Annotated in this window: 53 protein-coding genes; 38 read left to right on the top strand and 15 right to left on the bottom strand. The window is 62.1% G+C overall.

Features of this window, described 5'->3' with window-relative positions:
* The first annotated feature begins 95 nt into the window (after positions 1-95).
* From flhA to EZI54_RS00200, 14 genes are all read left to right on the top strand, one after another.
* Entirely contained in the window at positions 96-2,273 is a 2,178-nt protein-coding gene (gene flhA / locus EZI54_RS00265; protein ID WP_131477876.1) for a flagellar biosynthesis protein FlhA, read from the top strand.
* Positions 2,274-2,331: 58 nt separating this feature from the next.
* Positions 2,332-3,603, top strand: coding sequence for a flagellar biosynthesis GTPase FlhF (flhF, locus tag EZI54_RS00260; RefSeq protein WP_131477874.1), 1,272 nt, complete (start codon positions 2,332-2,334; stop codon positions 3,601-3,603).
* 109 nt (positions 3,604-3,712) lie between these two features.
* Entirely contained in the window at positions 3,713-4,525 is an 813-nt protein-coding gene (locus tag EZI54_RS00255; protein ID WP_131477872.1) for a MinD/ParA family protein, read from the top strand.
* A gap of 67 nt (positions 4,526-4,592) precedes the next feature.
* Positions 4,593-5,336, top strand: a complete 744-nt coding sequence (locus EZI54_RS00250) for an RNA polymerase sigma factor FliA (protein ID WP_131477870.1) — start codon at positions 4,593-4,595, stop codon at positions 5,334-5,336.
* 294 nt (positions 5,337-5,630) lie between these two features.
* The gene (cheY, locus tag EZI54_RS00245) at positions 5,631-6,017 is read left to right on the top strand and encodes a chemotaxis response regulator CheY (protein WP_123633236.1); all 387 of its coding nucleotides are present in this window, start codon (positions 5,631-5,633) and stop codon (positions 6,015-6,017) included.
* Between the two features lie 17 nt (positions 6,018-6,034).
* The gene (locus tag EZI54_RS00240; RefSeq protein ID WP_131477868.1) at positions 6,035-6,820 is read left to right on the top strand and encodes a protein phosphatase CheZ; all 786 of its coding nucleotides are present in this window, start codon (positions 6,035-6,037) and stop codon (positions 6,818-6,820) included.
* 13 nt (positions 6,821-6,833) lie between these two features.
* Entirely contained in the window at positions 6,834-9,023 is a 2,190-nt protein-coding gene (locus tag EZI54_RS00235; RefSeq protein ID WP_131477866.1) for a chemotaxis protein CheA, read from the top strand.
* 16 nt (positions 9,024-9,039) lie between these two features.
* The gene (locus tag EZI54_RS00230; protein WP_131477864.1) at positions 9,040-10,167 is read left to right on the top strand and encodes a protein-glutamate methylesterase/protein-glutamine glutaminase; all 1,128 of its coding nucleotides are present in this window, start codon (positions 9,040-9,042) and stop codon (positions 10,165-10,167) included.
* On the top strand, positions 10,167-10,907 hold the full coding sequence (locus tag EZI54_RS00225) for a flagellar motor protein (RefSeq protein ID WP_131477861.1): 741 nt from the start codon (positions 10,167-10,169) through the stop codon (positions 10,905-10,907). Before EZI54_RS00230 ends, EZI54_RS00225 begins: the two co-directional genes overlap by 1 nt.
* Positions 10,908-10,918: 11 nt before the next feature.
* Positions 10,919-11,701, top strand: coding sequence for a flagellar motor protein MotD (motD, locus tag EZI54_RS00220; RefSeq protein WP_131477859.1), 783 nt, complete (start codon positions 10,919-10,921; stop codon positions 11,699-11,701).
* 255 nt (positions 11,702-11,956) lie between these two features.
* Positions 11,957-12,739, top strand: coding sequence for a ParA family protein (locus EZI54_RS00215; RefSeq protein WP_131477857.1), 783 nt, complete (start codon positions 11,957-11,959; stop codon positions 12,737-12,739).
* A gap of 31 nt (positions 12,740-12,770) precedes the next feature.
* Positions 12,771-13,652: a chemotaxis protein CheW gene (locus tag EZI54_RS00210; protein WP_131477855.1), complete on the top strand. Its 882-nt coding sequence runs from the start codon at positions 12,771-12,773 to the stop codon at positions 13,650-13,652.
* Positions 13,653-13,800: 148 nt separating this feature from the next.
* Positions 13,801-14,289, top strand: coding sequence for a chemotaxis protein CheW (locus EZI54_RS00205; protein ID WP_131477853.1), 489 nt, complete (start codon positions 13,801-13,803; stop codon positions 14,287-14,289).
* Positions 14,290-14,346: 57 nt separating this feature from the next.
* Positions 14,347-14,736: a DUF2802 domain-containing protein gene (locus EZI54_RS00200; RefSeq protein WP_131477851.1), complete on the top strand. Its 390-nt coding sequence runs from the start codon at positions 14,347-14,349 to the stop codon at positions 14,734-14,736.
* On the opposite strand, the gene EZI54_RS00195 is transcribed toward EZI54_RS00200, so the two are convergent.
* Together EZI54_RS00195 and fliK are read right to left on the bottom strand one after the other, a co-directional pair.
* Positions 14,724-15,056, bottom strand: a complete 333-nt coding sequence (locus EZI54_RS00195) for an EscU/YscU/HrcU family type III secretion system export apparatus switch protein (protein ID WP_131477849.1) — start codon at positions 15,054-15,056, stop codon at positions 14,724-14,726. The genes EZI54_RS00200 and EZI54_RS00195 overlap by 13 nt on opposite strands.
* A complete protein-coding gene (fliK, locus tag EZI54_RS00190) occupies positions 15,053-16,390 on the bottom strand; it encodes a flagellar hook-length control protein FliK (protein ID WP_131477847.1) in 1,338 nt (445 codons plus the stop codon). Before fliK ends, EZI54_RS00195 begins: the two co-directional genes overlap by 4 nt.
* Before the next feature lie 257 nt (positions 16,391-16,647).
* On the opposite strand from fliK, the gene ccmA reads away from it, so the two are divergent.
* The 9 genes from ccmA (at position 16,648) to ccmI (ending at position 23,780) form a co-directional block, all read left to right on the top strand.
* A complete protein-coding gene (gene ccmA / locus EZI54_RS00185) occupies positions 16,648-17,292 on the top strand; it encodes a cytochrome c biogenesis heme-transporting ATPase CcmA (RefSeq protein WP_131477845.1) in 645 nt (214 codons plus the stop codon).
* A 74-nt stretch (positions 17,293-17,366) separates the two neighbouring features.
* On the top strand, positions 17,367-18,017 hold the full coding sequence (gene ccmB, locus EZI54_RS00180; RefSeq protein ID WP_242674309.1) for a heme exporter protein CcmB: 651 nt from the start codon (positions 17,367-17,369) through the stop codon (positions 18,015-18,017).
* Between the two features lie 15 nt (positions 18,018-18,032).
* Complete coding sequence (locus EZI54_RS00175; protein WP_131477841.1) at positions 18,033-18,764, top strand: heme ABC transporter permease; 732 nt, start codon at positions 18,033-18,035, stop codon at positions 18,762-18,764.
* Between the two features lie 7 nt (positions 18,765-18,771).
* Positions 18,772-18,987: a heme exporter protein CcmD gene (ccmD, locus tag EZI54_RS00170; RefSeq protein WP_131477839.1), complete on the top strand. Its 216-nt coding sequence runs from the start codon at positions 18,772-18,774 to the stop codon at positions 18,985-18,987.
* Complete coding sequence (gene ccmE, locus EZI54_RS00165) at positions 18,987-19,457, top strand: cytochrome c maturation protein CcmE (RefSeq protein WP_131477838.1); 471 nt, start codon at positions 18,987-18,989, stop codon at positions 19,455-19,457. Before ccmD ends, ccmE begins: the two co-directional genes overlap by 1 nt.
* Positions 19,458-19,469: 12 nt before the next feature.
* Positions 19,470-21,470 (top strand): heme lyase CcmF/NrfE family subunit, encoded by a 2,001-nt coding sequence (locus tag EZI54_RS00160; protein ID WP_131477837.1) that lies wholly within the window; start codon positions 19,470-19,472, stop codon positions 21,468-21,470.
* The gene (locus tag EZI54_RS00155; RefSeq protein WP_131477836.1) at positions 21,467-22,009 is read left to right on the top strand and encodes a DsbE family thiol:disulfide interchange protein; all 543 of its coding nucleotides are present in this window, start codon (positions 21,467-21,469) and stop codon (positions 22,007-22,009) included. The genes EZI54_RS00160 and EZI54_RS00155 overlap by 4 nt, the downstream gene beginning before the upstream one ends.
* Positions 22,009-22,500: a cytochrome c-type biogenesis protein gene (locus tag EZI54_RS00150; protein WP_131477834.1), complete on the top strand. Its 492-nt coding sequence runs from the start codon at positions 22,009-22,011 to the stop codon at positions 22,498-22,500. The genes EZI54_RS00155 and EZI54_RS00150 overlap by 1 nt, the downstream gene beginning before the upstream one ends.
* A 17-nt stretch (positions 22,501-22,517) precedes the next feature.
* On the top strand, positions 22,518-23,780 hold the full coding sequence (gene ccmI / locus EZI54_RS00145) for a c-type cytochrome biogenesis protein CcmI (protein WP_131477832.1): 1,263 nt from the start codon (positions 22,518-22,520) through the stop codon (positions 23,778-23,780).
* A 76-nt stretch (positions 23,781-23,856) separates the two neighbouring features.
* Here the strand turns inward: ccmI and rnt are convergent, their stop codons facing one another.
* Both rnt and pyrC read right to left on the bottom strand, forming a co-directional pair.
* On the bottom strand, positions 23,857-24,522 hold the full coding sequence (gene rnt, locus EZI54_RS00140; protein ID WP_423226973.1) for a ribonuclease T: 666 nt from the start codon (positions 24,520-24,522) through the stop codon (positions 23,857-23,859).
* A gap of 47 nt (positions 24,523-24,569) precedes the next feature.
* Positions 24,570-25,604, bottom strand: a complete 1,035-nt coding sequence (gene pyrC, locus EZI54_RS00135; protein WP_131477830.1) for a dihydroorotase — start codon at positions 25,602-25,604, stop codon at positions 24,570-24,572.
* A 167-nt stretch (positions 25,605-25,771) separates the two neighbouring features.
* Between pyrC and EZI54_RS00130 the strand changes: the two genes are divergently transcribed.
* Together EZI54_RS00130 and EZI54_RS00125 are read left to right on the top strand one after the other, a co-directional pair.
* On the top strand, positions 25,772-26,674 hold the full coding sequence (locus tag EZI54_RS00130) for a flagellar protein MotY (RefSeq protein ID WP_242674298.1): 903 nt from the start codon (positions 25,772-25,774) through the stop codon (positions 26,672-26,674).
* A gap of 224 nt (positions 26,675-26,898) precedes the next feature.
* Positions 26,899-28,113, top strand: coding sequence for an argininosuccinate synthase (locus tag EZI54_RS00125; RefSeq protein WP_131477826.1), 1,215 nt, complete (start codon positions 26,899-26,901; stop codon positions 28,111-28,113).
* Positions 28,114-28,260: 147 nt separating this feature from the next.
* Here EZI54_RS00125 and EZI54_RS00120 read toward each other — a convergent pair whose 3' ends face one another.
* Positions 28,261-30,918: an Ig-like domain-containing protein gene (locus tag EZI54_RS00120; protein ID WP_131477824.1), complete on the bottom strand. Its 2,658-nt coding sequence runs from the start codon at positions 30,916-30,918 to the stop codon at positions 28,261-28,263.
* Between the two features lie 347 nt (positions 30,919-31,265).
* On the bottom strand, positions 31,266-32,039 hold the full coding sequence (locus EZI54_RS00115) for an enoyl-CoA hydratase (protein ID WP_131477822.1): 774 nt from the start codon (positions 32,037-32,039) through the stop codon (positions 31,266-31,268).
* 320 nt (positions 32,040-32,359) lie between these two features.
* Between EZI54_RS00115 and EZI54_RS00110 the strand changes: the two genes are divergently transcribed.
* A complete protein-coding gene (locus EZI54_RS00110; protein WP_131477821.1) occupies positions 32,360-33,874 on the top strand; it encodes a fumarate hydratase in 1,515 nt (504 codons plus the stop codon).
* Positions 33,875-34,044: 170 nt separating this feature from the next.
* On the opposite strand, the gene EZI54_RS00105 is transcribed toward EZI54_RS00110, so the two are convergent.
* Positions 34,045-34,422, bottom strand: coding sequence for a SpoIIAA family protein (locus EZI54_RS00105; RefSeq protein ID WP_131477819.1), 378 nt, complete (start codon positions 34,420-34,422; stop codon positions 34,045-34,047).
* Between the two features lie 28 nt (positions 34,423-34,450).
* On the bottom strand, positions 34,451-35,902 hold the full coding sequence (locus tag EZI54_RS00100) for a protein adenylyltransferase SelO (RefSeq protein ID WP_131478271.1): 1,452 nt from the start codon (positions 35,900-35,902) through the stop codon (positions 34,451-34,453).
* 135 nt (positions 35,903-36,037) lie between these two features.
* Here EZI54_RS00100 and EZI54_RS00095 point away from each other — a divergent pair, with 135 nt between their 5' ends.
* On the top strand, positions 36,038-37,159 hold the full coding sequence (locus EZI54_RS00095; protein WP_131477817.1) for a tRNA-queuosine alpha-mannosyltransferase domain-containing protein: 1,122 nt from the start codon (positions 36,038-36,040) through the stop codon (positions 37,157-37,159).
* Here the strand turns inward: EZI54_RS00095 and EZI54_RS00090 are convergent.
* Complete coding sequence (locus EZI54_RS00090) at positions 37,145-38,173, bottom strand: NAD-dependent epimerase/dehydratase family protein (protein WP_131477815.1); 1,029 nt, start codon at positions 38,171-38,173, stop codon at positions 37,145-37,147. The genes EZI54_RS00095 and EZI54_RS00090 overlap by 15 nt on opposite strands.
* A 559-nt stretch (positions 38,174-38,732) precedes the next feature.
* On the opposite strand from EZI54_RS00090, the gene EZI54_RS00085 reads away from it, so the two are divergent.
* Together EZI54_RS00085 and EZI54_RS00080 are read left to right on the top strand one after the other, a co-directional pair.
* On the top strand, positions 38,733-39,611 hold the full coding sequence (locus EZI54_RS00085) for an energy transducer TonB (protein ID WP_131477813.1): 879 nt from the start codon (positions 38,733-38,735) through the stop codon (positions 39,609-39,611).
* Positions 39,612-39,669: 58 nt separating this feature from the next.
* Positions 39,670-40,692 (top strand): class I SAM-dependent methyltransferase, encoded by a 1,023-nt coding sequence (locus EZI54_RS00080; RefSeq protein WP_131477811.1) that lies wholly within the window; start codon positions 39,670-39,672, stop codon positions 40,690-40,692.
* A 5-nt stretch (positions 40,693-40,697) separates the two neighbouring features.
* Here EZI54_RS00080 and EZI54_RS00075 read toward each other — a convergent pair whose 3' ends face one another.
* Positions 40,698-40,964 carry an acetyltransferase gene (locus EZI54_RS00075; protein WP_131477809.1) on the bottom strand — a complete coding sequence of 89 codons (267 nt, stop codon included), beginning with the start codon at positions 40,962-40,964 and terminating at the stop codon, positions 40,698-40,700.
* Between the two features lie 222 nt (positions 40,965-41,186).
* On the opposite strand from EZI54_RS00075, the gene EZI54_RS00070 reads away from it, so the two are divergent.
* On the top strand, positions 41,187-42,038 hold the full coding sequence (locus EZI54_RS00070) for a UDP-2,3-diacylglucosamine diphosphatase (RefSeq protein ID WP_131477807.1): 852 nt from the start codon (positions 41,187-41,189) through the stop codon (positions 42,036-42,038).
* A 14-nt stretch (positions 42,039-42,052) separates the two neighbouring features.
* On the opposite strand, the gene EZI54_RS00065 is transcribed toward EZI54_RS00070, so the two are convergent.
* Positions 42,053-42,568, bottom strand: a complete 516-nt coding sequence (locus EZI54_RS00065) for an acyl-CoA thioesterase (protein WP_131477805.1) — start codon at positions 42,566-42,568, stop codon at positions 42,053-42,055.
* Between the two features lie 151 nt (positions 42,569-42,719).
* Positions 42,720-43,157 carry a hypothetical protein gene (locus tag EZI54_RS00060; protein WP_131477803.1) on the bottom strand — a complete coding sequence of 146 codons (438 nt, stop codon included), beginning with the start codon at positions 43,155-43,157 and terminating at the stop codon, positions 42,720-42,722.
* Positions 43,158-43,286: 129 nt separating this feature from the next.
* Here EZI54_RS00060 and EZI54_RS00055 point away from each other — a divergent pair, with 129 nt between their 5' ends.
* Positions 43,287-44,432 carry a class I SAM-dependent methyltransferase gene (locus EZI54_RS00055; protein ID WP_242674297.1) on the top strand — a complete coding sequence of 382 codons (1,146 nt, stop codon included), beginning with the start codon at positions 43,287-43,289 and terminating at the stop codon, positions 44,430-44,432.
* Here the strand turns inward: EZI54_RS00055 and EZI54_RS00050 are convergent.
* A complete protein-coding gene (locus EZI54_RS00050; protein WP_131477801.1) occupies positions 44,422-45,039 on the bottom strand; it encodes a riboflavin synthase subunit alpha in 618 nt (205 codons plus the stop codon). The genes EZI54_RS00055 and EZI54_RS00050 overlap by 11 nt on opposite strands.
* 187 nt (positions 45,040-45,226) lie before the next feature.
* On the opposite strand from EZI54_RS00050, the gene EZI54_RS00045 reads away from it, so the two are divergent.
* The 6 genes from EZI54_RS00045 (at position 45,227) to EZI54_RS00020 (ending at position 51,341) form a co-directional block, all read left to right on the top strand.
* Positions 45,227-46,144 carry a hypothetical protein gene (locus tag EZI54_RS00045; RefSeq protein ID WP_131477799.1) on the top strand — a complete coding sequence of 306 codons (918 nt, stop codon included), beginning with the start codon at positions 45,227-45,229 and terminating at the stop codon, positions 46,142-46,144.
* Positions 46,145-46,507: 363 nt separating this feature from the next.
* On the top strand, positions 46,508-47,719 hold the full coding sequence (locus EZI54_RS00040) for an ammonium transporter (protein ID WP_131477797.1): 1,212 nt from the start codon (positions 46,508-46,510) through the stop codon (positions 47,717-47,719).
* Between the two features lie 221 nt (positions 47,720-47,940).
* Positions 47,941-48,600, top strand: coding sequence for a TetR/AcrR family transcriptional regulator (locus EZI54_RS00035; RefSeq protein WP_131477795.1), 660 nt, complete (start codon positions 47,941-47,943; stop codon positions 48,598-48,600).
* Between the two features lie 174 nt (positions 48,601-48,774).
* The gene (locus tag EZI54_RS00030) at positions 48,775-49,263 is read left to right on the top strand and encodes a L,D-transpeptidase (protein ID WP_242674296.1); all 489 of its coding nucleotides are present in this window, start codon (positions 48,775-48,777) and stop codon (positions 49,261-49,263) included.
* 66 nt (positions 49,264-49,329) lie between these two features.
* On the top strand, positions 49,330-50,577 hold the full coding sequence (locus tag EZI54_RS00025; RefSeq protein ID WP_242674295.1) for a mechanosensitive ion channel family protein: 1,248 nt from the start codon (positions 49,330-49,332) through the stop codon (positions 50,575-50,577).
* Positions 50,574-51,341, top strand: a complete 768-nt coding sequence (locus EZI54_RS00020; RefSeq protein WP_131477793.1) for an S-methyl-5'-thioinosine phosphorylase — start codon at positions 50,574-50,576, stop codon at positions 51,339-51,341. The genes EZI54_RS00025 and EZI54_RS00020 overlap by 4 nt, the downstream gene beginning before the upstream one ends.
* Positions 51,342-51,346: 5 nt before the next feature.
* Here EZI54_RS00020 and EZI54_RS00015 read toward each other — a convergent pair whose 3' ends face one another.
* Both EZI54_RS00015 and mfd read right to left on the bottom strand, forming a co-directional pair.
* A complete protein-coding gene (locus EZI54_RS00015; RefSeq protein WP_131477791.1) occupies positions 51,347-52,078 on the bottom strand; it encodes a CsiV family protein in 732 nt (243 codons plus the stop codon).
* Positions 52,079-52,131: 53 nt separating this feature from the next.
* The gene (gene mfd / locus EZI54_RS00010; RefSeq protein WP_131477789.1) at positions 52,132-55,641 is read right to left on the bottom strand and encodes a transcription-repair coupling factor; all 3,510 of its coding nucleotides are present in this window, start codon (positions 55,639-55,641) and stop codon (positions 52,132-52,134) included.
* 254 nt (positions 55,642-55,895) lie between these two features.
* Here mfd and EZI54_RS00005 point away from each other — a divergent pair, with 254 nt between their 5' ends.
* Positions 55,896-57,353, top strand: a complete 1,458-nt coding sequence (locus EZI54_RS00005; protein WP_207389113.1) for a glyceraldehyde-3-phosphate dehydrogenase — start codon at positions 55,896-55,898, stop codon at positions 57,351-57,353.
* The last annotated feature ends 318 nt before the right edge of the window (positions 57,354-57,671 follow it).

Below are 57,671 nucleotides of genomic sequence, written 5' to 3'. Positions count from 1 at the left end.
CGCTTATTGCGAAATACCCTCCAGATACAGTCGTGCCGTCAAAAAAACGACATCTCGGCACGTGAGATACCCTGTTTACTGGAGAACATCGGGTCGTGGACAGAGCGCTGGTCCTCAATAACGTCAAATCGCTGACAAACGGCAACCTGGGCATCCCGGTCCTGCTGATGGCACTGCTGGGCATGATGATCCTGCCCATGCCGGTGTTCCTGCTGGACGTGCTGTTCACGTTCAACATCACCCTGTCCATCGTCATCCTGCTGGTGTGTGTGTACGCATTGCGGCCAATGGAGTTTGCCGCGTTTCCGACGGTGCTGCTGGTGGCCACGTTGCTGCGTCTGGCGCTGAACGTGGCTTCGACCCGGATTGTCCTGCTCAACGGTCACGAAGGGGGCGACGCCGCCGGTAAGGTGATCGAGTCGTTTGGTGCCGTGTTGATCGGCGGCAACTACGCCGTCGGCCTGGTGGTCTTCGCCATACTCGTCATCATCAACTTCATGGTCGTCACCAAGGGTGCTGGTCGGGTGTCGGAAGTCAGCGCCCGCTTCACCCTGGACGCCATGCCCGGCAAGCAGATGGCGATCGATGCCGACCTGAACGCCGGCCTGATCGATCAGGACGAAGCCAAGGCCCGTCGCGCCGAAATCGCCCAGGAGGCGGATTTCTATGGCTCCATGGACGGTGCCAGCAAATTCGTGAAGGGCGACGCGATCGCCGGCCTGTTGATCCTGTTCATCAACATCGCCGGCGGCGTGGCCATCGGCATGATGCAGCACGCCCTGTCGTTCGGCGATGCCATGCGCAGTTACGCGCTGTTGACCATCGGTGACGGCCTGGTTGCCCAGATTCCGTCGCTGCTGCTTTCCACCTCCGCCGCTATTATGGTGACGCGGGTCACCTCCAGTCAGGACATGGGCCAGCAGATCCTGTCCCAGATGTTCACCGCACCGCGGATTCTGTTTATTGCCAGCGCCATCCTGATCATCCTGGGCATTATCCCGGGGATGCCGCACGTGGCCTTTATAGGGCTCGGTCTCATTGCCGGCGCGGGCGCCTACTACATCTGGAAACGCCAGCAGCAGGTGGAAGAGGACGAGACCGTCTTTCCGGCGCGTGGGGGCGGTATGCCGCGCTCGGCGCCTTCCGGCGGTCCGCAGGGCGGCGGCGATGGCGCGCAGAAACAGGCCTTGCCCGGTCCGCAAACCGAATCCCGGGAACTGGGCTGGGACGATGTGTCCACGGTCGATATCGTCGGCCTGGAAGTGGGTTACCGCCTGATCCCCATGGTGGACAAATCCCAGGGCGGCCAGCTGCTGACCCGGATCAAGGGCGTGCGCAAGAAGCTGTCCCAGGATCTGGGCTTCCTGATGCCGTCGGTCCATATCCGCGACAACCTGGACCTGATGCCCAACGTTTATCGCATCACCCTGATGGGCGTGACCATTGCCGAAGCCGAGATCCACCCGGACCGGGAACTGGCGATCGATCCAGGCCAGGTGTTCGGCAAGATTGAAGGTATCGAGGGCAAGGATCCGGCGTTCGGCCTGGATGCCAGCTGGATCGAACCGGACAAGAAAGATCAGGCCCAGACCCTGGGCTACACCGTGGTGGATGCCAGCACCGTGGTGGCGACCCATCTTAACCAGATCCTGCAGAAGCACGCCCACGAGCTGATCGGTCACGAGGAAGTCCAGAAGTGGCTGGAGCAGTTGGAGAAGATGTCGCCCAAGCTGGCGGAAGAGCTGGTACCCAACACGATTTCCATCAGTCTGCTGCTGAAAGTCCTGCAGAGCCTTCTGAAAGAAGAGGTGCCGATCCGGGATATGCGGTCGATTGCGGAAGCGGTCGTCAATGTACAGCCGAAGACCCAGGACGCCCGGATCCTGACAACAGCCGCCCGCCAGTCCCTGCGTCGGATGATTGTCCAGAGCATCTGCGGCAACGAATCCGAGATCCCGGTCATCACCCTGGATCCAGAGTTGGAACAGATGTTGCTGAAGTCCATGCAACAGAGTCAACAATCCGGCGGCCAGGACGATATCGGTCTGGTGCTGGAGCCCAACATGGTGGAGCGGCTCCAGCGCTCCCTGCAGGACGCGGCCCAACGTCAGGAAATGATGGGCAAGCCCGCCATCCTGCTGGTTTCGGCGCCACTGCGGCATGTCATGGCGCGCTTTGTGAGTTACGGGGTCGAACGCCTGCACGTCCTGTCTTACCAGGAAGTGCCGGACAACAAGCAGATTACGATTGTCGCGTCGGTGGGCCAGCAGTGAGGCTCGCCCAGCAACAGCAAGGCGTCGCGGGCCGCGGCGCCACCGGAGGTAGGTCATCATGAAGGTTAAACGGTTTTTTGCTCCAACCATGGCGGAAGCCCTGAAGATGGTTCGCCTGGAGATGGGAGAGGATGCCGTCATCCTGTCGAACCGGCGCGTGGACGGGGGCGTCGAAATTGTGACGGCTCTCGACTATGACGAAAATCTGGCGCGTCAGCGTCTGGGCACCGCCGCGGTCGAAGCCACCAATGGCGCCCGGCTGGCCGAAATGCAGGCGGAACAACATCGCCGCCTGGAGGAAGAACTCGGCCGCTCGCGAGACCGTATCCGGGAAATTCGTGAAAAGCGCCAACCCCGTGAGCAGGACATTCTTGATTTCACCACGCCGGAACCGGCGGCTGCCGAACCCGCTCAGGACGCCACCCATGCGGCCCTCGAAGCCATGCGGGCGGAAATCCATTCACTGCGGGATATGGTCAACGAGCGTCGTTCTCCGGCCGCTGCAAATGGACCGGCAAACGACCCGGTGGACGCGAGTCAGCAGCGCTTGATGGAGCGACTGGAAGAGTACGGACTGTCCCACACGCTGGCCTCCACGCTGTCTCGTAACGCGGCTGGTGTTCGACTGGAAGAGGGCTGGAAGCGGGCGTTGCGCACGCTGGCGGCCGGCCTGCGCACCCAGCATCAGGAGCTGGTCGAGCAGGGTGGTCTGGTCGCGTTGGTGGGCCCCACTGGCTCTGGCAAGACCACCACCATCGGCAAGATGGCGGCGCGTTATGTCCTGGAGCACGGCGCCGATTCCCTGGCGCTGGTCACCACCGACCGCTATCGGATCGCGGCACATGAGCATCTGTTTGTATTCGGTCGCATCCTGAACGTGCCGGTGCGGGTGGTGGATGAGAGCCATTCCCTGGACCAGATCCTCGATGACCTGTCCGATAAACGCCTGGTTCTGATTGACACGGCGGGCCTGACCCATTCCGATCGCGGCCACCAGGAACAGCTTGAGGAGCTGGCTGCAAGCCGGCATCCGGTCAAGCCTTACCTGGTGCTGGCAGCCACCAGCCAGCCTCGCATTATGAAATCCACGTGGCATTGCTATAAGATGGCGAATCCGGCCGGGTGTATCATGACCAAACTGGATGAAGCCCTGACACTCGGCGAGGTGCTAGGCTTTGCCATGGAAACGGGTCTTCGGGTGGCGTATTACACCGATGGGCAGCGTATCCCCGAGGACATTCATCCGGCACAGGCGGCTCCCCTGGTCAGACTGGGTGTGGAGCGTCTGAAGCAGGTTCGGGAAACCGCCGTGGTTGCAGCCGGCGCCTGAGGCCTGGGAGTCCGCCGGAACAGCCGCAGGGCGTTCATGGGCTCCACTATCGAGCCGGTCATCAACCGGCCATCCTTATCAAGAGTTGTCGTGAGAGACTGTATCCGGCATGAGTAGAGTTAACCCGGTCCAGGTGATCGCCGTCTCAGGTGGCAAGGGCGGCGTTGGCAAGAGCAACGTTTCGGTCAACCTGGCTATTGCATTGGCACAGATGGGGCGTCGGGTGGTGGTTCTGGATGCCGATCTGGGGCTGGCCAACATCGACGTCCTGCTGGGTATCACTGCGAACCACAATCTCAATGATGTGCTGAACGGCAAGTGCGACCTGCGCGATGTCCTGGTCGACGGCCCGGGCGGCATCAAGATCGTTCCCGCCTCGTCCGGCACCCAGCGGATGACCCAGCTGACGCCCATGGAACACGCTGGCCTGATCAACGCCTTCAGCGAACTGGGCGATCAGATCGACGTGTTGATCGTTGACACCGCTGCCGGCATTTCCGAATCGGTGGTCAGCTTCCTGCGGGCGTCTCAGGAATTGCTGCTGGTGGTCTGCGACGAGCCCACTTCCATTACCGATGCCTACGCGCTGATCAAGCTCATGAACCGGGACTACGGGGTGAACCGGTTTCGCATCCTTGCCAACCAGGTTCGCAACGAGCAGGAAGGCAAGCATCTGTTTGGGAAACTGACCCGGGTTACCGAGCGATTTCTGGATGTTGCGCTACAATATGTGGGCATCGTCCCTTACGACGAAGCCGTCAAGAAAGCGGTACAACGGCAGCGTGCGGTGCTTGACGCTTACCCACGCGCCAAGGCCTCGCTGGCGATCAAGGCGCTGGCCCAGCAGGTGGACAACTGGCCGCTCCCGTCTTCTCCACGGGGGCATCTCGAATTTTTCGTTGAGCGCCTGGTGGATGCCTGATGGAGTACCCTGACCGACAGGTGGCGTGGTATGGCGGTCGATTGAAACACACGGGTAATCCGGATTGATGACGTTGGCAAAAGGCCTGGGAATCTACCAACAGACCAGTTCACGCAAGTCGGCCCATCAGTTGGTCGAGGATCATGCGCCACTGGTGAAAAAGATCGCGTTGCACATCCTGGCGCGGCTGCCTGCCTCTGTCCAGCTTGAAGACCTGATGCAGGCCGGCATGATCGGCCTTCTCGAGGCAGCTCAGAAGTACGACGCCGGCAAAGGCGCTTCCTTTGAAACCTATGCGGGTATCCGCATTCGCGGTGCCATTGTGGATGAGATTCGCAAGGGCGACTGGGTGCCGCGTTCCGTCCACCGCAATTCCCGTCGCATTGCCCGGGCTATCAAGGCTGTTGAAGACCGGGCCGGGCGTGAAGCTCACGACCATGAAGTGGCCGACGAGCTGGATATGACGCTGCCGGAGTATCATGCCTGCCTGGCAGACTCCAGCAGCGGCCGTCTTTTTAGTCTGGATGAGCTAAATGAATCGGGAGAGCTGCCGATAGACAATGAAGAGGCCGTGCCCGATCGTCCGTTCGAAGAGCTGTCGGCAGCCGGATTCCAGCGCAGTCTGGCCGAGGCGATCGCGGCGCTGCCGGAGCGGGAAAAGCTGGTGTTGAGTCTGTATTACCAGGAAGAGCTGAACCTGAAAGAAATCGGCGCCGTCATCGGTGTCAGTGAAAGTCGGGTCAGCCAGATTCACAGTCAGGCGGCATTGCGCCTGAAATCACGTCTGACGGATTGGCAGGAAGCCCGTTAGCCACGCCGTTCAAAGCCGGTTCGCAAAACACCGGTGGAGCAGGGCAGAATGGGCGGACGCGCCACATCAGGCGCGACAAGCAAAGAGTTGACATCGAATTCCGGGAGCTTGTGGTCAGCGTTGATGCCCAGGCTACGATCCCGGAACTGTAGTTTTTGGTAACGGACGCTTTACAGCGGGCGTTGACGCGACAGAATAGGCGGTGCTTTCAGTGGCGCCGGCATCGTATGGATTGCCGGACACTGAACTGGACGCTGGATTGGTATTCCGGGCTGTAATGATTGGAGGTCCCTTTTGGACAAAAACATGAAAATTCTGATCGTGGACGATTTTTCCACGATGCGACGGATCATCAAGAATCTGCTTCGCGACCTCGGTTTCACCAATACTGACGAGGCGGATGACGGCAACACCGCGCTGCCCATGCTCAAGAGCGGCAAGTATGACTTCCTGGTCACCGACTGGAACATGCCGGGCATGTCCGGATTTGAGCTGCTGCAGGCCGTTCGCGCGGACGAGAACCTCAAGAACCTGCCGATCCTGATGGTGACGGCGGAAGCCAAGCGCGACCAGATCGTTGCAGCGGCCCAGGCCGGGGTGAACGGTTACGTCGTCAAGCCGTTCACGGCGGCTGTCCTGAAGGAAAAAATCGAGAAGATTTTCGAACGCATTCAGTCCTGAGCATCAGAGCGCCAACCATGGGCACAAACAAAGATAAGGCAGGCTCCCTGGATCCCGATGTTGTGGCGAAGCTGCAGCACCAGGTGGAAGAGTTGAAACAGCAGGTGGACGCCGGCGACTACGCTGCGGCGATGCGCCTGATCAACGAGCTGAATGACGTCCGGGACCAGAGTCTCTATCGCGAGGTTGGCCGGCTGACACGCAGCCTTCATGAAGCCATTCGCAACTTCAACATCGACCCGCAGAACCCGGAACAGCAGGAAGCCCTCTCCAAGATCACGGACGCCTCCGATCGGCTGGCCTACGTGGTCGACATGACCAGTCAGGCGGCCAACCGCACCATGGACATTGTGGAAGAGGCGATGCCCAAGGCCAACAGCCTCCGGGAGCAGGCCATTGCATTGCGCGCCGACTGGCACAAGCTGCGTCGCCGTGAAATCGGCGCGGGCGAGTTCCGCGAGCTTTACAATCGAATTGATAACTTCTTCGAGCAGACGGCCAATGACGCGGAAGTCCTGTACGGCAACCTGTCGGAAATTCTGCTGGCCCAGGACTTCCAGGACCTGACCGGCCAGGTGATCCAGAAGGTCACGGCATTGGTCAAGGAAGTGGAAGAACACCTGCTGAGTCTGGTGGTCATGGCGAGCCACGTCGATGAAATCACCGGCACCGTCCACGACATGGGCGATACAACGACAACAATTGAAAAAGGCGAAGGCCCTCAAATGAACGCCAAAGAGCGTGAGGATGTCGTATCCGGCCAGGATGATGTCGATGACCTCCTGTCCAGCCTTGGTTTTTGAGTGAGGACACTGCATGGCGCTTGATGCTGACGAAGAAATTCTCCAGGACTTCCTGGTGGAGGCTGGCGAGATACTCGAGAAGCTGTCCGAGCAGCTGGTGGATCTGGAACAGAATCCGGACGACGGCGATCTGCTGAACGCCATCTTCCGCGGGTTCCACACCGTCAAGGGCGGCGCCGGCTTCCTGCAGCTTGAGGCCCTGGTCAACTGCTGCCATTCGGCGGAGAACGTCTTCGATACCCTGCGTAACCACAAGCGCCGGGTCGATTCCGACCTGATGGATGTGGTCCTGGAGGCGCTGGACAACGTCAACGCCATGTTCGATCAGGTCCGCAACCGCGAAGAACCCACCCCCGCCGAACCGGCCCTGATCGAGGCGCTTGACGCCCTGGCACTGCCGGAAGGCGCAGCGCCTGCGGCGCCCGAAGCGGAGGTCGCCCCCCCGCCCGAGCCCGCCACTTCCGGCACCGGGGGCGATGCCGACCACGGCGATATCACCGATGAGGAATTCGAGCAGCTCCTGGACGCCCTGGAGGATGAAAAGTCATCGCCCGGTGACAGCGGCAGCGACGATGAAATTACCGACGACGAATTCGAGAACCTCCTGGACGAGCTTCACGGTAAAGGCCAGCACGGCGGCAAGCCGGCGGATGACGACAAGCCAGCAGGGGCTTCCGGCAACGGCGGTGACGATGACATTACCGACGACGAGTTTGAAAGCCTGCTCGATGACCTGCATGGCAAAGGCCAGTTCAAGGGCGTCGTCGAACCGGAGCCGAAAGGCGGTGACAAAGCGGGTGCCGAGGACAAGAGCTCCAGTGGTGCCGGCGGCGATGAGCTGATTACCGACGACGAGTTCGAGAACCTGTTGGACGAGTTGCACGGCTCGGGTCAAGGCCCCGGGGCACCGGGCACCAGCCAGCCGGTGGCGAAGAAGCCGGAACCGGCACCCAGTAAGCCCGAGAAGCCGGCGGCAGCCAGCAAGGACGAGAAAAAGGGGCCCGCCACCCCGGCAGTACCCCAGCGGGATAACCAGCCGGCTGCTGAAACCACCGTGCGGGTGGACACCAAACGCCTTGACGACATCATGAATATGGTGGGCGAACTGGTACTGGTGCGTAACCGTCTGCAGCGCCTGGGCAACGACAGCGAAGACGAGCAGATGCACAAGGCGGTGGCCAACCTGGATGTGGTCACCACGGACCTGCAGTCTGCCGTCATGCAGACCCGGATGCAGCCGATCAAGAAGGTCTTTGGCCGCTTCCCGCGTGTCGTGCGTGACCTGGCCCGTAGCCTGAAGAAAGAGATCAACCTGGTCATGCACGGTGAGGACACCGACCTGGACAAGAACCTGGTCGAAGCGTTGTCTGATCCGCTGGTTCACCTGGTGCGCAACTCGGTCGACCACGGCATCGAAGCGCCGGATGTCCGAGAAAAGGCCGGTAAACCGCGCACCGGTACCGTGACGCTGTCGGCGGAACAGGAGGGGGATCATATCCTGCTGTCCATCGAAGACGATGGCGGTGGCATGGATCCCGACAAGCTGCGACAGAAGGCCGTCGAAAAAGGGCTGTTTGAGCAGGATGTGGCGGACCGGCTGACCCACAACGAATGCTACAACCTGATTTTTGCACCGGGTTTCTCAACCAAGGAACAGATTTCCGACGTCTCCGGACGTGGTGTCGGCATGGATGTGGTCAAGACCAAGATCGGCCAGTTGAACGGCACCATCCACGTGGAATCGGAAATGGGCAAGGGGTCACGGATCCTGATCAAGGTGCCGCTGACCCTGGCCATCATGCCAACGCTGATGATCATGCTGGGCGACCAGTCGTTCGCCTTGCCGCTGGTCAATGTGGTGGAGATCTTCCACCTGGACCTGACCAAGAAGAACGTCGTCGATGGCCGCGAATGCATCGTGGTCCGCGACAAGGTCTTCCCGATCTACAACATCAAGAACTGGCTGGTCCACGGAGCGGCCAGCGAACCTGAGCCTGAAAACGGACACGTGGTGATCGTGGCCATGGGCACCAAGCGGGTCGGTTTCGTGGTGGACCAACTGATCGGTCAGGAGGAAGTCGTGATCAAGCCGCTGGGGCGTATGCTCCATGGAACACCGGGCATGGCGGGCGCAACCATCACTGGCGATGGTCGGATAGCGCTGATTATCGATGTGCCCAGCCTGCTGCAGCATTATGGATGAATGGGGAGACTCCTGAGTGACCGTTTCCGTTCTGGTCGTTGATGATTCCGGATTTTTCCGCAAGCGGCTGACCGAAATACTGAACACGTCGGATAGCATCCGGGTTGTCGGTGCGGCCACCAACGGTCGCGAAGCGGTCGAGATGGCCGACAAGCTGCGGCCGGACGTGATCACCATGGATTACGAGATGCCGATCATGGATGGCATCTCCGCGGTCAAGGAAATCATGAAGCGCCGGCCCGTGCCGGTGCTGATGTTTTCCTCGCTGACCTATGAAGGCGCCCGGGTGACCCTGGATGCGCTGGAAGCCGGGGCGGTGGATTTCCTGCCCAAGAATTTCGAGGAGATCGCCCGGGACAACAGCCAACTCCAAAAGATCCTGCGTGAGCGTATCCTGGATGTGGCGCGCAGTCGCCCAGGTAATCGTCCGGCTCCTGCGGTGCCATCGACGCCGCCTCCGGCCCAGCCGGCTCGCCCCCAGACGCGTCCAGCGCCGGCGCGGCCGACCCCCGCCCAACGCCGGGCCGAGCCGGAAGCCGAGGCCCAACGGCCTTCCCGCCGGGCCCAGCCCCGCAGTTTTGCGGTGGTGGGTATCGGTACTTCCACTGGCGGCCCCATTGCCTTGCAGCGTGTTCTGACGCGTCTGCCGTCCCGCTTCCCGGCGCCGATCGTGCTGATCCAGCACATGCCCGCCAGTTTCACGCCGGCCTTTGCCGACCGTCTCAACAAGCTGTGCCAGATCGAGGTGCGTCAGGCGGAAGACGGCGACATGCTGCGCCCGGGGCTGGCGCTGCTGGCGCCCGGCGGCAAGCAGATGATGATCGAGAACAAGGGGCCACACGGGCGGGTGCGTATCCTGGAAAGCGACGAGCGCCTGACCTACAAGCCCTGTGTCGACGTGACGTTTGGTTCGCTGGCCCGGAGCTTTCCCGGCAAGACCCTGGGCATCATCCTCACCGGCATGGGAGCAGACGGCAAGGAAGGCTGCCGCATGATGAAACAGTCCGGTAGCGTGGTCTGGTCCCAGGACGAAAAATCGTCGGTGATCTACGGTATGCCCATGGCGGTTGCCAAGGCGGGGCTGAGTGATGAAGTCCTGACACTGGACGACATCGGTGCGCGGATGGTTGAGGGCGTCTGCTGATGGATTTGCTCAGCTTGCTGGGCATTATCCTCGCGTTCGCCGCCATCCTCGGCGGCAACGTGCTGGAGGGCGGTGCGCTGGGATCGCTGTTTAACGCGCCGGCCGGCCTGATTGTCGTGGGCGGCACCGTGGCCGCCACCATCCTGCAAACCTCCTGGCCGGTGATCAAACGGGCCATCACACAGGTTCGCTGGGTGTTTGTTCCGCCCTATATCGGTCTCGAAGACGGCATCGACAAAGTCATCAACTGGAGCGTGCGGGCCCGCAAACAGGGGCTGCTGGGGCTGGAAGGCCTGGCCGAGCGGGAACCGGAGCGGTTTGCCCGCAAAGGGCTCCAGTTACTGGTCGATGGCGCCGAGACGGAAGCCATTCGCAGCATCATGGAAGTCGAGCTGGATGCCCGGGAGCAAAGTGACATCGAAGCGGCCAAGGTGTTCGAGGCGATGGGTGGCTATGCCCCCACCATCGGTATCATCGGCGCCGTGATGGGACTGATCCAGGTGATGACCAACCTGGAGGATCCCAGCACGCTCGGGGCTGGCATTGCCACGGCCTTTGTCGCGACCATCTACGGCGTGGCGCTGGCCAACCTGCTGTTCTTCCCGGTGGCCAGCAAGCTGCGCGCCATCGCCCGCCAGCGCTCACGCTATGAGGACATGATGATCGATGGCCTCATAGCGATCGCCGAAGGGGAGAATCCCCGCTCCATCGAACTTCGCCTCAAGGGCTTTATCCAGTAGCAGGCACGACTATGCGACGTCGGCGCGCCAGAGATGACGATCAGCACAACCGGGAACGCTGGCTGATTTCCTATGCGGATTTCATCACCCTGCTGTTCGGTTTTTTCGTCGTGATGTATTCGGTCTCTTCGGTCAATGAGGGCAAGTACAAGGTGCTCTCGGAAACCCTGACCGGCGTCTTCAACGCGCCGCAGCGTTCGGTGGAGCCGATTGCGGTGGGCGATCGCATCTCACGTCCCGAACCGCCCGCCGAGGACCAGGTTATTGCCCCGCCGGTGGCCACCGCGCCGGCCAACCCGGCCAGTGACGAGGAAGGGCGCAGCAAGGCCCTGGAATCCATTGCCAACCAGCTTGAAGACCATTTCCAGACGCTCATCAACAAGGGCCTGATTACCGTTGAGACCAACGAGAACTGGATCGAGCTGAGCCTGCAGAACAGTCTTCTGTTTGGATCCGGTGACGCCGAGCCCCATTACGATGCCTTCCCGGTGGTGGAAAAGATCGCCGGTATCCTGTCGGGTCACGACAACGCCATCCGCGTGGAAGGGTTCACCGACAACCAGCCCATCCATACCGCGGCCTATCCCTCCAACTGGGAGCTCTCGGCCGCCCGGGCGGCAGCCATTGTCCGCCTGCTGGCCAACAACAACATCGACCCCCGACGGATGGCGGCCATCGGCTACGGCCAGTATCAGCCGGTCGCCCGCAACGATACCCGGGAAGGGCGCAGCCGCAATCGGCGGGTGGTCCTGCTGATCTCCAGGGATGCCAGCATCCGCGGCGCCGTTCGTTGATGATCGGTCATCGACAGCTCAATCCGCGTTTAATTCCTGCCTCCAATTCGCTGAAACTGGCACGGTTTCTGTATTTACCCTTATCGTAACAGCCAGCAGGCAAAGGTTTGCCTGTCGGCATGCGGTTGACTCCGGTGGACGGCTCAAGTTTTCCGTCACCGAGTCGATACAAAAATAAATGTCATGGCAGCGGCGAGTGCGATCTAATCGGGCACCGCAGGGTACTGCAGTGAGCCTCAATGGGAGAGTTATTTCGTGCGAATCTGGGCGGTCGCCAATCAGAAGGGCGGTGTCGGCAAGACGACGACGGTGGTTACGCTGGGCGGGTTACTGGCTGAGTCGGGCAAGCGTGTGCTGGTTGTCGACCTCGACCCCCATGGTTCGCTGACCAGTTGGTTCGGGCACGATCCGGACCGGCTGGCCCACAGCGCTTTCGACCTGTTCCAGCACAACGGCAAGGTGCCCGAGGGGCTGCCGGCACAACTGCTGCTGGAGACGTCCTGCCCGGGACTGTCGCTAATCCCGGCCAGCTCGGCGCTGGCGACGCTGGAGCGTAAAATGGTTGGTGTCGAGGGAATGGGGCTGATCGTTTCCCGGGCCCTGGCGCAGCTGTGGGACGACTTTGACTACGTGCTTTTGGACAACACCCCGTCGCTGGGGGTATTGATGGTCAACGCGCTGGCGGCATCGCAGCGGCTTCTGGTGCCGGTACAGACCGAGTTCCTGGCCATGAAGGGGTTGGAGCGGATGATCAACACGCTCAGGATGATCATCCGGTCGCGCAACACACCGCTGCCGTACACGATCATCCCGACACTGTTCGATCGTCGCACACAGGCGTCTGTGCATAGCCTCAACGCGTTGCGCAAGGCGTACCCCGAGGACCTGTGGCGCTTCGCCATTCCGGTCGACACCAAGTTCCGGGATGCCAGTGAGGCGGGGCAGGTGCCTTCGGCCTATAGCGGTGACACCCATGGGGTCAGGGCTTACCGGCGCTTGCTGGAAGACCTTGTGGAACAGGGCAGAGGCCAGGAATGAGGACGTCAGTTTGTTGACGCCGGAGTCGTTGATGCAGGAAAAGAGTCAAAAAGCAGACTACGTCGACCCAACGGCAGCGCTGTCCAGCTACCTGGACGAGCTGCTGTTCGTGGCGACCAGCGCGGCGACGGAAACCGAGACCGAAACCAGCACTGAAGTCAAAGCCGAGGCGCCCGCAAAGCCGGTGGACGCTGCTCCGGCCGTGGACGTTGCGGAGCAGGAGCGGGTCAAGCAGGCCGAACGCGAGGCCCGCCGTGCGCGTGTGCGTGCCCAGGCGCAGCGGGTGAAAGCCCGTCGGGCAGAAGCGGAAAAACGGCGTCAGGCCGAAGCGCTCCGGCAGGCCGAGGCAAAGTCGGTCGCGACGGAAACGACGCCGGTGGCCCCGGAAGTCGAGACCGCGGCGGATCGGCACGCCCAACCCAATGCCCAGCCGGCGCCACAGGGTCGACCGGCCTGGGCGGATCAGGCGTTCGAATGCCTGATTTTCCGGGTTGCGGGCCTGCAGTTGGCGGTACCGCTGGTGTTGTTGGGGGCCATCCACCGTATGGACACCGACCTGCACTCGATTCCCGGGCGCCCCCGCTGGTTTATGGGCATGATGCCGTCCGGCGAACACAACCTGAGGGTGGTGGACACCGCGGAGTGGGTCATGTCCGGGCGCGTTCCCGAAGGCGCGCGGGAAGGCTACCAGTTCGTTATCCGGCTGGATGACAGCGAATGGGGCCTGGCCTGCGATGAAGTGGCGCAATCGTTTACCCTGCGGCCGGACGACGTGCGCTGGCGCTCGGAGCGAAGCCGCCGGCCCTGGCTGGCGGGAACGGTGGTGGACCACATGTGCGCACTGCTGGATGTCGGTGCCATGACCCAACTCCTTTCCCGGGCAGAGCGGGAGCAAAAGCTCGACCTGAACTGACGGGATTTTCAAATATTGAAAAATGACGGTTTGCCCGGGATGGCACGCTTTGTGCCCTGTTCTATAGTAAGGGGCAGCCGTGTTGGAATTTTGACAGCGTTTGTACGGTGCCCCTTGCTGGGGTGCCATTTGATGAAGAGAGGATTCTATGGCTTCCCCAAGCGGACAACAGGGTCAGGGCGCAGAGGACAAGGTCCTGCAGTACGTGACCTTCAAGCTCGACGATGAGACCTACGGCATCGACGTGATGCAGATCCAGGAAGTGCTGCGTTACACCGAGATTGCCCCGGTTCCGGGTGCTCCGGACTACGTGCTGGGGATCATCAACCTGCGCGGCAACGTCGTGACGGTGATCGATACCCGCCGCCGGTTCGGTCTGGCGGATGCCGAGGTGACCGACGCCACCCGTATCGTGGTGATGGAGTCCTCCCAGCAGGTGATGGGCATCCTGGTGGATTCGGTGGCGGAAGTCGTCTATCTGAAGTCCAGTGAAATCGAAACCGCACCCAATGTGGGGAACGAGGAAAGCGCCAAGTTCATCCAGGGGGTGTGCAACAAGAACGGCGAACTCATCATCCTGGTTGAGTTCGACAAGATGCTGGCAGATCACGAGTGGGCGGAAATCGCCGCACTGTAACCCCTCCCATCTGAGGGTCCCGACGGGGCGTGCTGCTGCCGGCCAGGAGAAAAGGCTATGGCTGACTGGTTAGACATTGCACCCTGGGCCCTCACGGCAGGCTCACTGATCCTGCTCAGTGTTCAGGCCGGCCTCAATCGTCGTCGCATCCAGCAACTGGAAACCCGGTTCCGTGAGCGCCTGGAAACGGTGGGTCGCGAACTGCATGCCACCAGCAGCGGCAGCATGGGGGTGGGGCAGCGGGTAATCGCCTGCGAGCGCAGCCTTCACGAGTTGCGGGCGGCGGTGGACGAGATGCGTCAGAACGATCCGCTGAGGATTTCCTACGACGAGGCCTCGCGCCTGGTCGACCTGGGCGCGGATATCGACGACCTGATGAATACCTGTGGCATTTCCCGGCCGGAAGCGGAACTGGTCTCCGCGCTGCGGCGTAGTCAGGTGGCCTGATCCGGTCCGTCTGCTTCCGGTGAGTCTGTCTGGCCCGCATCGGCCGGCGTCTTGCCCTGCAGGTGGAAGGCAAAGGCGAGTATCTCGGCGATGACCCGGTACAGGGTTTCCGGGATTTCCTCGTCCAGGTCCAGTCGCCCCAGAATCCCGGCCAGCTCGGCGTTCTCGTAAAGCGGGACGCCGTGCTCCCGGGCGATGCGGATAATCTCGCGGGCCAGCTCATCGGTGCCGCTGGCCGCCACGGTGGGCGCCCGCTCACCATCGTATTTGAGAGCGACGGCCGTCTCGCGCCGATAATCTGTCTCGCCGTGCCCGCTCATGCCCTGATATCCACCAGTCGATGATCCAGTTGCGTTCTGGCGCCCTGCGGCTGGCCGCGACGGCATTCCAGTTCCACCACATCCAGCCCCAGGTCGCCGAGGCGCTGTTTCAGTTGCGGCAGTTCCTCGTTGGCGCGGCGCAAGGTGTCTGTTTTCTCGGCCCAGATCCGGGCCGAGACCTGCTGTTGCTGGATGCCCAGTTCGAAGGTGACCGCACCGGCTTCGTCCAGGTCCATCGCCAGCGTCAGCCGCCACTCCGCCACACGCCGTTTGGGGCGATGATTCTCGGCTTCCTCACCATAGTGCTCCAGGCGCAGTTGGGCGGTGCGCGGCTGGTTCAGGGCGTCCAGCCAGGGCAGTTCCAGCAGCCAGGTGGGGGTGGCTACCGGTGCATCCGCCGTGGTGCGCGTGGTCAGCGTCTGGCTGTGCAACTGGTTGACCGTGATGCGGTTCAGCATGCCCGCCAGCAGGCGCAGCATCTGGCCGGTGTTGAGCTGATCCTGGGCCGGCGGTGGCGTCAGCGGGGAGCCGGCCTGCGGAAACTGCAAAGGCGACTGGACCAGATCTTTGCTGGTTAAAGGCACATAGCGGTTGAACGCCTCGGCCTCTTCATTCTGGCTGTTGAGCAGGGCCGTGACCAGACGGTTCAGGGCCAGTTTCAGGTCAGCCGGTGGCGATGTCGGCGCCTGCGCCAGGCGGCTTTCGGCAAACAGGCCGCTGTCGCGAACCCAGGCTTTCAGGGTGTCGACCGGATTCTCGGTATTGGCCCGCTGAAGCTTGCCGGCCTGCGGTAGCTGGGAAACCAACTGTTCGAGCGCTTGGCGGACCTGCGGTGGCATCGGCGCCTGGCGGCTGTCTGCCGGCGTGGACGGGGCATTTTGCAGGATTCGGGTGAGTTGCCCAAGCCCCTGGTCCAGCCGGTGTTGCCAGGGCAGGTGCTGGGCCAGTTGCTGGGCAATCCGGGCCTGTGGCGTGGTGTCCGGGGCCACCTGGCCCATCAGTCGCAGTTCATTCCCGGCGCGCATGATCTTGACCCAGTCACCGGGCTGCAGGCGGGTATCGCTATTGACCACCAGGGATTTGCCGCGCACCTCCAGCAGGAGTTGTTCCGGGGTCGAGGCGGTCTTCTCCAGGATTTGGGATACTCGGGCCAGCACCTGCTGACTCTGGCGCAACTGCAACTGGTCCAGCAACTGACGCGGGCTGACCGTCGGGCGTGGGACCGACTCCTCTGAACGGCCGGTTGTGGAGGCTGGGCGTGCCGATGCCCCCTTGTCGGTTGTGGCGCCCTTGTCTGGCGTGGGTGGTGTCTGTCCCGGTACGGGAATCTTCATGCTTGGCCCGTTGGTAGTAGGGGAATCCGCCCTTAGAGGCATTGTTCCCCTGGCATGTTCTCTCTATTCTGATCAGGTTAAGCCATTTAGCGTCTTTTTGTGTAATCCCGGTATGTTATTACAACAATGAACCACGATTCACGACGACGACATCCCTGCCCGATTTCGGCTATAGTGCCGCGTTCTGATGTTACGCCGATTGCGACGGGGCGGGGACCGCGCTGCAATCGCAATGGGAGCTGCGACCGGGTGATCTGATGCCAATTCCTTTACTGCAAGCGACCGGCCTGAGCTGCGAGCGGGATGAACGTCTCCTGTTCACCGGCGTGGATCTGGCTGTACGGGCTGGCAGCCTGCTGCGGGTGGAAGGGCCCAACGGGGCTGGCAAGACGACCCTGTTGCGCATCCTGGCCGGATTGCATAGTGGCTACGAGGGCGAGATCCTGTGGTGTGGCGAATCGGTTCACCGGGTGCGGGAGCATTTCCTGCGGAACCTGCTGTATATCGGCCATCGACCCGGGATCAAACCGCTGCTGACGCCGCTGGAGAATCTGGCGGCGTTGCTGGCCTGCCATCCCGGTAGCCACCGCGACCCATTGGAAGGTGCTCTGGAGGCGGTGGAACTCCTGCCGTTCGCCCATATGCCCTGCCATCATCTCTCGGCAGGGCAGCAACGGCGAGTGGCGCTGGCCCGGCTCTACCTGTCCGATGAACCGCTCTGGATCCTGGACGAAGCCTTCACTGCCATTGACCGCGCCGGCGTGGAATCCCTGGAGCGCCTGCTGGAAAAGCGCATGGCGGCTGGCGGCGCCATCATACTCACCACCCATCACCGGCTGTCGATCAGCGGCGCCGAGTCGCTCGACCTGCTGGCCCATACCGGGGAGGCGCTGGCGCTATGAGTGCCATGCAGAAGTTGCCGCGCCTGACTCCCAGGCAGGAGAGCGTTCCGGTATGGCCGGCCTGCTGGGCCGTTATGCGCCGGGACCTGTTGAGCAGCCTGCGTCAGCGGCAGGATCTGTTCAATCCGCTGCTGTTCTTCGTCATGGTGGTCTCCCTGTTTCCGCTTGGGGTGAGCCCGGAGAAGGCGTTCCTGAGGGAAGCGGGCGCAGGCATTCTCTGGGTGGCGGCCCTGCTGTCGACGCTGCTGTCCCTGGATCACCTGTTCCGCCATGATTTCGAGGAAGGCGTCCTGGAACAGTTGCTGCTCCAGCCCCAGCCGCTCTACCTGATCGTACTGACCAAGGTGGTTGCCCATTGGCTGGTGACCGGTGTGCCCCTGATCCTGATGACGCCCGTGCTGGGCATCATGCTGCAACTGGACGGGAACTCGATCGCCTGCCTGTGTCTAACCCTGCTGCTTGGAACGCCGGTGCTCAGCTTCATTGGCGCGATCGGTGCCGCGCTGACACTGGGGCTGCGCTCGGCGGGCATCCTCCTCTCGCTGCTGGTGATCCCTCTCTATATCCCGGTGCTGATTTTCGGCACCGGCACCGTGATGGCGGCTGGGCAGGGCCTGCCGACCGCCAGTCACTTTGCCCTGCTGGGCGCGTTGCTGGTGCTGGCACTGACCTGCGCGCCTTTCGCGGCGGCCGCCGCCCTGCGTATCAGCGTTTCAAACAGTTAACCGGAGACAGGTCTGATGTGGCAGTTCTTTCACAAACTCGGCTCCCCCAAATGGTTCTACGGCATCGCCGGCCGGCTGCTGCCCTGGTTCCTCGTGCCCGGTTTGTTGCTGCTGCTGACCGGCATCGTTTGGGGACTTGCCTTTGCACCGCCGGACTACCTGCAGGGCAACAGCTACCGGATCATCTACATCCATGTGCCGACCGCCTTCCTGGCCCAGGCCTGCTATGTGATGATGGCGGTGGCCGGCCTGGTCACGTTGGTCTGGCGCATGAAGCTGGCGGATGTGTTCGTCAAGGCGGTAGCGCCGGTGGGAGCCGTGGTGACATTTCTGGCACTGTTCACGGGGGCGGTCTGGGGCAAGCCCACCTGGGGCACCTGGTGGATCTGGGACGCGCGCCTGACGTCGATGCTGATTCTCCTGTTCCTGTACTTCGGGGCGATCGCCCTCGGCAATGCCATCGCCGATGAAAAATCCGCGGCGAAGGCTGTAGCCGTCCTGGTCCTGGTGGGTGTGGTGAATATCCCGATCATCAAGTATTCCGTGGAGTGGTGGAACACGCTGCATCAGCCCGCCACCCTGAAACTGACCGAGAAACCCAGCATGCCGCCCGAGATGTGGGTGCCGCTGGTGCTGTCGATCCTGGGACTGTACCTGCTGTTCGGCTGGCTGGCCTGCCTGCGGATGCAGACCGAAATCCTGCATCGGGAACGGCGCGCGCGCTGGGTCCAGGAACTGGTAGAGTGAGGCGGTAATGGCGTTTGATTCGCTGCACGATTTCTGGACGATGAACGGTCACGGGCCCTATGTCTGGACCTGCTATGGCGTCTTTTTCCTGGGTATGGCTGCGCTGGTTGTCGGCTCGTTGATCCAGCGCCGCCGGGTGATCGAGCGTCAGCGCTGGCAGCTGAAAATGGCTCGTCGGCAGGCTTCTGCCGTTACACCAAGAACCAACGAGGGCATATCCTGATGCATCCCGTCCGCAAACGACGCCTGACCATCGTGATCTTCCTGCTGGCGGGGCTGGGTATCGCCGTTGGGCTCACGGTGTATGCCTTCCGGCAGAATATCAACCTGTTCTACGACCCCACCGCGATCATGGACGGTGAGGCGCCTCACAATGTCGTCATCCGGGCCGGCGGCATGGTCGAGGACAACAGCGTGGTGCGCGAACCCAACAGCCTGAAAGTCCGGTTCAGGGTGACCGATTTCAAATCCACCGTGCCCATGGAATACGACGGCATCCTGCCGGACCTGTTTGCGGAAGGGCAGGGTGTGGTGGCCACCGGTCGCCTGCGGGACGACGGCGTGTTTGTCGCGGACAGTGTGCTGGCGAAGCATGATGAAAACTACATGCCGCCGGAGGTGGCCAAGTCCCTGAAGAAGAAAACCGGTGACGATGCCGCCGCGGAAGCGGTGAAGACGGTAGTCACGGAATAGGCGGAGAGCGCGATGATTCCTGAGTTTGGCCATTTCGCCCTGATCCTGGCCCTGATGCTGGCGACCCTGCTGGCACTGGTGCCCCTGGCCGGCTCCATCACCCGGCGGCCGGATCTGCAGGCGTTTGCCCGTCCGCTGGCCAGCGGTCAGTTCGTGTTCGTGGCCATTGCCTTCGGCTGCCTGGCCTGGGCGTTCGTCACGGATGATTTCTCGGTGGCCTATGTCGCCAACAACAGCAACAGCCTGTTGCCCTGGTACTACAAGTTCAGCGCCGTTTGGGGCAGCCACGAGGGCTCGCTGCTGCTGTGGATCCTGATCCTGACCGCCTGGACCGTCGCGGTCGCCATTTTCAGCCGCCGGTTGCCGACGGAACTGGTCTCGCTGGTGCTGTCGATCATGGGCATGATCAGCGTCGCCTTCCTGCTGTTTATCCTGATCACTTCCAATCCGTTTACGCGCCTGCTGCCGAATGTACCGGCGGACGGCGCCGACCTGAATCCGCTGTTGCAGGACTTCGGTCTGGTGATCCATCCGCCGATGCTGTACATGGGCTATGTGGGCTTCTCGGTGGCGTTCGCCTTCTCCATCGCGGCGCTGATCAACGGCCGCATGGACGGCGCCTGGGCACGCTGGTCCCGGCCCTGGACCACGGTGGCCTGGTGCTTCCTGTCGTTGGGTATCGCGCTGGGCAGTTGGTGGGCCTATTACGAACTGGGCTGGGGCGGCTGGTGGTTCTGGGACCCGGTCGAGAACGCCTCCGTGCTGCCCTGGCTGGCCGGTACGGCACTGATGCACTCGCTGGCGGTTACCGAGAAGCGGGGCGTATTCAAGAGCTGGACGGTATTGCTGGCGATCGTGACCTTTTCGCTCAGCCTGCTGGGCACCTTCCTGGTACGCTCCGGGGTGCTGACGTCGGTGCATGCCTTTGCGGCCGATCCGGCGCGTGGCAAATTCCTGATCGGCGTCCTGGCGGTGACAATTATTGGCTCGCTGACGCTGTATGCCTTCCGCGCGCCGGTGGTGCATGCCCGGGTGCGCTATGGCTCCCTGTCCCGGGAAATCTTCCTGCTGCTCAACAACGTGCTGTTGATGGCGGCCATGCTGCTGGTTCTGGTGGGTACGCTGTATCCGCTGGTGCTCGACTATCTCGGTGCCGGCAGCCTGTCCGTCGGCAAACCTTTCTTTGACCTGACGTTCAGCCCGGTCGCGATCGCGGTGGCGCTGCTGCTGGGCGCCGGCGTTTTCTCCCGCTGGAAACGCACGGACGGCGGCTGGCTCGGTCGGCAGCTGCTGTGGCCAGCGGCGATCAGTCTGGTGCTGGCGGTGATCGTGCCGCTGTGGCTGGGTCACCTGGAGCCCTGGGCGTTTGCCGGCTGTTTTGCGGCGGCGTGGGTCTCGGTCGCGACTTTCCGTGATCTCTGGGCCCGCTCCGCTTCCCGTCAGGGGCGCTGGACGGGCCTGCGTCGTTTGACCCGAAGCTATTACGGCATGGTGTTGGGGCATCTGGGTGTGGCGGTCGTCATGGCCGGTGCCACTGTTGTCACCAACTATGGCGTCGAGCGGGACGTGCGCATGGTGCCGGGCGAAACGGTGGAGATGAGCGGCCTGACGTTCCATTTCGACAGCCTCCGGCATCGTCAGGGCCCAAACTATTCCGCCGAGCAGGGGCGGTTCGTGATTACCCGCGAGGGGGAACCGGTCACCACGCTCTATCCCGAAAAGCGGGTCTACGCCGTCCAGCGTAACGTGATGACCGAGGCGGGGATCGATGGCGGCCTGTTCCGGGACCTCTTCGTGGCGCTGGGCGAGCCGGTGGGCGACGACGCCTGGGCCGTCCGGATCCAGTACAAGCCCCTGGTGCGCTGGGTCTGGCTGGGCGCGATCTTCATGGCGCTGGGCGGTGCGCTGGCCATCGCGGACCGGCGCTACCGTATGCGGGTGACCCGTGAGTCGCCGGAAACCGCTAAACAGGAACCGTCTTCGCCCGAAGCGGTAACAGGGGGCGTGTCTTGAGTGCGAAGCGTGTACTGCTGTTCCTGCCCCTGCTGGTGGCGGTAGGTGTCGGCATCGTCTTGTCCGCGGGGATCGGCCGGGACAAGGAAACCCTGGAATCAGCACTGATCGGCAAGCCGGTGCCGGCCTTCCAGTTGGCCTCCCTGCAGGACCCGCAAACCACCTACCTGCCGGATGTCTTCAAGGGCCAGGTGACGCTGCTTAACGTCTGGGCGACCTGGTGCCCGTCCTGTCGCGTCGAGCATCCCCAGTTGGTCAAGCTGGCCCGGGAGGACGGCGTACCGATCATCGGCCTGAATTACAAGGACAATCGCGAAGAGGCGCTGAAATGGCTGGACAAGCTGGGGAATCCCTACAGCAAGGTCCTGTTCGATCCACAGGGAACACTCGGCTTTGACCTGGGTGTCTACGGTGCGCCGGAAACCTACATCATCGACGCCGGTGGTACGGTCCGCTACCGTCATGTGGGCCTGGTGGACGAGAAAGTGTGGAAGGAAGAACTGGCGCCGCTGGTGGCCCGCTACAAGAGGGAAGGCTGATGCGCACTATTGGCCTGGTTCTTCTGATCCTGCTAAGCAGTGTCGCCCATGCCGCGGGCGATACCTATCCCTTTGATAACGATGCCGACCGCAATCGCTTTGAGACGCTGACCCGGGAACTGCGCTGTCCCAAATGCCAGAACCAGAGTATTGCCGATTCCCACGCGCCGATCGCCGCCGATATGCGGGCGGAAGTGCACCGCCTGGTTCAACAGGGAGAGAGTAACGACGCCATCATGGCCGCCATGACGTCCCGCTTCGGCGAATTTGTGCGCTATCGGCCAGAGCTTGAGAGACGGACGCTGCTGCTGTGGTTCACGCCATTGGTCGTCGTGGTGGTGGGGATTGCCGCGGTCGTGATCCTGGTGATTCGCTCAAGGCGCTCGGCGCGCATCGGTGAGCCGGTGCTCAGTGAAGCGGATCGGGCCCGTCTCGACCGCCTCCTGGACGCCGACGAGTCGCCCCGAGACACCTCTTCCCACCATTCCTGATTCAGGGTCACGAGTCTATGACAACCGCTTTCTGGCTGACGCTTGCCGCATTGATTGGACTTGCGCTGGTCTTTGTCCTCTACCCGCTGTTTTTCACCCGGTCGCGGAAAGGGGACGTCGACGATATCCGGCACCAGAACCTGGTGGCCTACCGCTCGCGACTGGCGGAGCTGGACGCGGATCTCGACGCCGGGGTGATCGACGGGCCCACGCATGCACAAATGAAAGAGGAGCTGGCGGGGACGTTGCTGGAGGATGTCGACCGCACGCCCGAAGCTGCGCCAACTGGACGCGCCCGCGGGCGCCGGGCGGCGCTGGTCGTGGTACTGGTCAGCGTCGTCGCCGTGCCGGCGGCCTCCCTGTGGCTGTATCGAGACTGGGGCGGCGTGGAGCAACTGGAACAGTACCAGACGATGCTGGCTTTGCAGCAGGCGGACCAGAGCCGCGGCCAGAAAATGGCCGCGCTGGCGGAGCAGTTGCGGGATCGCCTCATTGCCGATCCGGATAACCTGGACGGTTGGGCCATGCTGGGCCGCACCTACATGACCCTGGAAAACTACGATCAGGCGGCCTGGGCCTTCGAGCAGCTGGCGGGGCAGGTGGACGACGTACCGCGTGAGGCGGCGACTGCCTGGGGGCTGGCTGCCCAGGCCCGCTTCTTCGACAGCAAGGGCGCGATGACCCCGGTGGTCACCTCGACGATCGAAAAGGCCCGCTCGCGTAATCCCGATGAAGTCAACGCGCTGGGCCTGCTGGGCATCCACGCGTTTGAGCAGCAGGATTACCGGGAGGCGATCCGCTACTGGGAGCGCATCATCCAGGTGGCGCCGGATCATCCGCAGTTGCCGTCCATCAAACAGGGCGTGGCCGAGGCCTATCGCCGCCTTGGCGAGCCGGTCCCCGACCGTTTGCTGGCCTCCGGCGGGGCGTCGGTGACGGTGAGGGTGACTCTGGCGGAGCACCTGAAGGACCAGGTCAAACCCGAAACAACGCTGTTCGTGTTTGCCAAGGCGTTTAACGGTCCTCCTATGCCCCTGGCCGTCGCCCGCCTCCAGGCAGGCCAACTGCCTGTGACGGTCACGCTTGATGACAGCATGGCCATGGCACCGGGCAATACGCTCTCCGGTGCCGACCAGGTGGTTGTGTCGGCACGGCTGTCGCCGTCCGGCAACGCGATTCCACAGAGTGGCGACTGGCAGGGTTCGGCCAGCCAACCGGTCAAACTGGAGGCGTACGACGGTCAGCCCGTCGCCGTCACGATTGATCAGCAGGTGCCTTGATCAGGTTCCTGGTCTGGTGAGCACCGGGAAGTGTGGCCCGCCGGGTCGGTGACAGCGGGGCACACGGACGTAAACGCTATTCGGTTTCGTCGCCTTCGACGTCCACCAGCGGCGGTGGAAAGCCGCCCAGTTCCTTCCAGCGATTGACGATCCCGCAGAACAGGTCGGCCGTTTTTTCCGCGTCGTAGGCGGCCGAGTGGGCCTCCCGGTTACTGAACGGAATTCCGGCAATCTTGCAGGCGCGGGCCAGCACCGTGTGGCCATAGGCGAGACCGGCGAGTGTGGCCGTGTCGAAGGTCGAGAACGGGTGGAACGGGTTGCGCTTGATGCCGCAGCGGTCGGAGGCGGCAAACAGGAAGTTGTGGTCGAAGGTGGCGTTGTGGCCCACCAGCACCGCCCGTTTGCACTCCTGCTGGCGGATGGCCTTGCGGATCGGTGTAAAAAGATCGCTCAGGGCGTCCCGCTCATGGACCGCATCCCGCTCCGGATCCCACGGATCGATCCCGGTGAAGTCCAGGGCGGATTGTTCCAGGTTGGCGTTGTCGAACGGGTGGACGTGATAGGCCAGGGTATCGCCCCGTTTCAGCCAGCCTTCATCGTCCATTTCAATCAGTACGGCGGCAATTTCCAGCAGGGCATCCGTCCGGGCATTGAAGCCGCCGGTTTCCACATCCACCACCACGGGCAGGAACCCCCGAAAGCGCGCGGCCATGGGAGAGGTCGGTTTTTCTTCCTCGATCACTGAATACCCTTACTGTTGTTGAATGGTCTCGCCCGGCTCACGGTTATTTACGCCTGCAAACGCCAACGGATGGTTTCGCCGGCGCGCAACGGCGTGATGCGGCCTTCGCCCAGGGTCAGGGATTCGGCCTGGGTCCAGGGGGCCTTCACCAGCGTAATGGTGTCCGTGTTGCGCGGCAGGCCGTAGAAATCCGGGCCATTGAAGCTGGCAAAGGCCTCCAGCTTATCCAGCACGCCCAGGTCCTCGAAGGCTTCGGCGTAAAGCTCGATCGCCGCCGGTGCCGAGAAGCAGCCGGCGCAGCCGCAGGCGCTCTCCTTGCGGCTGGTGTCATGCGGAGCTGAGTCGGTGCCCAGGAAGAACCGGGCATCGCCGCTGACAACGGCATCCTGCAAGGCCTGCTGGTGCTGCCGACGCTTGAGGATCGGCAGGCAGTACAGGTGCGGCCGGATACCACCCACCAGCATGTGGTTGCGGTTGTAAAGCAGGTGCTGCGGGGTGATGGTCGCGCCCAGGTTGCGCTCAGTGTCCATTACGTAGCGGGCCGAATCCGCCGTGGTAATGTGCTCCAGTACGACGCGCAAATCCGGGAACCGTTCCCGGGTCGGTACCAGCACCCGCTCCAGGAAGATCTTCTCCCGGTCGAAGATATCGATGTCGCTGTCGGTGACCTCCCCGTGAACCAGCAGGAGCATGCCGCACTCGCTCATCGCGGCCAGCGCGTCGTCGATATTGCGGATGTCGGTCACACCGGAGGCGGAATTCGTCGTTGCCCCGGCGGGATAGAGCTTGGCCGCCAGGATACCTGCTGCCCGGGCGGTGCGAATGTCCTCGGGCGTGGTCTGCTCGGTGAGATACAGGGTCATCAGGGGATCGAACCCGGTATCGCCGGGGAGGGCGCCGAGGATCCGCTCTCGATAGGCCATCGCCTCATCCGCGTTGACCACCGGTGGCACCAGGTTGGGCATGATAATCGCCCGGTGGAAGCAGCGGGCCGTCGCTGGCACGACATCGGCCAGGGCGTTGCCATCGCGAACATGCAGGTGCCAGTCGTCGGGGCGGGTCAGGGTCAGTGTGGTGGTCATGGGAGCAGCGGTTTCCTGGAGCGGGTGTGTCTGTTTCCGGCGGAGTATACCAGACCCGGGATGTGGATTGGGCAGGGCACCACCGGCAACGGATTCGTTAAAGATTCGTCGCAGCCGGCCGATACCCACAGTATCAACCGTTTACCGTGCTACAGATGGTCCGCCCCATGAAAAACGTCCTGCGCCCGCTGCTGGTCCTCCCGCTATTTGCCGTTCCCCTCCCGGTAACCCAGGCGGCGAGCTACGGTGCCGGTATCGAGAACAGTCAGTGGTACCTGGCTGCGTCGGTGTTCAACTGCACGATGACCCATGACGTGCCGGGATATGGGCGGGCAGTCTTCCAGCACCGGGCCGGCGAGGACCTGCGTTTTTACCTGGAGTCCAATCTCCGGCTGATGAAGGCGGGGCAGGCGTCCCTCAACGTGGAAGCGCCGAGCTGGCGGCCGGGTGTGTCGCCGAGGCCGTTGGGGCAGGTCCATGTCTCGTCCAACCAGCGCCCGGTGCAGGTCGGGACGCCCCAGGCGATGGCAATGGTGGATGGCCTGATGCAGGGGATGGCGCCAACGGTCACCAGCCAGGGGCGCTATTCGTCCGGCCCGGTCCGGGTGCGGCTTTCCAACATCAACTTCGCCGATACCTATCAGGAATACCAGGCCTGCGTTGCCGGCCTGCTGCCGGTGAACTACGACCAGATCAAGCGCTCCCGGATCCACTTCAAGCTCGACAGCGCCCAGCTCAGCGACGCGGACCTGGATCGTCTGGATCTGATCGTTCGCTTCATCCAGGCCGACAGCACGATTGCCCGGATCTATGTGGACGGCCATACCGACCGCAGCGGCAGCCGGATCCATAACCGGCAGCTGTCCGAGGATCGTGCCAACACCGTGGCTGAATACCTCAAGGCGAACGGCGTTCCTGAGGACAGGATCGTCACGCGATACCATGGCGAGCGCTATCCGGCATCCAGCAATCCGGCCGAAAACCGCCGCACCACCGTACGCCTGGAGCGTGAAGGGGAGCGCCGCAGCCTCCAGCGCGCGGAAGCGGACAGCGATCCACGCAACGGTTAGAGGTGTCTGACGGCGTCGGGAGCCGCGGCTTTTCATTCTTCCCGTTGGATGCGGCGCCCGGCTGCCGTACAATATCGCACTTCTCTGAATCCGGTCGTTCCTTCTCCACGCATCCGTTAGGGGTGAGGATGGGGCGCCGTTTAGCCATTCGGGGACGCTGACGCGGTATCACAAGCACGCCGGGCAGTCGGTCGTCTCCTTTCTGATCGACTCGGAGCATGGACATGTCAAACATCAAAAAGGTCGTACTGGCCTATTCCGGTGGCCTCGATACCTCGGTCATCGTGCGCTGGCTGCAGGACACCTATCAGTGCGAGGTCGTGACCTTCACGGCCGACCTGGGGCAGGGCGAAGAAGTGGAACCGGCCCGCGCCAAGGCCGAAGCGCTGGGCGTCAAGGAAATCTACATTGAAGACCTGCGCGAAGAGTTCGTGCGTGACTTCGTTTTCCCCATGTTCCGGGCCAACACCATCTACGAAGGCGAATACCTGCTGGGTACCTCCATCGCCCGGCCGCTGATCTCCAAGCGCCTGATCGACATCGCCAACGAAACCGGCGCCGATGCCATTTCCCACGGTGCAACCGGCAAGGGCAACGACCAGGTCCGTTTCGAGCTGGGTGCCTACGCGCTCAAGCCGGGTGTTCATGTGATCGCCCCCTGGCGGGAGTGGGACCTGAACTCGCGCGAGAAGCTGCTGGCATATTGTGACGAGCGCAACATCCCGGTGGAGAAGAAGAAGGGCAAGTCCCCATACTCCATGGACGCCAACCTGCTGCACATCTCCTATGAAGGCATGGTGCTGGAGGACCCCTGGGCCGAGGCGGAAGAGGAAATGTGGCGTTGGAGCGTGGCGCCGGAGCAGGCGCCGGACCAGCCGACGTACATCGAGCTGACCTACGAGAAGGGCGACATCGTGGCCATCGACGGCGAGCGCCTGAAGCCGCACGAAGTCCTGGCCAAGCTGAATAAGATCGGCGGCGACAACGGCATCGGCCGCATCGACATCGTCGAGAACCGCTACGTGGGCATGAAGTCCCGCGGCTGCTACGAAACCCCGGGCGGCACCATCATGCTGCGCGGCCACCGTGCCATCGAGTCCATCACCCTGGACCGTGAGGTGGCCCACCTCAAAGACAGCATCATGCCGCGCTACGCCGAAGTGATCTACAACGGCTACTGGTGGTCACCGGAGCGTGAAGCGCTGCAGGCGCTGATCGACCAGACCCAGACCTACGTCAACGGCACCGTGCGCCTGAAACTCTACAAGGGCAACGTGGACGTGGTCGGCCGGAAGTCCGAGGACTCCCTATTCGACGAGAAGATCGCCACCTTCGAGGAAGACCAGGGCGCCTACGACCAGAAGGACGCGGAAGGCTTCATCAAGCTGAACGCCCTGCGGCTGCGGATTGCGGCGAGTAAGGGGCGTAAGCTGAGCTGATCCGTCAGTCTCTGGTGCTCTTCAAAAAAGCAGGGCTTTGGTCCTGCTTTTTTGTGCCCGAAATTAACGGGATATGTTTGCAGTTCTGAATAAAAAAAGCCCCCAACCTTTCGGTTAGGGGCTGTGGCCAGCTTGAGTCGTACGCCGTTACGGGTTGCTCATGAACAGAGTGACCGTGTCAGTGACCATACCGCTGAACACGCTGACGGGGTCAGCCGAAACCGGCGTGCCGTGGCTGCCGCTGCTGTAACGGGTGATATTGGTCAGGCCCAGGGTCAATGGCTCGCCGCCCGCCAGTGGCGCGCTGAAGCTGTCCACGGTAACGTTGACCGGGAGACCGGTTTCCGCTGGGGTGAAGGTCTTGTTCAGGGCGGGAATGCCCCATTGCTCTTCATCCGCCGCGTTCGGGATAACGGTGTCGCCCTGAACTTCGGAGAGCTTGATTACTGAAGGATCGGCGAAGTTATCCACGAAGTTGATCGGATCAGCCGTGTCCACTGTGGCCTGGAAGACGTTGAAGTAAGTTTCCAGGTTGGCATCGCCCTGTTCCAGACCGGCTGAGGTCTGCAGGCCCAGCAGGATGCGGGGTGCAAACGTCGGCGAGTTCTCCAGCAGGCGGACAATACCGCCGCCCGGTGTCAGCAGGCTGGCTGCCTTGATGTCGTTGAACGTTGACGGAACAATCGTTGCCCCGCTGCTGTTAACGACTGTGGCATCCAACTGGTTAGCATTGACGCTGGCCAGGAACGGCGTACCGGTGATAGTGCCCAGGGAATGACCCACGAAATAGAATGAGTCGGCTGGCGAGATGGTGAAGCGATCTGCACCGGTTGTATCAGGCAGCGTCAGGCCCGGGAGGCTTGCGCGCAGGTTCATCTGGTCCACGGCACTCTGACGACCGTTATCACGGGTGGTCAGGAAGCTCGTCAGGTTGATGTACAGGCTGCCGGAATCGCCCACGCCTGCGTCGTAGTCTATTGCTGCAGGCGTGCTTGGAGATTTGGCATAGAGTCCAAAGTGGCGCTCGTTGCCAATCATTGGTGCAAGGCCCGGGATAGTGCTGCCCGCATTGGTAGTTGTGTTGATCAGGGACGTGGCCGTAGCCGTGGTGGCAGGCGTTGCCGTACCACCACCAAGTGCTGTTGCAAGGTCGCTAACATTGCCCGCAAGGACGAGGGGCGTGAGCGCATCTACTTCGGCTTCAGATGCTCCTCCAGCTGCAAGGAGTTGTCTTGCCAGAGATTCCTGCTCGGCTTCGGTGAATGCAGCAACACCGTGCAGCGGCTGATCAATGGCGAATACCGCATAGCCGTTGGCTGCCAGAGCCGTGCCAAAGGTCAACGCCGCGCTACGGTCGGTGGTAATGCCATGTTGGTACATCACGATGCCTTTGGGCGCACCTGAAGCCGGATAGAGCGCGAGCACCGGTACGTCAACGGCCTTGGTCTCTTTCGGGAACGGGAAAATGTAGTTGACAGCAGTTGATTTTGCAGGATCCCCCTGAGGCAGAGACAATCCAATGCTGGAGAAAGCACCGTTCAGGCTGTCGGCCAAGTCGTCGTCGGCTTCCCAATGGTCTGTCGCCACGGTGCTTGCGGTTGTGCCGAGGTAGTAAGGCAGTTCCAGTGTGCCTTGCGCGGCCAGAACACCGCTTGAGCCGGTGATTTTGCCCGCTACAGCAGAAACAAGGCCTACCGGAGTCGCCGTCGCGTTCATGTTGAAGTCGGCAGCCGTGCGGTTAACGCCCGAGATTGGAGAGGGCAGCGCATTGCGGAAGTTCGATGCCAGAGCTACGCCGGCACAGTCGATGGAGTCCTGGCCAGCCGCGACGCCATCGCAGGGTGCGCCGCTTCCGAATACGGTTGCCAGTTTGTCGGCGATCGTGGAGCCATCACCCAGCGGAATGTTGGGGAAGGCGGCTACGGCACCATCAACAGCGGGCTTGACCTGAACATAGCTCTTTGCACCACCCTGAACAGCAGATTTTGCTGCGGATACTTTCACGTAGGTCGCAATCTGATCCGCAAACCAAGATCCCGGCTCAGCAATATACTGGAGCACCTTTTCGTCGTTGGACGTTGTGAAGCTGTAGCTCAGCGCCAGATTATCTTCGGTCACAGCGCCACCGGTGGCTGCTGTGATAGTCGGTTCCCAAAGACTGTTAATCAGTGTCCGGACCGGGGCAAGCGCAGAGTTGCCCAAAGGCTGTTCAACATCGGTCAGGTTCTGGTAGGCCGGTGAGGCAACGATACTGTCGCCATTCAGGTCCTTAACGCCGGTCGTTACCGCGACGATATAGCGCTTGCGCGGCTGGAGCGGCAGGATACGAATAGCTGAGGTGCCGTCCAGTGTTTCCACATCTGCACGGACATTGGCAAGGCCAGCCACGGTGGGTGGCTCGCCATTACTCAGACCCTGCACCGGATCGCCACTGGCGTATTCCAGCTCAAGAAGGAATACGGTGCTCGTATTGACAGTTGACGGATCCACCTTGCCGTTCAACTGAACCACAGCCGGGGCAACGGTAGACGCGCCGCTCAGTTCGTTCAGTGCCGTGGTCACGGGCGGCGAGGAGTCGCTGACGCCGAACGTGCCGTCTTTCTGCTCAGAATCAAAGATCAAATCATTGGGGATCGGCAGTTCACTGGTCAGCGGATTGAAGATCGGCCATGTCTTGCCGTCGAAGGCCGGGTTACTGATCTTGTAATCCGGATTTGCGTTCTTCCCCGTGGAGCCATCATCAAGACAGCCGGAAAGGCCAACGGTCGACGCTACGGCAAGGCTTATTAGCGTTTTTCTAAACATGGATGGAACCTATTCCTGTTGTTGTATCGTTATTGTCGGCGCTGATCGCCCCGGTTGGCCCGGTTACCCTCCATCAGCAGCCAATTCTTGTCTGAAAACCTGCGGAGATGCGTTCGACTGCCCTCCAGCCAGCGCTCTGATGCGAACGCACCAGTGGTTTCTATCAGTCTGACTATATCGGAAGAAACTGAAACCTGTTGATCGCTCTAAAGTGTGATTCTGAGTCAGCCGTACCCCGCGCGTGCCTTTATGAAAAATAGAACGGGGTCCGGATACTGTCGAGTATCGGGACCCCGTTCTGAGGCTTCTTTCACGCTGTCTGACGATCCCCGGTCCAACCCGGCGAATCAGTCAAAGCGGCTGAAGTCCGGTTTGCGTTTTTCCTGGAATGCGGTGAAGGCTTCGCTGGCCTCGGCTGACTTCAGGCGCTCGCCAAACAGTTTTCCCTCGGCCAGCAGTGTTTCCCGGATGGCCTCCCGGTTGGGTCGGTTGAGCAGGGCCTTGGTGGCCCGAATGGCCGCGGGCGGTTGTGAGGCCAGTTGCTGACAGGCGGCCAGGGCCTCGGATTCGGTGTTGTCGGGGGCGCAGATGCAGTTGAGCAGCCCCAGTCGATCGGCCTGTTCGGCATCGAAGGGGCTGCCCAGCATCAGCAGTTCACTGGCCCGGGCGCGGCCCAGCCATTGCGGCAGCAGCAGGCTCGAGGCGCCCTCCGGGCAAAGGCCCAGGTTGGCAAACGGCATCTGGAAACGGGTATTGGTACCGGCGAAGACCAGGTCGCAATGCAGCAGCATGGTGGTGCCGATACCGACGGCCGGGCCATTGACGGCGGCGACAACCGGTTTGCCGGCATTGGCCAATGCAAACAGGAAGCGGCCGACCGGCGTGGATTCGAATTCGCCCGGTAGCCCCTCGGCAAAGTCCTTCAGGTCGTTGCCGGCAGTGAAGCAGTCGGCGCTGCCGGTGATCAGTGAGCAGCGGATGGCGGCGTCCGACTCGGCATCGACCAGGGCATCCGCCAGGCCGGTATACATGGCGTGGGTGAGGGCGTTCTTGCGCTCGGGGCGATCGATGCGAATGACTTGTACGCGATCGTGACGTTCGGTCCGGATGAAATCGGTCACTGGGATCTCCTGCTTGTCGTTCTCGGTGGTGTGGGGCGATTAAAGCTGGATTTGGTCTCTCAATGCAACCGGATTGCCGGGCTGCTGGCCGGAGGACGTGCGCCAGGCCCGAGGCAAAACCGGCCGGGCGCTGATTCCTGCCGTTGAATCGGGTAGACTATGGCGCACTTTTTGAGCGTCGTCTGGGGTCGGCCATGCGGCCCATGCCCGGGACGACCGGAGACCCACGAAGCAGGTGTCGCGGCCCCGCCAGCAATGGCTGGGTGATTGTCCTCCCGGATCAATGCGTTATGCGCACCTTCCAACTGATGAGAGCCGATATGACCACAGTAATTCGCCAGGACGACCTGATCGAAAGCGTTGCCGATGCGCTGCAGTTCATTTCCTATTATCACCCCAAGGATTTCATCCAGGCTGTCTACGAGGCCTATCAGAAGGAAGAGTCCCAGGCGGCCAAGGATGCCATGGCCCAGATCCTGATCAACTCCCGCATGTGCGCCCAGGGCAAGCGCCCGATCTGCCAGGACACCGGCATCGTGACGGTGTTCGTCGAAGTGGGCATGGACGTGCGGTGGGATGCCGAGATGTCCCTGGACGATATGGTCAACGAAGGCGTGCGCCGCGCCTATACCCATCCGGATAACGTCCTGCGGGCCTCCGTGCTGGCGGATCCGGACGGCAAGCGCCAGAACACCAAGGACAACACGCCGGCGGTTATCCACCACAAGCTGGTGCCGGGCGATAAGGTGGAAGTGCATGTGGCCGCCAAGGGCGGTGGTTCGGAAGCCAAGTCCAAGTTTGCCATGCTGAACCCGTCCGACTCGGTGGTCGACTGGGTCCTTAAGATGGTGCCGCAAATGGGCGCCGGCTGGTGTCCGCCGGGCATGCTGGGCATCGGCATCGGTGGTACTGCCGAGAAGGCGATGGAACTGGCGAAGGAAGCGTTGCTCGATCCGATCGATATCCACGACCTGCAGGCTCGTGGCGCCTCCAACCGGGCTGAGGAGCTGCGCCTGGAACTGTTCGACAAGGTCAACGATCTGGGCATCGGCGCCCAGGGTCTGGGTGGTCTGACCACGGTGCTGGACGTGAAGGTGAAGGATTATCCGACCCACGCCGCCAACAAGCCGGTCGCGATCATCCCGAACTGCGCCGCAACCCGTCATGCGCACTTCGTGCTGGACGGCTCTGGCGCCTCCCTGCAGACCCCACCGAGCCTGGACGACTGGCCGGAAATTACCTGGGAAGTGGGTGAGAACGTTCGCCGCGTCAACCTGGACACGGTCACCCCGGAAGAGGTGCGCGACTGGAAACCGGGCGAAACCGTCCTGCTGTCGGGCAAGATGCTGACCGGCCGCGATGCGGCCCACAAGAAAATGGTCGATATGATCGAGAAGGGCGAGGAGCTGCCGGTCGACCTGAAGGGCCGCTTCATCTATTACGTGGGCCCGGTCGATCCGGTCCGTGAAGAGGTGGTTGGGCCGGCCGGTCCGACCACCGCGACCCGGATGGACAAGTTTACCCACACCATGCTGGAAAAAACCGGCCTGACCGGGATGATCGGCAAGGCCGAGCGTGGCCAGGTGGCGATCGATGCCATCAAGGAGTTCGGTGCGGTCTACCTGATGGCCGTCGGTGGTTCCGCCTACCTGGTCTCCAAGGCGATCAAGAAGGCGGAAGTCGTGGCCTTCGAGGAGTTGGGTATGGAGGCCATCTACGAGTTCGAGGTGGAAGACATGCCGGTGACGGTGGCGGTCGACTCCAATGGCAGCTCCGTGCACCAGACCGGTCCGGTGGAGTGGCACGAGAAGATCATTGCGGCCAAGGCGGTTTGATGTTCGGTATCCGCTGAAAGCAAAAAGGGGCCTGTCATGGGCCCCTTTTTTGTGTCTTCAATGTAGCCGACGCTTTAGCTTCGGAGTAGCCCGCAGGGCTACTGGATCATACCGCCAGGCTCCGTTGTCCTGTCAGGCGCCTTGCGGCGCCTCAGAAGCTGAAGCGTCTGCTACACGCTCGGGTTGTCCGCTCCGGCCAGCCACTTCCGGGCTTCTTCCACCTCGTCCATCCGGAACACTCTCAGCTCCATATCCAGGAACCGCGACATGAACCGGGCAAAGGGGCCGATCCAGCCGGAGTCCGAGACGACGGCACAGTGGGTGAAGTCCTTGAGGTGTTTGCGGTCGAACCGGATGGCGTCCTTCAGGATCGACAGGTCGAAGCCGTCGAAATCCCGCACGACCTCGATCAGTTTGACCTTGCCGTGCTGTTGGATAAAAGCCTCCATGTGGGCGGCAATCTGCTCAAAATCCTCGGCGGATACCCGGCCTTCAACCCGGATTTCCACCGTTTTCTGTTCGGGATACTCCACGTATTCAGTGGCCATCGTTGTCTCCTCCACAGGGTGGGAGCGGTCAGGATGAACAGCTGATCTCCAGATGTTTGCCCCAGTCCGGGGGCAGCGCGGCATAATGCTCGTTTTCCGGCTGCTCGTCGTAGGGGCGTTTCAGGACTTCCATCAACTTTTGGGCGGTCTCGTACTGGCCGGTCTGGGCGTCCTGGATCGCTTCCTGCGCCAGGTAGTTGCGCAGGATGTACTTGGGATTGACGGTGCACATGGCCTGGTCCCGCTGTTCCGGTGAGCGCGTTTCCTGCGCGAGTCGGGCGTCGTAGCGCGTCAGCCAGTCGTCAGCGACGGCTCGATCCACGAACAGGTCCCGGACCGGGGCGTTGCCGCGGGAGGCCCGTGTCGACAGGCCCCGGAAAAACAGGGTGTAGTCGATGTGGTGCTCATGCAGCATGCTGAACAGGTCCATGATCAGGGACATATCGCCTTCGGCATCCTGCTCCAGTCCGAGCTTTTGCTTCATCAGGGATTCGAAGGTGCCGTTGTAGGTAGTCTCGTAGCAGCGCAGCGCCCGGCGCAGGTCGTCCTCGTCCATCACATGGACCAGGGACTGTGCCAGGAACTGGCAGTTGATAAAGCCGATCTGGGGCTGGCGGTTGTAGGCGTAACGGCCGCCCTGGTCGGTATGGTTGCAGATGTAGCCGGCATCGAAATCGTCGAGGAAGGCGTAGGGGCCATAGTCGAAGGTATCGCCGATGATCGACATGTTGTCGGAATTCATGACGCCGTGGCAGAAACCCACGGCCTGCCATTGGGCGACTAATCGCGCGGTACGCCGGACCACCTCTTCCAGCCACATGCGATAGCGGTCGGGCAGGGGCTCGTCCTGCAGTTCCGGAAAGTGCAGGGCGATGGTGTGATCCAGCAGTTCGCGGGTGGCCTCCGGCCCCTGGTGATAGGCGGTGTATTCGAAGTGGCCAAAGCGGATGTGGGTCTGGGCGACGCGCATCAGGGTGGCGGCGGTCTCGATGGACTCGCGCATCACCGGATCCTTGGCACTGGTCATGAACAGCGCGCGGGTGGTGGGAATGCCCAGGTGGTGCATGGCCTCGCTGCACAGGTATTCGCGCAGCGTGGAGCGCAATACGGCGCGCCCATCGCCAAAGCGGGAATAGGGCGTCAGGCCGGCGCCCTTGAGGTGCCAGTCCCAGTGTCGGCCGTCGGGGCCGATGGTCTCCCACATCAACAGGCCACGGCCGTCGCCCAGGTCCGGGTTGTAGGCTCCGAACTGGTGACCGGTGTACTTCATGGCGACGGGGTCCATGCCGTCCAGCAGTTCCTGGCCGGCACCAACGCGGGCCCAGTCTTCCCGGTCACCGGGGGGCAGCCCCATCTCGTCAGCCAACTCGTCATTGAAGAGCACCAGGCGAGGCGCTTTCAGCGGTGTCGGCTGGATTCGGGTGTAAAAGTGATCGGCGAGCTGGATGTAGCGATTTTCGACTCTGAGTGCTGTCAGAATGCCTCCTTCGGAGCGCCGGGAACAGATGGCTCCTTTGGTTATTGCTGTCTGGATCCAGTGTGCCTCTTTCAGTGGTTTTTGCACAGGGGCGTTCGGCCCCGGTTACTTGCCGGGCCATTCCGGTAGAATACCGGCATGCCTGAACTGATATTGCACACCCGGTTTCGTCACTGCCGTCCCCGCGTGCTGCTCCTGTCCGGATACGATGCCGGTAGCCATCGCCGCTGGCGCGAGCAACTTGTGGCGTCGCAGCCTGCGTTCGAATGGCAGGTCCTGACGCTGCCACCACGCTACTTCCGCTGGCGGATCCGGGGCAACGCCCTGAGCTGGTTGGATGAGCCGCTGTTGGCGGAGCACTGGGACCTGGTGGTGGCGACGTCCATGGTGGATGTAACCGGCCTGCGGGCCTTTCACCGGCATCTGGCTACCGTGCCGGTGCTGCTCTACATGCACGAAAACCAGTTTGCCTATCCGGATTCCGGCGACCAGCACGCCAGCGTCGACCACCAGATGGTGAACCTGTACAGCGCGCTTTCAGCGGATTGGGTGGCGTTTAACAGCGACTGGAACCGGACCAGTTTCCTGACAGGGATCCGCAATCTGCTGGCCCGGTTGCCGGATGCGGTTCCCGAGGGCGTGGCGGAGCGCATCGACGGGAAGTCCGAAGTCCTCCCGGTGCCCATCGGCGATCACCTGTTTGCGGGGGAGGAGCGTGCCATCGACCGGCACTGCCCACACCTGTTGTGGAACCACCGCTGGGAGTATGACAAGGGCCCGGATCGCCTGTTCGCGCTGTTGGAGCAGTTGGTGGCCAGGGGGCAGGATTTCCGGTTGAGTGTGGTGGGCGAACAGTTCCGGCGTCAGCCGGAGGCCTTTGCGGCGATTCGCGAGCGCTACGCCGAACACCTGGTTCACTGGGGTTATCTGGCCCAACGCCAGGATTACGATAACCTGCTTCGCCAGGCCGATGTCGTGATCTCCACGGCGCTACACGATTTCCAGGGGCTGTCGATGCTTGAAGCCATAGCGGCCGGGTGCCTGGCGTTGGCGCCGGAAAGGTTGGCCTATCCGGAATATATCGCCCCAGGAGGCCTTTATGGTAGCCGTCCGGACGATGTTGAGCTGGAGGCCGATGGTGCCGCCCGAACCTTGCTGACGATGCTGCAAGACCGGCCGCTGGAATCTATCGACAACTGGCGCCTTTCGCGACTCCAGCCACGCTACCGGGACCGGCTGACAAGGTTACTGGCTCCCTAGAGCGGCACGGACCTGATCGGCGGCCCTGGGCTTGAGGCGTCCCTGATCCAGCAGCCATTGAATACAGGCTTGCAGGGTTTGCTCCGCATTCCGGGGCGCCAGTCCGAACGTCTCGTTGGTTTCCCGGGTATCGATGTAGGCGTAGCGCTCGGCAACCTCATAGACGAGGTCGTAGGTGAAGGGCGGGGTCACGCCGAACAGCCTGCACACGCGTTCCGTCCACTTGGCACTCCACAACAGCATGCCGCGACCGAAGGGCAGGTGCATCGGTTTGATGCCAGTGAGTCGCTTCAGCAGTAGGGCAGCCTGCCTGACCTCAACGTTTTCGCCGCCCACCACGTAGCGTCGCCGGTTTTCGCCCCGGGTGAGGGCGGCAACATGGGCCGCAGCCACATCGCGGACGTCGACCAGGTTCAACCCGCCCGGATAGGTCTGCCCGACGCCATTCAACCAGTCCATCACCAACTGATTGGACGGCGTCACCCGGTAGTCGCCAGGACCCAGTACGATGGCCGGACAGATCACGACCAGGTGGATGCCGGATTCCTCGGCCAGTTTCTGTGCGGTCTGTTCGCTGCGGGTCTTGGCAATGTAGTAGGGATTGCTGGGGTCGTTGTTCCAGTCGTCGCCAGTGCGCAGCTCTTGTGGGTCGTACGAAAAGCCGACGGAAGCCACCGAACTGGTGTAGACAATGCGCTGGATCCGGTTGGCTTGGGCAGCGGCAAAGACGTTGCGGGCGCCCTGGATGGCCGGCTCCACAATCTCGTCCGGTGATCGGGCAATGGTCTTGTAGACCGCAGCCATGTGGATGATGGCATCCATGCCCTGCGCGGCCTCGGTCAACGCCTGGGCGTCCATGATGTCACCGCGGAAGAGGTCGACGTCGAGCCCTTCCAAACCGCGCAGGTCCGCCGATGGGCGGACGAAAGCCCGGGCACTGTGCCCCTGTTCGATCAGCTGGCGGACGACGTGACTGCCAATATGACCGTTGGCGCCGGTAACGAGAACGCGCATGGCGATGCCCCTGAATTGCATTGACAATGAGATGAATCGAGACGCTAACCGATTCTTCCATGGAAGTGGAGACAGATCTGTCGAACAAGTCTCTTTGTCTTTGTGTGACTCTATGTAACTTATTGTGAATATTAAAATATTGTAAAATCACGTGAAACAGTTCACGATAACGGCCCGGTTCCATGGCGATAATGGAACGGTCACCAGGTGGAATATCACGGAGGATTTTTGGCCTGTCAGCAAGGCAATGATTTGCGGTGGGTAAAAGAGGTACACACCATGCTAAAACGAATGCAGCAGATGATTGATCGGCGGAAAGGTCACAAGGACAGCAGTGTTGCGCAAAGCGACGCGAGAACTCCTCCTCCTGCGAAACCCGCAGACGAGAACCAGCGCGACGAGTGGGACATGTCCCCGCAGGATGCCCTGCAAGTGGGGATTGTTGCCCGTTACAAGTAATCGGCCCTGTCAGGGTATTCGCCTCCCGGCGGGAGGTTTCCATCGGTTCCGGGCTGTGGAAAGATAATCGCCAACGGTTTTCCTTCCCGGCCCGGTGAGCATGGCAGCATCCGACGGTTTACCCAGTCCAGACGATCGCAGTCAATTACGACCCCGATTTGCCCTGATACTGGCGCTCAGTGCCTGTGTCCATCTTCTCCTGTTCATTCTGTTTCCGGACGATTTCTGGCAACCCGATGCTCCCCACGATATCGGTTCGCTCTCGATTGAGATTGTCAGAAACAAACCGGAACCGGCCCCTCAACCGCACCTGAAGCAAAAGCAACCGGCGGCCCGGCAGCCGGATTCTGCCGAGCAGCGCCAGCACCTGCCACGCAATAACGCCGAGAAAACGGATCTGCGTGGAACTGACTTTGATGCACCTGTCGAAGATACGCCGGTGGCGGGGGAGAGCAAACCCACTCAACCCCATGTCAACGCGGAGGATGAAAGGACCCGGATTGCCGAAGGGCATCCGGATAGAACCGACAGGGCGACCGCCAGGCCCCAGGTCACGTCGAACCGGTCATCGACTTCCGTTCCCGAGAAACAGGAGAAGAAACTGCAGGCACCCCAGGGCATGAAATCCCTGTCGGACCAGGAGCTGGCGGGGGCCCGGGCCGGCTCAAAGGATAGCGAGATCGAACGGCGTCGCATCCAGATGGTCAACCATTTCCTGGCCCGGATGCAGATTCAGGTGGATGAGCGGTTCCGCAGGCCGCTGGATGCGAAGGCCTATGAGGAAGGTATTATCGCCTTTGAACTGGACCCTTCCGGCTACCTGCTATCGGCCCGAATCGTCCAGTCCTCCGGTAACACCCGCCTGGACGCCAGTGCGCTGCAGGCGATCCGGGCGGTGCCCCGGTTCGAGGTGCCGGATTCGCCCATTGTCGCGGCCCGCTATTACCGGTACCTGACATTCCGCTATACCGGCGAATAGCGGTTGCCGGGCTCAGCGGGTAAAGTAACGCATCGCCAACAGCCTGAAACGACTCACCATGCGCAATACTCATGACGTTCTGCTCCGCAACAGCGAATACCTGACCGGCCGCCTGGCCCTGATCGGCCTGGTGGACGCGTCTATTCTGGGCCAGCTACCGGGAGAGCCCGGCCTGCTGGTGACCGATCATGCCGGCATTCATGAGCAATGGCAGGCGTTGACGGACTGGCAGCCGGTTTTTGGCTATGAGGGCGCGGCGCTGACCGCCGATAGCGTGGACAGTGTTGTGGTCTTCATGCCCAAGTCCCGTCAGGAACTGGAACTCAGGCTGGCGTTGGCGGGGCATCTGGCCCGTGCCGGTGGCACGTTGTTGCTGATTGGTGAGAAGAAAGAAGGCATTGCCGGTGGGGCGCGGGTGCTGCAGTTTACCTATCCCGATGCCTACAAGGTCGATAGCGCGCGCCATTGCCAGGTCTGGATGGCCAGGGTGCCTGCCGGCATGACCGGCTTCAACCTGAACGCCTGGAAGAGCTGGCACACCATCCGCGCAGGCGGGATCGAGCTGGAAGTTGCCGGCTTGCCGGGTATTTTTTCCGATGGCCGGCTTGATGCCGGGACGGAGCAGTTGTTGGCCTCATTCGGGGAAGAAACGCCGGTGGGGCCGGTGCTGGATTTTGCCTGCGGTGCCGGCGTGGTGGGGGCCTGGCTGGCCCGAAAGGCGCCGGATCTGACGGTCGACGCCGTGGATGTGCAGTTCCAGGCGGTCGCCTGTGCCCGGGCGACCTACGCCCGGAATGGCGTCAAGGGCGAGATCCGATCTTCCGATGGGTTGGCGGCGGTGGCCGGCCGTTACCGTCTGCTGGTCAGTAACCCGCCGTTCCACACCGGTGTGAAGACCGATACCTCCATGACCGAAGCGTTCCTGCGGGAGGCGGCGAATCACCTGGAGTCCGGTGGTGAGCTGCGCATCGTGGCGAACCGTTTCCTGCCGTATCCGGAGCTGATCAAGCGGTACATCGGTCCGTGCGAGACCCTCAGCGAGGATCGCAAGTTCAGCGTCTATCGGGCGTTTCGGCGATAGCGGCGTCAGGCGCCGTAATAGCCGGACGTTCCTTCCGCTGCTGACGGACGGTGCGGGACCCGCCCCTCCTCCTGGTAATGGATATCCCACCAGCAATGGGGAAGCTGCTCGCCGGACGGGAAAACCAGCGACTGCTTGTCGAAGCGTTCGGGGTCCTGGGGTTCCTCACCCCAGAGGAACCAGGCTTCCACCGTATCCTTGCAGGGGTTGGTCAGCGTTGTCAGATCGTTGGTCTCGATCAGGTGCCCGGTGGGCATGTGTTTGAGCAGCATGGACTTACCTCCCTTGGGGAGCCACGAACGCGGCGCAGGATGACGCCCGTTCCGGGGTTCCTCGACTCACTGTACGGTCAGCATAGTCCCTACGTCGTCCCTTGATAAAGTGGATTGTCATCGCTCCCGGCGTTCACTGAAATGTCCCCGAACCGTCACAAGGCTGTCACTGCGACGGGGGAGGCTGGCGATGGAACCAGCCAACGGTGAGGGGGAATGTGGATGCACCAGTACCGGAGTGTTTTTATCTCGGACGTTCACCTGGGGTCACCCGACTGCCAGGCGGACTATCTGCTGGATTTCCTGGACAACGTACGGTGCGAAACGCTTTACCTGGTGGGTGACATCATTGACCTGATTGCCATGCAGCGACGGGTGCATTTCCCGGTCTCCCACCAGGCCGTGATCCGGAAACTGGTCGACCTCGCCGCGGGCGGGACCCGGGTCATCTACGTGCCCGGTAACCATGATGAATTCCTGCGTAACTTCTGCGGGCAGACGCTGGCGGGTATTGACCTGCGCCACAAGGCCGTGCACACGACGGCCGATGGTCGCCGCTTTGTGGTGTGTCACGGTGACCAGTTCGATCAGGTCGTACGTTGCAGCCCGTTGTTGTTGCTGGTCGGTGACCGGGCGCACGGGGTGCTGCTGCGGCTGAACCGCTGGTACAACGCCTGGCGCCGGCTGCGGAACAGGCCCTACTGGTCTCTCGCCGCCTGGGTCAAGACCCGCGTCGGTCAGGCCCGGGCCTTCATCCAGCGCTTCGAGATGGCAGCCCTGACTGCGGCAGAGCGCGGCCAGTACGACGGCTATATCTGCGGCCATATCCACTCGGCCGGGTTTCGCCAGGGAACGGGCGGTCTCTATTGCAACGACGGGGACTGGGTCGAGCACTGTACAGCATTGGTGGAAGGGTTCGACGGCAGCCTGGATATTCTGCACTGGTCGGAGCGGTCCCATATCGTCGACTCCGAGCCCGCGCGAAGCCCGTCAAGGCCGCCGGCCTGGGCCGGCCATGTCCCGCTGCGTCCGGAATCCGGCGGCCTCGCGGCACGGGTACCCACCCGCCACTGAACCGGGCGGTGACCTCAGGGGGCGCTGGGATCGGCGGCTCGCGAACGCTTGAGATCAGCCCGCATCTTCAGGCGCGATTCGCGGCGCATATCGGCCTCACGGTACCGGCGTAGCTGCTTGTCGGTTTCCGGTTCGACTTCCGGGACGGTCACCGGATTCCCGGCGTCGTCCAGCGCGACGAACGTGAAGTACGCCGACACGATATGCCGCTCTTCCCGCGTGTAGCTGTTTTCAGCCACCACCCGTACGCCGATTTCCATCGACGAATGCCAGCTTCGGTTGATCGACACCCTGAAAATCAGGGTGTCGTTGCCCTTGGCCGGGGCCCGGAAGGCGAACGAATCCACGGCGGCCGTCACGCAGACGCAGCCCGAATGGCGTTCGGCCACCACCAGGGCCAGCCGGTCGCATTTGGCCATGATCATGCCACCGAAGGCGGTCTGGTGGGCATTCAGGTCATTCGGGAAAACCTTGTAGACATGACCTTCAATCGCGGACGCCGAAACCGTCGCGGTCCAGAGTGTTTGCATGGGCGGAGTTCCTCGTAACATCGCATGGTCTGCGGGCGCCAGTTTCTCAGATACCGCAGCCGGCGGCCATTCAGACGAAAAAAGCCCCAGGGGTGAGGGGCAAGGAAGCTCCGCAATGGAGCTGTCGTCGATGCAACGTTTGACTCGTGCGTCAGTCGTTTCCGTGATTCCCGGTGTCGTTCTGTTTGGGTCGCAGATCGTGCCATTGGTCGATCAGGGCCTTGGCGCGGCTTTCGGCGCTGGTCCGGTAATGCCGGAGCTTGGGTTTCACGTCCAGCTCATACGCCTTACCGGCGCGGTCGCTCAGGTAAGCCGACATCATGTTGGCATTCCAGATCAGCTTCCTGCGGACGTCGTAAGTGGCAATATCCAGTCGCATGGCCAGTTGGCGCAGGGAGGGGTTACGCTCGCGAATCTGGCTGACGATGTCCGCCAGGCTGGCGTTCTCCGACGGATCCGCGCCCATGTCCTTCAGCATCTTCCTGAGTTCGATGGAAGCGGCATCCACCTGGGGGCGGATCTGGGCTTCCATCTGTTCCCGGAGATGCCTGACGTTTTCCAGACTGTCCTTCAAAGAATACTGCACCATGATTACCTCTCGCGTAGACTGCGTAGCCGGTCGGTGCCGGCTACAAGCGGGCTGACTTGATGATGGGGTTACCATAGCGACAATTATTAGAGTGTTCAGCCTATCAGGATTATAACGGTGGAGATCGGAGTGTCGGCGGATAACCAGCTGCAACTGGGAAATGGCATGTTGCGTCTTGAGCGCCCCGGGAAAGGCGGCCGCGAGCTGCGGGCCTGGGACGCCGCGGACGAGCAGCTTATAGCGGCGGTTCTGGAGCGCTGGCCGGAGGTAGGTCCGGTGCGCCCAGACATGGCCATCATTGACGACGGTTTTGGCGCGCTGACCCTCGGGTTGGCGAGCTATACGCCGGTGAGCCTGGCCGACAGCGCGTTGTGCCGGGTGGCCGTCAACCGGAACGCGGAACTGAACGATTGTCCGCCACCGGAGGTTCAGAGCTGGCTGGCCCCACCAGCCGATCGGTTCGATGTCATTGTGCTCAAGATCCCCCGCCACCTGGATTACCTGGAATACCTGCTGCGCTGGGCCAATGACCACCTGGTTCCGGGCGGCCTGGTAATTGCCGGGGGCATGATCAAACACCTGCCGGACCGCTGTGCCGATGTCTTTGCACGACTGATGGGCAGTAACGAGGCCCAACCGGCCAGACGCAAGGCCCGCGTCATTTTCGCCCGGCGCGGCGCCGCAGGCCTGGCCGACTGGAACCGGCAGATTGCCGGGTATGCCATGGCGGATACCGCAGGCGAGATCGAAGCATTGCCCGCTGTTTTTTCCCGCGATCAGCTCGACCGGGGCACGCGGGTGTTCCTGCCCCACGTGCGGGAGGCGCTGGCCGCGCTGCCGGCAGGCGCGCGCGTGCTGGACCTGGGGTGTGGCAACGGCGTGCTCGGGGTGACGGCACTGCTGGATCGTGAGGACTGCGTTGTGACGTTTGCGGATGTGTCCAGCCAGGCCGTGGCCAGTGCCCGGTACAACTGTGAGGTGAGAGGCGTCGTCGACCGGGCCCGGTTCCACCATGGAGACGGCGTCCCGCGGGGCGAGCGTTTTGATCTTATCCTGTGTAACCCGCCGTTCCACGAGGGTGGAACCGTGGGTGACCACATCGCCCTGCGAATGTTCCGGCAGTCCGCGGCCGCGCTGGCACCAGGCGGTCAGTTGCTGGTGGTGGGCAATCGCCACCTGGGTTATCACGTCAAGCTGAAACGCTGGTTTGGTGTGGTAGCGCAGCAGGGGGGCGATCCGAAATTCGTGATCTTCGCCTGCCGCGTCAGCCGTTGACGGGGCGGTCGTAACCCATGCGGGCCAAGGTGTCCACGATGGTCTGGGTCTGGCTGTCGATCTCGACATTGACCCGGTCGCCGACAGCTAGCCCGCCAAAGGTGGTGACGCGGAGGGTTTCGGGGATCAGGTGGACGTTGAAGGTGTCTTCCGTCACGCTGCCAATGGTCAGGCTGGCACCGTTGACGGCGATATAGCCCTTGGCAAAGATGTATTTCATCCAGTCACGGGGCACCCGGAAATAGAGGGTGCGATTGTTCTCCGGCGTCTCGATGGCGGTGACTTCCGCGGTGGTGTGAACGTGCCCGGACAACAGGTGGCCGCCAATCTCATCGCCGATGCGGGCGGCGCGTTCGAAGTTGACGTGATCGCCGGTCTTCAGGTCGCCCAGCGTGGTCAGGCTGAGGGTTTCCTGCATGGCGTCGAAATACAGTGTCTTCCCTTCCTGCCGCGTGACGGTCAGGCAGGTCCCGTTCAGGGCAACCGAGGCGCCAATTTCGACACCGTCGACACGATCTTCCGGAAAGGCCAGGATAAAGGTGGACAGGCCGGGGCGTTGCGCCACATTGATGACTCGGGCCTGGCCCTGAACGATTCCGGTAAACATGGTGTCTCCAGTGCTGGAAAGGAAAGTCGGGGGCGCCGGTTCGGGGCGCTCCACAGGCTGGCAGTAGGATAACGGTCCTGTCTGTCGGTGCCAAGACGCCATCGGCTCAAGGTTTCCAATCCGCCGCCGATACCCTTTCTGTCAAGGGGGCTTGACGGCGATGACAGGCGAACAGGGGAGGGATGGCATGGCAGTATCCGACGCGAACGAGCGGCCGTCGCCTGTCCTGCAGCCTGGGCGTCCTGCCGATCCCGAACCGGCCCAACCCCCGGCTACGACGAGCGGTGCCCAACCACCGGCGACCCGCAGTGCCGGGGATTCCCGGCCGCCGCAGACGACCCAGGCCGACGAGACAGGGTCCGAACCTGGTGAAGCCGTCGCCGAGGCAGGGGAGGCTCCGGAAGAGTCGCCCGGCGAGAGCAGGGAAGAAATCCTGCTGCGCCAACGGGATCGCCGCCGGCTCCTGCGTCAGTGCGAACGGGTTCTGCTGCTGGATTTCAATACCCTGGCCATGCCGGACTGGCCGGACAACTTCAGCCTGGCCACAGCCCGCCGCCGTCGGGATCTCTGGCTGTTCTCCGCTTCGTTGGCGGCTGTGGTGTTCCTGGCCGGGGTGCCCGGGTTGGTTCCCGCCTGGGTGGCCGGCAGCGGGTTTGGCGCATTCGTGCTGATCGCACTGTCGGGTGTGCCGTTTATCCGCCGACTCTTTTCCTCCCGACCCAGTTACATGGACTTGCTGTTGTTGCGCCAGCAACGGCTACGGGAAGCCCGCAGCCATGTCAGCCACCTGGAGGGCGACGAGGGGCTGGCGTGGCAGTGCGCGATGATGGCCGAATGCAACCCGGCGTTGCGGTCTACCCGTTTCGGGACGCTGGTCAACCTGTCCGAGAAGCGGGTATTGGCGCGCCAGTTACGGCGGCGTGAGCACATCCGTCTTTACCTGATTTTCATGCTGGAAGCCGAGAAGGCATACGATCGCCTCCAGAGCCGGTATTTCGAGGGGCACCAGTTGGCCATCGATAACGGCTGGGAGCGGCCGGACCCGGCGGCTGATCCCTCTGAACCCAGGGAAACCGGGCCGGAAGAATCCGCCGAGTCGGACTGATCTGCAGCGTGACGTCGTCGGCTCCGGAACTTCCGGTGTCTCGGGTCGGTGCATTTTGGTGCATCATGCGATCACAATCATGATCGATTGTGGTGCTTGATCGGCCGGTCTCTCCTGATAACGCACCATAAGGGTGCGTCAAACGACGTTTTTAGATCTGTATCTTATTTTCTGAAAGCCCTTTATAGCTCCCAACTCTTTGATGTCAGGACGAGTGTTCCAGGGTGGAACACATCTTGTATCTGTGTGCGCCCAAACAATGCAGCGGGGCATGCAGGTGCAACGACGTGCGGACGGGTGGCTGTCAGCCGGCTCGCGTGCAGCCCCGGCGGTTCATCAGAATAAAGACGGGAGCATTAAACCGTGGAGACGACAAGCGCAGTGGAAACGCTGCTGCAGAGTGCGAATACCTTCTTTCTGCTGCTTGGGGCGATCATGGTGCTGGCGATGCACGCCGGTTTCGCCTTCCTGGAAGTTGGTACGGTGCGGCACAAGAACCAGGTCAACGCCCTGGTCAAGATCATGACGGATTTCGGTGTCTCGACGCTGGCCTATTTCTTTATCGGCTACAGTGTGGCCTACCATACGAACTTCTTCGCCAGCGCTTCGGTGCTGACGGCAGCCAACGGCTATGACCTGGTCAAATTCTTTTTCCTCCTGACGTTTGCGGCGGCGATCCCCGCCATTGTTTCCGGCGGCATCGCCGAGCGGGCACGTTTCTACCCGATGCTGGTCGCCTCCGGTTTCATCGTGGCGCTGGTGTATCCCTTCTTCGAAGGGCTGGTATGGAACGGCAACTATGGTTTCCAGGACTGGCTGGATGCCACCTTTGGTGCCGCTTTCCATGACTTTGCCGGATCGGTGGTCGTGCACGGCGTCGGTGGCTGGATCGCACTGGCTGCAATCCTGCTGCTGGGGGCGCGTAAAGGTCGTTACCGCAATGGCCGGGTGGTGGCATTCGCGCCGTCCAACATTCCCTTCCTGGCACTCGGTGCCTGGATCCTGTGTGTGGGCTGGTTTGGCTTCAATGTCATGTCCGCCCAGACACTGGATGGCATCAGCGGCCTTGTCGCCGTGAACAGCCTGATGGCGATGGTTGGCGGTATCGTGGTGGCCATGCTGGTGGGGCGCAAGGACCCGGGCTTTATCCATAACGGGCCGCTGGCCGGTCTGGTGGCGGTGTGTGCCGGTTCCGACCTGATGCATCCCATCGGCGCCCTGGTCACTGGCGGTATTGCCGGCGCGCTGTTCGTGTTTCTGTTCGAGTGGGCCCAGAACAGGATGCCGCGTCTGGACGATGTGCTCGGTGTGTGGCCGCTGCATGGCATTTGCGGTGCCTGGGGTGGCCTGGCCGCCGGTATCTTCGGCCAGTCCGTGTTGGGCGGCCTAGGCGGCGTGAGCTTGATGTCCCAGTTGGTCGGTACGGTCATTGGCATCCTGGTTGCCTTTGTCGGCGGTCTCGTCGTCTATGGCCTGGTCAATGTGGTCAGTTCGATTCGGCTGTCGGAAGAGGAAGAGTTTGAGGGCGCTGACCTGTCCGTTCACCGCATCGCGGCCACGTCGATGGATAAGTAGCCGGTCTCCAGGGCTTTCGAAGACAAGAACGCAGGCACCGAAAGGGCCTGCGTTCTTTTGTTTCGGGGGTATGGGCCTGTAAAGAAAACCGGCGGGTTATACTGGCCGTTGATGGGAGCTGTGGGCGCCCTTGTCCGGGGCCGACGGGTTGCTTGACAAGGATGGGCATCAAACGTATGTTTTAAACATACGTTTGGTAGGTTCACCCTTGGCGGTAGGTTATGGCGCAGTCCGATACAGTTGATCGCATCCTCAATGCTGCAGAAGAGCTGTTCGCAGAACGTGGCTTCTCTGAAACATCGCTGCGTATGATTACCAGCAAGGCTAACGTCAACCTGGCTGCGGTCAATTACCATTTTGGCTCAAAGAACGCGCTTATCCAGGCGGTCTTTGCCCGCTTCCTGACGCCGTTTTCGGAGACCCTGGATAAGGCCTTCGATGACCTTGAACGCCGCTGCAAGGGTGAACCGCCGACACTGCAGCAAACGCTCTGGGTGCTGACCGAAAGCGCCGTACGCATGCCCCATCGCAATGAAAAGGGGATCTCCATCTTCATGCGGCTGCTGGGGCTGGCCTATACGCAGTCCCAGGGGCACCTGCGCAAGTTCCTGGAGCAGGAGTATAGCGAACCCTTCGGGCGGCTGATGCGACTGCTCAAGGCCGGTACGCCGCAACTCTCCGCCGTGGACCGTTACTGGCGCATCCAGTTTATGCTGGGTGCCACGGCTTTCACCATGTCCAGCAGCGACGCTCTGCGCGAAATCCTCGAGAACAAGCTGGGCATCGATACCACGGTGCAGGAAATCGCTGCGCGCCTGGTGCCTTTCCTGGCTGCGGGCCTGCAGGCCGACGATCCCATCTCGGTACCGCAGACCGCCTGAATGCGGCACCATGGTCCTGTTCCGGGGCCATCTGTTCCATTACTGTTTTGTAAAACACCGGGTGTTGCCGCTCCCCGTGTGGGCTGGCCCGTTGTGACCGGTGGCTCCCCTGGGGTAATCTCTGCGCCATTGAACCGGATTCGGTGAATCCGGGCCACCGGACCGAGGTGACGTGTGTCCTTTGCCGAGCATCTGCAGATCAGTCTTTCCCGTCAGACGCTGACCGCGCGTATGGACGATGGCGCGCTGTTGACCTACCCGGTTTCGACCGCCGCCAACGGCCCGGGTGAAGCCAACGGTTCCGGCTGTACCCCACGGGGCGAACACTATATACGGGCCTGTATCGGCGCCGGGGCGCCCCGCTGCACGGTCTTCCGCGGTCGCCGGCCCACCGGTGAGATCCATACGCCGGAACTGGCCAGCGCCTGCCCGGATCGGGACTGGATCCTGTCGCGCATCCTCTGGCTTTGCGGGCGCGAACCCGGGCGTAACCGTGGTGGTGATGTCGACTCCATGCGCCGTTACATCTACATTCACGGAACACCCGATACCGAACCGATGGGTACGCCGGCGTCCCATGGCTGCGTCCGTATGCGCAACGACGACGTGATCGCGCTGTTTGAGCGGGTCCTTCCGGGAACGGCGGTGACCATCACGGAGTGATGGCCGTCGAGCTCTCCGGCGCTAGCCGGGGGCCGTCAGGTATAAGAAGACAGTCAGGAGACGAGTTTGGACGAGACGCCACAGAGTATTCAAAGCTGGGTCGAAAACTACAGCCTGTTGTCGCTGGAATGGCGGGTCACCATCGCGGTGTTTGCCATGGTCTGTGCGACGGCGCTGGTGGCTTTCATCATCAGCCGGGTGATTGTGAGGCTGGAACGCAAATTCAGCCAGACCAAAAACCTTTGGGATGACGCGTTCCTGCATGCATTGCGCATGCCGGCGGTTGGCTTTGTCTGGCTGCAGGGGGTGTACTGGGCGGCCAATATCGCGAAGCGCTATTCCGATGCCGAGATTTTCAAGGTGAACGACACGGTCCTGAAAATCGGCATCATCTGGTTGATGGTCTGGACCCTGTGGCGCTTTGTCAAACAGGCCGAGAGCATCCTGGCATCGCCGGCAAAGATGCGGCGTCCGATGGACTACACCACGGTAATGGCTGTCAGCAAACTGGCCCGGGCCGTAGTGGTGATCACCGCCGCGCTGGTGATCATGGAGACGCTGGGCTACAGCATCTCGGGTGTCCTGGCGTTTGGCGGTATCGGTGGTATTGCCATCGGTTTTGCCGCCAAGGACCTGCTGGCCAACTTCTTTGGCGGCCTGATGGTGTATCTGGACCGCCCGTTCAAGGTGGGGGACTGGATCCGCTCGCCGGACCAGGAAATCGAGGGCACAGTCGAACACATCGGCTGGCGGCTGACCACCATCCGCACCTTCGACAAGCGCCCGCTGTATGTGCCGAACGCGGTGTTTACCAGTATTTCGGTGGAGAACCCGTCGCGTATGACCAACCGGCGGATCTACGAGACCATCGGCATCCGCTACCTCGACGTGGCCGAGATCAGCGCCATTGTCCACGACATCCGCGAGATGCTGGAAAATCACGAGGAGATCGACAGCGACCAGACCTTGATCGTCAATTTCGCCCAGTTCAACCACTCATCGCTGGACATCATGGTCTACACCTTTACCAAGACCGTGGAATGGGTGAAGTATCACGCCATCAAGCAGGATGTGTTGCTGCAGATAAGCGAGATCATCGGCAGCTACGGGGCGGAAGTCGCGTTTCCGACACGTACGCTGCATCTGGCCGATCCCGTGCGCCTCGACCGGGAGGCCGATGCCAAGCGCCCCCGGGATGATAGCCACGATGATGAAAGTCAGGAACGTCCCGACTATCGTGAGGCGGATTCGCTCAGCGACTATGACGAGGATGGCAAGGCGGACAGAACCACCTATGGAGATGTGGACTCATGAGTGAAGCAAGCGCGCCACACGCGCCGGCCATTGGCATTATTGGCGGGACCGGTTTGACCCAGTTGGAGGGGCTGGAAATCACCGGCGAGCGTAACGTCGACACGCCCTGGGGGGCGCCGTCCGCGCCTTTGGTCATGGGGCGCTTGGGTGGCGTACCGGTGGTTTTCCTGGCCCGTCATGGCGATCCCCATCGTATCCCGCCCCACCAGGTGAATTACCGCGCCAACCTCTGGGCCTTGCAGAGTGTGGGGGTCAAGGCGGTGGTCGGTGTCAACGCGGTGGGCGGGATCCATGCCGCCATGGGGCCGGCACAGATTGTGGTTCCCGATCAACTGATCGACTACACCTGGGGCCGGCCCAGTACCTTCTTTGAGGGGGAACTGGAGCACGTCACCCATATTGATTTTACCGATCCCTACACCGAGCGGCTGCGCAAGGCTCTCAAGACGGCCGCCCTGGACAGGGGCGTCCACTGCATCGATTTCGGGGTCTACGCGGCCACCCAGGGACCGAGGCTTGAAACGGCGGCGGAAGTGCGCCGGTTGGAGCGTGACGGATGTGACCTGATCGGGATGACCGGTATGCCGGAAGCGGTACTGGCGGCCGAGCTCGAACTGGAATACGCCTGCCTGGCGCTGGTGGTGAACTGGGCCGCCGGAAAATCGGATCACATCATTACGATGGACGACATCCAGGCGGCGATCGACGAAGGGATGTCAGGTGTCCGGGCCACCCTGACCCGGTTCCTGCAAGGCGGTTACTGAGCCGATCACTGGCCGTCGAGCGGCTGGAAGTACACCAGTAGGCCCAGGGTGGGGGAGTCCAGGTAATGGATTTCCTTGCTGCGCATGCGCCGGGTCTGGTGCAGCCAGGTGACGAGCTCGCGGTCCGGATGCGTGTCGCCGGCGACGTCCTGCGGCCCTGAAGGGGCTTCGCCTCCCGGCATGTAAGGGTTGTTGCCCAGGTCCTGTGTCGCCGGCTCCTCACCGGCGGTATTCGTCGGCTCGCTCGCCTCCCGCCACTGGTTCAGCTTTGCGGTCACATGCAGGTAGCGGACCCGGTCGATATCGATATACCCCTCGATGGCCCGGTCCCCGGCCTGGTCAATCACATCCCCGAGGGCAATGCGCATGGGTTGCCCGTTGTAGTCCGGGGGAAAGGACTGGACCCAGCCGGCGGCCATCAGGACGCGGTAGCGGCCGCTGTTCTCCAGCCGGTTGGCGGCACTGCTGAGATAGAGATTATTGCGCGACACCAGGTTCAGGTCAGAGTTGACCTGACCGCCAGGGCCGACGACCCAAAGGTTCCTGGTGACGTCCCGGGGCGTTTCCGGCCGGCGTGTCTGCATCTGTTCGGCAATATCGTCCGTGGCGCCCAGCCTTTCGAACAGCACCAGCTCGGCGCGATAGACGTTGTCGTCGGCAGCGGCCTTGCCTGCCATTGAGAAAAGCGCCATTGCCAGGGCCATCGGCGCCAGCCAGCGTGTCTGGAAATCCTGCAAAACTCCGTACTCCCGTTTCTGGGCCAGGCGAGCTGGCCTGAGGCGGCGATGGATTACGCGGGCGCTTTCTCCAGCTCCCCGAGCATATCCGCGACGCCGGCAAGTTTACCATCGGTCGTTGTGTCCTTCAGCCTGAAGCGGAAGGTGTTCGCGCCCTCCAGTTTATAGGATTGCGGCGCCCGCTGGACTTTCTGGACAAGAATTAAGGGGTCGACCGGTGTCTGGTTGCCGAATTCCAGTCGGCCCCATTCGCTGCCCGTATCGATCTTGGTGATGCCGAGTTTCTCCGCCCGGATGCGCAGCTGGGACTGGCGCATCAGGTTCTTGGCCGCGTCCGGCAGCAGGCCGAAGCGGTCGATCATCTCCACCTGCAGCTCCTTCAGTTCATCCTGGGTTCGGGTGTTGGCGATGCGCTTATAGAGCATCAGCCGGTTGTGGACGTCGGGCAGGTAGTCGTCCGGAATCAGCGCCGGGATGCGCAGGTTGATCTCGGTCCCATGACTTAACGGTAACTCCGCGTTGGGGGTTCGGCCCTCGCGGATCGCCTTCACCGCTTCGTCCAGCAGCTCCATGTAGAGGGTAAAACCGATGGTTTCGATCTGGCCGCTCTGCTCCTCGCCCAGCAGTTCGCCGGCCCCGCGGATTTCCAGGTCCTGGGTCGCCAGCATGAAGCCTGCGCCCAGATCCTGGGCCATGGAGATCGCTTCCAGGCGTTTTTCCGCGTCGCTGCTCAGGCTCTTCGGCGGCGGCGTGAGCAGGTAGGCGTAGGCCTGGTGGTGGGAGCGCCCGACTCGCCCGCGCAGCTGGTGTAACTGGGCGAGGCCGAACTTGTCGGCCCGCTCGATGATGATGGTGTTGGCGCTGGGCACATCGATGCCGGTCTCGATGATGGTGGTGCAGACCAGCACGTTGAAGCGCTTGTGGTAGAAGTCGGACATGATCTGTTCGAGTTCGCGCTCGCGCATCTGTCCGTGCGCCACGCCCACGCGGGCTTCGGGGATCAGCTCGCGCAGATCGGAAGCCATCCTCTCGATGGTGCTGACTTCATTGTGCAGGAAGTACACCTGGCCGCCCCGGAGGATCTCCCGCAGGATGGCTTCCTTGATCAGCGCATTTTCGCGCTGGCGGACGAATGTCTTCACCGACAGGCGCCGGGCCGGCGGTGTGGCGATAATGGACAGGTCCCGCAAGTGGCCCATGGCCATGTTCAGCGTCCTGGGAATCGGGGTGGCGGTGAGGGTCAGCAGGTCCACCTCGGCGCGCAGTGCCTTGAGCCGTTCCTTCTGCTGCACGCCGAAGCGGTGTTCTTCGTCGATGATCACCAGCCCCAGGTTCTTGAAGTGGACGTCGCCCTGCAACAGCTTGTGGGTGCCGATCACGATGTCCGCCTTGCCGGACTCGATATGGCTCATGGTCTGGCTGGCCTGTTTGCCGGTGCGGAAACGGCTCAGCAACTCGATGTTTACCGGCGTGTCGGCGAAGCGGTCGCGGAAGGATTCGTAGTGCTGTTGGGCGAGCAGGGTGGTGGGCACCAGGACGGCCACCTGCTTGCCGGAGTAGGTGGCCATGAACGCCGCCCGCATGGCCACTTCCGTCTTGCCGAAGCCCACGTCGCCACAGACCAGCCGGTCCATTGGGCGTTCGCTGGTCATGTCGGCGATGACGGCCTCGATGGCAGCTTGCTGGTCCGGCGTCTCTTCAAACGGGAAGCCTGCGGCGAAGCTGCGATAACTCTCGGCAGGGTTGTCGAACACGAACCCCTTTCGCGCCTCGCGCCGGGCGTAGACGTCAAGGAGCTCAGCGGCGGTGTCCCGGATTTTCTCCAGGGCCTTCTGCTTGGCCTGGCTCCAGCGGTCGGTGCCCAGTTTGTGCAGCGGTGCCAGGTCGTTGTCGGTGCCGGCATAGCGGGAAATCAGGTGCAGGCTGGAGACGGGCACGTAGAGCTTGGCGTTGTCGGCATACTCCAGGGTCAGGAATTCTTCCGGGTTGTCCTTGTCGACAGCGATCGTCTGCAGCCCCTGATAACGGCCGACACCATGGTCGATGTGGACAACCGGCGCACCCATGCGCAATTCGGACAGGTCCCTGTAACCGGCATCGTTGATTTCCGTTGGTTTTTCCCGGCGCCGCTGTTGCAGCACCCGCTCACCAAACAGCTCGGTTTCCGTGATCAGGGCCAGGCCCGGCTCCGTCAGGGTGCAGCCGGCGTCGAGCGGGGCAATGGTGATGGCAAGTTTCGGCGTTCCCGTGACGAACGCGGGCCAGTCGGTCAGGGTGACGGGGTGTAGGCCGTAGTCGGCCAGGTTGTCCACCAGCGCTTCCCGGCGCCCGGCCGATTCCACGCAGAGCAGCGTTCGCCCCGCAAACGCTGACAGAAAGTCCTTCAGGCGGTGAGCCGGGTCGCCGGCCTTGCCGTCCATGGCCACGTTAGCCATGGGGCGTGTGTCGCAGGTGCGCTCGCGGGCGCCGGCGTTGGCCGTATCCGCCTGGATGGTCACCCGCGGGAACTGCTTGATCTGGCCAAAGCACTCATCCTTGGCCATGAATAGTTGGGCCGGTTCAAGGATGGGGCGGAAGCGGTCGTAGCGCCGGTCTTCATAGCGGGCTTCGGCTTCTTCCCGGGCCTGGTCCAGGGCCGGCTCGAGCCCGGCGGACGTGAACACCCGGGTGTTGTCCGGCAGGTAGTCGAACAGCGTTGCGGTCTCCTCGAAAAACAGCGGGAGGTAATACTCGATACCCGGCGGTGTGATGCCCTGGCTGACATCCTTGTAGATGGGCGCATCCTTATCGGCGTTCGGGAAATGCTCGAACCAGCGGTTGCGGAATGTGGAGCGTGCGTCCTTGTGCCAGGGGAATTCGTTTGCGGGCAACAGTTCGATGCGTCCGATCTGATCGATGGACCGCTGGGTTTCGGGATCAAAGGTCCGCAGTGTCTCGATTTCGTCATCGAACAGGTCGATCCGGTAGGGCTGGCTGGCCCCCATGGGGAATATGTCCAGGATGGCGCCGCGGACGGCATATTCGCCGTGTTCGTAGACGTTCTCGGTGTGCCGGTACCCGGCGGCTTCCAACTGTTGGCGCCAGCGGTCGATATCCAGGATCTGACCCACTTCCAGCAACAGGGTGTTTCCCTGCAGGTAGGATACGGGCGCCAGACGATGCAGCAGGGTCCGGGCGGGCACGACCAGCAGGCCGCGCTGCGCCTGGGGGAGCCGGTGCAGGGTACGGATGCGCCGGGAAATGATGTCCTGGTGCGGCGAGAACATGTCGTAGGGCAGGGTTTCCCAGTCCGGCAGCGACAGGAGTTCGAAGCCGTCATCGGTCACCGATTCGGCACTTTCGTCGCCGGGTAGGCCCAGGAAAAAGCGCAGGGACTGTTCCAGGCGGATGGCTTCGTCCGTGTTGGCGGTGATCACCAGGGTCAGCCCATCGTGCCGGCGGGCACCTTCGCAGATGGCCAGTGCCTGCCCACTGCCATGCAGGCCGCTCCAGATCTCGTGACTGGCCGGCTGGGTCGGCATCTCGGGAGCAAGAAGGCTGGGATGGGCTACGGCTTCTGTCATGGTGCGTGTCACTTCCTGGCTGGATTGGGGTGTTCGTGTCTGGGTGAGAACAGGACAACCCGGTTTGAAAGGGGAGTGCCATTCTAGCCGTCGGTTACCGTACTGTCATGGCACCTTCATCCAGACTGGCCTGTCTGGGCTTGTTCGGCGGTTCCTTACATTGGATAATATCCGCCCAAAATATTCGAGGCGGCTGGCCCTGCCGTCGCCACCCAAGTGCTAAAAATAGAGGTTTTCGCGTGAGTCACGAGCAGATGAACGAGCACCTGTCCGCCTGGACTGAGAGAGAATCCATGGCGGAGGCGATGATTCCCCTGATCGGCCGCCTGTATCGCAAGAATAACGTCGTTACGTCGATCTACGGCAGAGCGATCATCAACCAGTCTGTGATCGGTATTCTCAAGGCTCACCGTTTCGTGCGTCAGGTGGAAGACAGTGAGCTGTCCGTCCACGACACCCTGCCAATCCTGGAAACCCTCGACAAGCTGGAACTGGGGCGGGCCCACATCGATATCGGCAAGTTGGCTGTGCGCTTCAAGGAGCAGGGCGGCGATCGCTCCCTCGAGCAGTTCCTCAGGGATGAGGTCGCGGAAGTCGTCGGCAAATACGCTGCTGATTGTGACGAAAATGCCCAAAAAGAAACGAAGGACGTGGTCCTGTACGGTTTCGGCCGGATCGGTCGCCTGCTGGCCCGTATCCTGATCGAGAAGGCCGGCGGCGGTAACAACCTGCGCCTGCGTGCCATCGTGGTGCGTCAGGGCGGCGCCGAAAACGACCTGGAAAAACGCGCCAGCCTGCTGCGTCGCGATTCCGTACACGGCCCCTTCAACGGCACCATCACCGTGGATGAGGAGAACTGCGCGCTGATTGCCAATGGCAACTTCATCAAGGTGATCTACTCCGACGGCCCGGACAAGCTGGACTACACCCAGTACGGCATCAACAACGCCATCATTATCGACAACACCGGTAAATGGCGCGATGAGGAAGGTCTTGGCCTGCACCTGAAGTCCAAGGGTGCCAACCGCGTCATCCTGACGGCGCCGGGCAAGGGCGATATCAAGAACATCGTCTATGGCATCAACAACGGCGACATCACGCCGGAGGACCGTATCCTGTCGGCGGCGTCCTGTACAACCAACGCCATTACGCCGGTGCTGAAGGCCATTAATGACGAATTCGGCATCATTGATGGTCACGTGGAAACGGTGCACTCCTATACCAATGACCAGAACCTGATCGACAACTACCACAAGGGATCACGCCGCGGTCGCAGTGCTCCGCTGAACATGGTGATTACCGAAACCGGCGCGGCCAAGGCCGTGGCCAAGGCGCTACCCGAGCTGAAAGGCAAGCTCAGTGGCAATGCGATTCGCGTACCGACGCCCAACGTCTCCATGGCGATCTTGAACCTGAACCTGGAAAAGGACGTGACAGTCGAGTCCGCCAACGACTACCTGCGGGAAATGGCCCTGCACTCCGAGCTCCAGAAGCAGATCGACTTCGTGAATTCGCCGGAGGTGGTGTCCACGGACTTTGTGGGCTCCCGTCATGCTGGCGTGGTGGATGCCCAGGCCACGATTGCCAACGGCCGTCGCCTGATCCTGTACGTCTGGTACGACAACGAGTTCGGTTACAGCGCACAGGTTGTGCGTTGTGTGAACCAGATGGCGGGCGTGACTTATCCGATTTTCCCGGCCCGGGTGCGGTAAGAGTAACGTGCGGCGAATGATCCTGTCGCAACAGTCTTAATATGAAAGCCCTGTCAGCTCAGGCTGGCAGGGCTTTTTGTTGGTGCGCCAGGCATGGCGCGTAGCGCCTTGACGGGCGCTGTTCTGGTACAGGTGGTGCTGGCCGGATGACTTGGGGGTGCAAGTCCCCTGTGGGCCCGGTAAGGGGAACCACTAGCCGAACGGCAAGGGTGTCCACCGCGAGGTGGAATCTGAAGGAAGCCGCAGGCAAAGCACTGGCCTGACGAACAGGAATCGCATATGAGGCGGTCACACTGGGTAAGGCGGCCAATATCGTCA

Source organism: Marinobacter halodurans (genome assembly GCF_004327985.1).
In the GTDB taxonomy this organism is placed as follows: domain Bacteria; phylum Pseudomonadota; class Gammaproteobacteria; order Pseudomonadales; family Oleiphilaceae; genus Marinobacter_A; species Marinobacter_A halodurans.
Note: the sequence above shows the minus strand (reverse complement) of the source record. Positions and strands in the feature narration are given on the sequence as shown.

Coding starts and splice junctions, on each gene's coding strand:
- flhF (WP_131477874.1), top strand. CDS start 2,332: ATGAAGGTTAAACGGTTTTTTGCTCCAACCATGGCGGAAGCCCTGAAG.
- EZI54_RS00255 (WP_131477872.1), top strand. CDS start 3,713: ATGAGTAGAGTTAACCCGGTCCAGGTGATCGCCGTCTCAGGTGGCAAG.
- EZI54_RS00250 (WP_131477870.1), top strand. CDS start 4,593: ATGACGTTGGCAAAAGGCCTGGGAATCTACCAACAGACCAGTTCACGC.
- EZI54_RS00240 (WP_131477868.1), top strand. CDS start 6,035: ATGGGCACAAACAAAGATAAGGCAGGCTCCCTGGATCCCGATGTTGTG.
- EZI54_RS00235 (WP_131477866.1), top strand. CDS start 6,834: ATGGCGCTTGATGCTGACGAAGAAATTCTCCAGGACTTCCTGGTGGAG.
- EZI54_RS00225 (WP_131477861.1), top strand. CDS start 10,167: ATGGATTTGCTCAGCTTGCTGGGCATTATCCTCGCGTTCGCCGCCATC.
- motD (WP_131477859.1), top strand. CDS start 10,919: ATGCGACGTCGGCGCGCCAGAGATGACGATCAGCACAACCGGGAACGC.
- EZI54_RS00210 (WP_131477855.1), top strand. CDS start 12,771: ATGCAGGAAAAGAGTCAAAAAGCAGACTACGTCGACCCAACGGCAGCG.
- EZI54_RS00205 (WP_131477853.1), top strand. CDS start 13,801: ATGGCTTCCCCAAGCGGACAACAGGGTCAGGGCGCAGAGGACAAGGTC.
- EZI54_RS00200 (WP_131477851.1), top strand. CDS start 14,347: ATGGCTGACTGGTTAGACATTGCACCCTGGGCCCTCACGGCAGGCTCA.
- EZI54_RS00195 (WP_131477849.1), bottom strand. CDS start 15,056: ATGAGCGGGCACGGCGAGACAGATTATCGGCGCGAGACGGCCGTCGCT.
- fliK (WP_131477847.1), bottom strand. CDS start 16,390: ATGAAGATTCCCGTACCGGGACAGACACCACCCACGCCAGACAAGGGC.
- ccmA (WP_131477845.1), top strand. CDS start 16,648: ATGCCAATTCCTTTACTGCAAGCGACCGGCCTGAGCTGCGAGCGGGAT.
- ccmB (WP_242674309.1), top strand. CDS start 17,367: ATGCGCCGGGACCTGTTGAGCAGCCTGCGTCAGCGGCAGGATCTGTTC.
- EZI54_RS00175 (WP_131477841.1), top strand. CDS start 18,033: ATGTGGCAGTTCTTTCACAAACTCGGCTCCCCCAAATGGTTCTACGGC.
- ccmD (WP_131477839.1), top strand. CDS start 18,772: ATGGCGTTTGATTCGCTGCACGATTTCTGGACGATGAACGGTCACGGG.
- ccmE (WP_131477838.1), top strand. CDS start 18,987: ATGCATCCCGTCCGCAAACGACGCCTGACCATCGTGATCTTCCTGCTG.
- EZI54_RS00160 (WP_131477837.1), top strand. CDS start 19,470: ATGATTCCTGAGTTTGGCCATTTCGCCCTGATCCTGGCCCTGATGCTG.
- EZI54_RS00150 (WP_131477834.1), top strand. CDS start 22,009: ATGCGCACTATTGGCCTGGTTCTTCTGATCCTGCTAAGCAGTGTCGCC.
- ccmI (WP_131477832.1), top strand. CDS start 22,518: ATGACAACCGCTTTCTGGCTGACGCTTGCCGCATTGATTGGACTTGCG.
- pyrC (WP_131477830.1), bottom strand. CDS start 25,604: ATGACCACCACACTGACCCTGACCCGCCCCGACGACTGGCACCTGCAT.
- EZI54_RS00130 (WP_242674298.1), top strand. CDS start 25,772: ATGAAAAACGTCCTGCGCCCGCTGCTGGTCCTCCCGCTATTTGCCGTT.
- EZI54_RS00125 (WP_131477826.1), top strand. CDS start 26,899: ATGTCAAACATCAAAAAGGTCGTACTGGCCTATTCCGGTGGCCTCGAT.
- EZI54_RS00120 (WP_131477824.1), bottom strand. CDS start 30,918: ATGTTTAGAAAAACGCTAATAAGCCTTGCCGTAGCGTCGACCGTTGGC.
- EZI54_RS00110 (WP_131477821.1), top strand. CDS start 32,360: ATGACCACAGTAATTCGCCAGGACGACCTGATCGAAAGCGTTGCCGAT.
- EZI54_RS00105 (WP_131477819.1), bottom strand. CDS start 34,422: ATGGCCACTGAATACGTGGAGTATCCCGAACAGAAAACGGTGGAAATC.
- EZI54_RS00095 (WP_131477817.1), top strand. CDS start 36,038: ATGCCTGAACTGATATTGCACACCCGGTTTCGTCACTGCCGTCCCCGC.
- EZI54_RS00090 (WP_131477815.1), bottom strand. CDS start 38,173: ATGCGCGTTCTCGTTACCGGCGCCAACGGTCATATTGGCAGTCACGTC.
- EZI54_RS00085 (WP_131477813.1), top strand. CDS start 38,733: ATGGCAGCATCCGACGGTTTACCCAGTCCAGACGATCGCAGTCAATTA.
- EZI54_RS00080 (WP_131477811.1), top strand. CDS start 39,670: ATGCGCAATACTCATGACGTTCTGCTCCGCAACAGCGAATACCTGACC.
- EZI54_RS00075 (WP_131477809.1), bottom strand. CDS start 40,964: ATGCTGCTCAAACACATGCCCACCGGGCACCTGATCGAGACCAACGAT.
- EZI54_RS00070 (WP_131477807.1), top strand. CDS start 41,187: ATGCACCAGTACCGGAGTGTTTTTATCTCGGACGTTCACCTGGGGTCA.
- EZI54_RS00065 (WP_131477805.1), bottom strand. CDS start 42,568: ATGCAAACACTCTGGACCGCGACGGTTTCGGCGTCCGCGATTGAAGGT.
- EZI54_RS00060 (WP_131477803.1), bottom strand. CDS start 43,157: ATGGTGCAGTATTCTTTGAAGGACAGTCTGGAAAACGTCAGGCATCTC.
- EZI54_RS00050 (WP_131477801.1), bottom strand. CDS start 45,039: ATGTTTACCGGAATCGTTCAGGGCCAGGCCCGAGTCATCAATGTGGCG.
- EZI54_RS00045 (WP_131477799.1), top strand. CDS start 45,227: ATGGCAGTATCCGACGCGAACGAGCGGCCGTCGCCTGTCCTGCAGCCT.
- EZI54_RS00035 (WP_131477795.1), top strand. CDS start 47,941: ATGGCGCAGTCCGATACAGTTGATCGCATCCTCAATGCTGCAGAAGAG.
- EZI54_RS00020 (WP_131477793.1), top strand. CDS start 50,574: ATGAGTGAAGCAAGCGCGCCACACGCGCCGGCCATTGGCATTATTGGC.
- mfd (WP_131477789.1), bottom strand. CDS start 55,641: ATGACAGAAGCCGTAGCCCATCCCAGCCTTCTTGCTCCCGAGATGCCG.
- EZI54_RS00005 (WP_207389113.1), top strand. CDS start 55,896: ATGAACGAGCACCTGTCCGCCTGGACTGAGAGAGAATCCATGGCGGAG.